The 47,473-nt window shown below is 40.7% G+C and carries 49 protein-coding genes, 1 tRNA gene, 2 pseudogenes and 1 riboswitch; of the genes and pseudogenes, 18 read left to right on the top strand and 34 right to left on the bottom strand.

Features of this window, described 5'->3' with window-relative positions; genetic code table 11:
- Positions 1-1,966 (top strand): transglycosylase domain-containing protein (locus tag WYK_RS20675; protein WP_040376329.1); only part of this gene is annotated, 1,966 nt, incomplete at its 5' end.
- A gap of 152 nt (positions 1,967-2,118) precedes the next feature.
- On the opposite strand, the gene WYK_RS20680 is transcribed toward WYK_RS20675, so the two are convergent.
- Together WYK_RS20680 and WYK_RS20685 are read right to left on the bottom strand one after the other, a co-directional pair.
- Positions 2,119-2,628 (bottom strand): YwhD family protein, encoded by a 510-nt coding sequence (locus tag WYK_RS20680; RefSeq protein ID WP_040376330.1) that lies wholly within the window; start codon positions 2,626-2,628, stop codon positions 2,119-2,121.
- A 27-nt stretch (positions 2,629-2,655) separates the two neighbouring features.
- The gene (locus WYK_RS20685; RefSeq protein ID WP_040376331.1) at positions 2,656-3,309 is read right to left on the bottom strand and encodes a site-2 protease family protein; all 654 of its coding nucleotides are present in this window, start codon (positions 3,307-3,309) and stop codon (positions 2,656-2,658) included.
- Positions 3,310-3,451: 142 nt separating this feature from the next.
- On the opposite strand from WYK_RS20685, the gene WYK_RS20690 reads away from it, so the two are divergent.
- Entirely contained in the window at positions 3,452-3,637 is a 186-nt protein-coding gene (locus WYK_RS20690; protein WP_040376332.1) for a 2-hydroxymuconate tautomerase, read from the top strand.
- A gap of 22 nt (positions 3,638-3,659) precedes the next feature.
- On the opposite strand, the pseudogene WYK_RS20695 reads toward WYK_RS20690, so the two are convergent.
- Positions 3,660-4,168: pseudogene (locus WYK_RS20695) on the bottom strand (YwgA family protein).
- Positions 4,169-4,213: 45 nt separating this feature from the next.
- Positions 4,214-5,521, bottom strand: coding sequence for an HD domain-containing protein (locus WYK_RS20700; protein WP_040376333.1), 1,308 nt, complete (start codon positions 5,519-5,521; stop codon positions 4,214-4,216).
- Positions 5,522-5,895: 374 nt separating this feature from the next.
- Here WYK_RS20700 and WYK_RS20705 point away from each other — a divergent pair, with 374 nt between their 5' ends.
- The gene (locus WYK_RS20705; RefSeq protein WP_040376334.1) at positions 5,896-6,624 is read left to right on the top strand and encodes an RsfA family transcriptional regulator; all 729 of its coding nucleotides are present in this window, start codon (positions 5,896-5,898) and stop codon (positions 6,622-6,624) included.
- 120 nt (positions 6,625-6,744) lie between these two features.
- Here the strand turns inward: WYK_RS20705 and WYK_RS20710 are convergent, their stop codons facing one another.
- Positions 6,745-7,590 (bottom strand): lipoate--protein ligase family protein, encoded by an 846-nt coding sequence (locus tag WYK_RS20710; RefSeq protein ID WP_040376335.1) that lies wholly within the window; start codon positions 7,588-7,590, stop codon positions 6,745-6,747.
- A gap of 57 nt (positions 7,591-7,647) precedes the next feature.
- Complete coding sequence (pta, locus tag WYK_RS20715; protein WP_040376336.1) at positions 7,648-8,625, bottom strand: phosphate acetyltransferase; 978 nt, start codon at positions 8,623-8,625, stop codon at positions 7,648-7,650.
- Between the two features lie 290 nt (positions 8,626-8,915).
- Between pta and hemQ the strand changes: the two genes are divergently transcribed.
- Positions 8,916-9,659, top strand: a complete 744-nt coding sequence (hemQ, locus tag WYK_RS20720) for a hydrogen peroxide-dependent heme synthase (RefSeq protein ID WP_040376337.1) — start codon at positions 8,916-8,918, stop codon at positions 9,657-9,659.
- Between the two features lie 246 nt (positions 9,660-9,905).
- A complete protein-coding gene (gene gerQ, locus WYK_RS20725; protein WP_040376338.1) occupies positions 9,906-10,415 on the top strand; it encodes a spore coat protein GerQ in 510 nt (169 codons plus the stop codon).
- 58 nt (positions 10,416-10,473) lie between these two features.
- Here the strand turns inward: gerQ and WYK_RS20730 are convergent, their stop codons facing one another.
- From WYK_RS20730 to WYK_RS20740, 3 genes are all read right to left on the bottom strand, one after another.
- The gene (locus tag WYK_RS20730) at positions 10,474-10,842 is read right to left on the bottom strand and encodes a DUF423 domain-containing protein (protein WP_040376339.1); all 369 of its coding nucleotides are present in this window, start codon (positions 10,840-10,842) and stop codon (positions 10,474-10,476) included.
- 19 nt (positions 10,843-10,861) lie between these two features.
- On the bottom strand, positions 10,862-11,146 hold the full coding sequence (locus tag WYK_RS20735) for a YwdI family protein (protein ID WP_040376340.1): 285 nt from the start codon (positions 11,144-11,146) through the stop codon (positions 10,862-10,864).
- 314 nt (positions 11,147-11,460) lie between these two features.
- Positions 11,461-12,129, bottom strand: a complete 669-nt coding sequence (locus WYK_RS20740; RefSeq protein ID WP_174391536.1) for a uracil-DNA glycosylase — start codon at positions 12,127-12,129, stop codon at positions 11,461-11,463.
- 189 nt (positions 12,130-12,318) lie between these two features.
- Here WYK_RS20740 and WYK_RS20745 point away from each other — a divergent pair, with 189 nt between their 5' ends.
- Together WYK_RS20745 and WYK_RS20750 are read left to right on the top strand one after the other, a co-directional pair.
- Positions 12,319-13,770, top strand: a complete 1,452-nt coding sequence (locus WYK_RS20745; RefSeq protein ID WP_040376341.1) for a phospholipase D family protein — start codon at positions 12,319-12,321, stop codon at positions 13,768-13,770.
- Between the two features lie 122 nt (positions 13,771-13,892).
- The gene (locus tag WYK_RS20750) at positions 13,893-14,222 is read left to right on the top strand and encodes a YflT domain-containing protein (protein ID WP_040376342.1); all 330 of its coding nucleotides are present in this window, start codon (positions 13,893-13,895) and stop codon (positions 14,220-14,222) included.
- Between the two features lie 48 nt (positions 14,223-14,270).
- On the opposite strand, the gene WYK_RS20755 is transcribed toward WYK_RS20750, so the two are convergent.
- From WYK_RS20755 to mobA, 4 genes are read right to left on the bottom strand one after another with little or no spacing between them, the layout of a single operon-like run.
- Entirely contained in the window at positions 14,271-15,290 is a 1,020-nt protein-coding gene (locus WYK_RS20755) for a MoeB/ThiF family adenylyltransferase (protein ID WP_040376343.1), read from the bottom strand.
- Between the two features lie 5 nt (positions 15,291-15,295).
- A complete protein-coding gene (moaD, locus tag WYK_RS20760) occupies positions 15,296-15,529 on the bottom strand; it encodes a molybdopterin converting factor subunit 1 (protein ID WP_040376344.1) in 234 nt (77 codons plus the stop codon).
- The gene (locus tag WYK_RS20765; RefSeq protein ID WP_040376345.1) at positions 15,522-15,986 is read right to left on the bottom strand and encodes a molybdenum cofactor biosynthesis protein MoaE; all 465 of its coding nucleotides are present in this window, start codon (positions 15,984-15,986) and stop codon (positions 15,522-15,524) included. The genes moaD and WYK_RS20765 overlap by 8 nt, the downstream gene beginning before the upstream one ends.
- A 4-nt stretch (positions 15,987-15,990) precedes the next feature.
- Positions 15,991-16,629, bottom strand: coding sequence for a molybdenum cofactor guanylyltransferase (mobA, locus tag WYK_RS20770; RefSeq protein ID WP_040376346.1), 639 nt, complete (start codon positions 16,627-16,629; stop codon positions 15,991-15,993).
- Between the two features lie 220 nt (positions 16,630-16,849).
- Between mobA and pdxK the strand changes: the two genes are divergently transcribed.
- From pdxK to bshB2, 3 genes are all read left to right on the top strand, one after another.
- Positions 16,850-17,662, top strand: coding sequence for a pyridoxine/pyridoxal/pyridoxamine kinase (gene pdxK / locus WYK_RS20775; RefSeq protein ID WP_040376347.1), 813 nt, complete (start codon positions 16,850-16,852; stop codon positions 17,660-17,662).
- Positions 17,663-17,782: 120 nt separating this feature from the next.
- Positions 17,783-18,130, top strand: coding sequence for a YojF family protein (locus WYK_RS20780; protein WP_040376348.1), 348 nt, complete (start codon positions 17,783-17,785; stop codon positions 18,128-18,130).
- Positions 18,131-18,150: 20 nt separating this feature from the next.
- Positions 18,151-18,816 carry a bacillithiol biosynthesis deacetylase BshB2 gene (gene bshB2 / locus WYK_RS20785; protein WP_040376349.1) on the top strand — a complete coding sequence of 222 codons (666 nt, stop codon included), beginning with the start codon at positions 18,151-18,153 and terminating at the stop codon, positions 18,814-18,816.
- A gap of 384 nt (positions 18,817-19,200) precedes the next feature.
- Here the strand turns inward: bshB2 and WYK_RS20790 are convergent, their stop codons facing one another.
- The 16 genes from WYK_RS20790 to WYK_RS20865 all read right to left on the bottom strand — a co-directional run bounded on the left by WYK_RS20790 (position 19,201) and on the right by WYK_RS20865 (position 32,628).
- Complete coding sequence (locus tag WYK_RS20790) at positions 19,201-20,292, bottom strand: PQQ-dependent sugar dehydrogenase (RefSeq protein WP_040376350.1); 1,092 nt, start codon at positions 20,290-20,292, stop codon at positions 19,201-19,203.
- 21 nt (positions 20,293-20,313) lie between these two features.
- Complete coding sequence (locus tag WYK_RS20795) at positions 20,314-21,186, bottom strand: Cof-type HAD-IIB family hydrolase (RefSeq protein WP_040376351.1); 873 nt, start codon at positions 21,184-21,186, stop codon at positions 20,314-20,316.
- Positions 21,187-21,386: 200 nt separating this feature from the next.
- Positions 21,387-22,487: a PRK06851 family protein gene (locus WYK_RS20800; RefSeq protein WP_040376352.1), complete on the bottom strand. Its 1,101-nt coding sequence runs from the start codon at positions 22,485-22,487 to the stop codon at positions 21,387-21,389.
- A gap of 72 nt (positions 22,488-22,559) precedes the next feature.
- Positions 22,560-23,036, bottom strand: coding sequence for a Cys-tRNA(Pro) deacylase (gene ybaK, locus WYK_RS20805; protein ID WP_040376353.1), 477 nt, complete (start codon positions 23,034-23,036; stop codon positions 22,560-22,562).
- A gap of 58 nt (positions 23,037-23,094) precedes the next feature.
- Positions 23,095-23,772 (bottom strand): hypothetical protein, encoded by a 678-nt coding sequence (locus tag WYK_RS20810; protein WP_040376354.1) that lies wholly within the window; start codon positions 23,770-23,772, stop codon positions 23,095-23,097.
- Positions 23,769-24,263, bottom strand: coding sequence for an ECF transporter S component (locus tag WYK_RS20815; RefSeq protein WP_081704991.1), 495 nt, complete (start codon positions 24,261-24,263; stop codon positions 23,769-23,771). The genes WYK_RS20810 and WYK_RS20815 overlap by 4 nt, the downstream gene beginning before the upstream one ends.
- A 2-nt stretch (positions 24,264-24,265) precedes the next feature.
- Positions 24,266-24,850, bottom strand: a complete 585-nt coding sequence (locus WYK_RS20820; RefSeq protein WP_040376355.1) for a cob(I)yrinic acid a,c-diamide adenosyltransferase — start codon at positions 24,848-24,850, stop codon at positions 24,266-24,268.
- 13 nt (positions 24,851-24,863) lie between these two features.
- Positions 24,864-25,295 (bottom strand): bifunctional adenosylcobinamide kinase/adenosylcobinamide-phosphate guanylyltransferase, encoded by a 432-nt coding sequence (locus WYK_RS20825; RefSeq protein WP_040376356.1) that lies wholly within the window; start codon positions 25,293-25,295, stop codon positions 24,864-24,866.
- The gene (locus tag WYK_RS20830) at positions 25,247-25,861 is read right to left on the bottom strand and encodes a histidine phosphatase family protein (RefSeq protein WP_040376357.1); all 615 of its coding nucleotides are present in this window, start codon (positions 25,859-25,861) and stop codon (positions 25,247-25,249) included. The genes WYK_RS20825 and WYK_RS20830 overlap by 49 nt, the downstream gene beginning before the upstream one ends.
- Complete coding sequence (gene cobS / locus WYK_RS20835; RefSeq protein ID WP_040376358.1) at positions 25,819-26,610, bottom strand: adenosylcobinamide-GDP ribazoletransferase; 792 nt, start codon at positions 26,608-26,610, stop codon at positions 25,819-25,821. The genes WYK_RS20830 and cobS overlap by 43 nt, the downstream gene beginning before the upstream one ends.
- Positions 26,607-27,176, bottom strand: coding sequence for a bifunctional adenosylcobinamide kinase/adenosylcobinamide-phosphate guanylyltransferase (locus tag WYK_RS20840; protein ID WP_040376359.1), 570 nt, complete (start codon positions 27,174-27,176; stop codon positions 26,607-26,609). The genes cobS and WYK_RS20840 overlap by 4 nt, the downstream gene beginning before the upstream one ends.
- Positions 27,149-28,231, bottom strand: a complete 1,083-nt coding sequence (locus WYK_RS20845; RefSeq protein WP_040376360.1) for a pyridoxal phosphate-dependent aminotransferase — start codon at positions 28,229-28,231, stop codon at positions 27,149-27,151. The genes WYK_RS20840 and WYK_RS20845 overlap by 28 nt, the downstream gene beginning before the upstream one ends.
- Entirely contained in the window at positions 28,206-29,171 is a 966-nt protein-coding gene (cbiB, locus tag WYK_RS20850) for an adenosylcobinamide-phosphate synthase CbiB (RefSeq protein ID WP_040376361.1), read from the bottom strand. The genes WYK_RS20845 and cbiB overlap by 26 nt, the downstream gene beginning before the upstream one ends.
- A complete protein-coding gene (locus WYK_RS20855; protein ID WP_040376362.1) occupies positions 29,168-30,640 on the bottom strand; it encodes an adenosylcobinamide amidohydrolase in 1,473 nt (490 codons plus the stop codon). Before WYK_RS20855 ends, cbiB begins: the two co-directional genes overlap by 4 nt.
- A 1-nt stretch (position 30,641) precedes the next feature.
- A complete protein-coding gene (locus WYK_RS20860) occupies positions 30,642-31,694 on the bottom strand; it encodes a FecCD family ABC transporter permease (protein WP_040376363.1) in 1,053 nt (350 codons plus the stop codon).
- On the bottom strand, positions 31,660-32,628 hold the full coding sequence (locus WYK_RS20865) for an ABC transporter substrate-binding protein (protein WP_040376364.1): 969 nt from the start codon (positions 32,626-32,628) through the stop codon (positions 31,660-31,662). Before WYK_RS20865 ends, WYK_RS20860 begins: the two co-directional genes overlap by 35 nt.
- Positions 32,629-32,750: 122 nt before the next feature.
- Positions 32,751-32,931: riboswitch (cobalamin riboswitch) on the bottom strand.
- 232 nt (positions 32,932-33,163) lie between these two features.
- Here WYK_RS20865 and WYK_RS20870 point away from each other — a divergent pair.
- From WYK_RS20870 to WYK_RS20880, 3 genes are read left to right on the top strand one after another with little or no spacing between them, the layout of a single operon-like run.
- Positions 33,164-33,895, top strand: a complete 732-nt coding sequence (locus WYK_RS20870) for a GntR family transcriptional regulator (RefSeq protein WP_040376365.1) — start codon at positions 33,164-33,166, stop codon at positions 33,893-33,895.
- Entirely contained in the window at positions 33,888-35,426 is a 1,539-nt protein-coding gene (gntK, locus tag WYK_RS20875; RefSeq protein WP_040376366.1) for a gluconokinase, read from the top strand. Before WYK_RS20870 ends, gntK begins: the two co-directional genes overlap by 8 nt.
- Positions 35,427-35,447: 21 nt before the next feature.
- Positions 35,448-36,794 (top strand): GntP family permease, encoded by a 1,347-nt coding sequence (locus WYK_RS20880; RefSeq protein ID WP_040376367.1) that lies wholly within the window; start codon positions 35,448-35,450, stop codon positions 36,792-36,794.
- A gap of 33 nt (positions 36,795-36,827) precedes the next feature.
- Here WYK_RS20880 and WYK_RS20885 read toward each other — a convergent pair whose 3' ends face one another.
- Positions 36,828-37,493: an HAD-IA family hydrolase gene (locus WYK_RS20885; RefSeq protein ID WP_040376368.1), complete on the bottom strand. Its 666-nt coding sequence runs from the start codon at positions 37,491-37,493 to the stop codon at positions 36,828-36,830.
- 17 nt (positions 37,494-37,510) lie between these two features.
- Positions 37,511-38,269, bottom strand: coding sequence for a hypothetical protein (locus WYK_RS20890; protein ID WP_040376369.1), 759 nt, complete (start codon positions 38,267-38,269; stop codon positions 37,511-37,513).
- A gap of 169 nt (positions 38,270-38,438) precedes the next feature.
- Here WYK_RS20890 and WYK_RS20895 point away from each other — a divergent pair.
- Positions 38,439-38,512 (top strand) — tRNA-Arg (locus tag WYK_RS20895).
- A 124-nt stretch (positions 38,513-38,636) separates the two neighbouring features.
- On the opposite strand, the gene WYK_RS20900 is transcribed toward WYK_RS20895, so the two are convergent.
- Positions 38,637-39,437: a cytochrome c oxidase assembly protein gene (locus tag WYK_RS20900; protein ID WP_051387806.1), complete on the bottom strand. Its 801-nt coding sequence runs from the start codon at positions 39,435-39,437 to the stop codon at positions 38,637-38,639.
- The gene (locus WYK_RS20905) at positions 39,424-39,912 is read right to left on the bottom strand and encodes a DUF2243 domain-containing protein (protein ID WP_040376370.1); all 489 of its coding nucleotides are present in this window, start codon (positions 39,910-39,912) and stop codon (positions 39,424-39,426) included. Before WYK_RS20905 ends, WYK_RS20900 begins: the two co-directional genes overlap by 14 nt.
- A 686-nt stretch (positions 39,913-40,598) precedes the next feature.
- Between WYK_RS20905 and WYK_RS25045 the strand changes: the two genes are divergently transcribed.
- The gene (locus WYK_RS25045) at positions 40,599-40,754 is read left to right on the top strand and encodes a hypothetical protein (RefSeq protein ID WP_161629163.1); all 156 of its coding nucleotides are present in this window, start codon (positions 40,599-40,601) and stop codon (positions 40,752-40,754) included.
- Between the two features lie 46 nt (positions 40,755-40,800).
- Here the strand turns inward: WYK_RS25045 and WYK_RS26425 are convergent.
- Positions 40,801-41,294 (bottom strand): annotated as a pseudogene (locus WYK_RS26425) (TetR/AcrR family transcriptional regulator).
- Positions 41,295-41,509: 215 nt separating this feature from the next.
- On the opposite strand from WYK_RS26425, the gene WYK_RS20915 reads away from it, so the two are divergent.
- The 3 genes from WYK_RS20915 to WYK_RS20925 all read left to right on the top strand — a co-directional run bounded on the left by WYK_RS20915 (position 41,510) and on the right by WYK_RS20925 (position 47,035).
- Positions 41,510-42,940: a DHA2 family efflux MFS transporter permease subunit gene (locus WYK_RS20915; RefSeq protein WP_040376371.1), complete on the top strand. Its 1,431-nt coding sequence runs from the start codon at positions 41,510-41,512 to the stop codon at positions 42,938-42,940.
- Between the two features lie 131 nt (positions 42,941-43,071).
- Positions 43,072-45,261: a DNA topoisomerase III gene (locus WYK_RS20920; protein WP_040376372.1), complete on the top strand. Its 2,190-nt coding sequence runs from the start codon at positions 43,072-43,074 to the stop codon at positions 45,259-45,261.
- A 211-nt stretch (positions 45,262-45,472) separates the two neighbouring features.
- On the top strand, positions 45,473-47,035 hold the full coding sequence (locus WYK_RS20925; RefSeq protein WP_040376373.1) for an ABC-F family ATP-binding cassette domain-containing protein: 1,563 nt from the start codon (positions 45,473-45,475) through the stop codon (positions 47,033-47,035).
- Positions 47,036-47,473 lie beyond the last annotated feature (438 nt).

Raw genomic sequence — 47,473 nt, forward strand, 5'->3', positions numbered from 1 at the left:
GTCTCTTTCTCTTGTGATTTATGTGAAAATTCTCGGTCCACCGACCATTGCTGTTCCACAATCTAGTCTATATTACAGTGATAGTGGACAATTGATAGGGGAAACTGATATCGGTCAAAAAAGATATTGGACGGGACTTCCTTCCATCTCTCAAAATCTCATTGACGCGACGATTTCTGTCGAGGATCGTAAATTTTATAAACATCATGGTTTCGACATAAAAAGGATTGCTGGTGCATTGATTGCTGATTTAAAAGCATTGGATAAAGTGCAAGGTGCTAGTACGATTACGCAGCAATACGCACGGAATCTTTATTTAGGACATGATAAAACATGGAGCAGAAAAGCTCACGAAGCGATTTATACATTAAGACTCGAGATGAATTATTCAAAAGAAGAAATTCTCGAAGGCTATTTAAATACGATTTATTATGGACATGGTGTCTATGGGGTCAAAGCTGCTAGTCAATTTTATTTCGGTGTTGATCCGAGTAAACTATCTGTTGCTCAAGCCAGCATGCTTGCGGGGATTCCCAAAGGACCTTCACGTTATTCACCTATAGCCAACCCTCAACTGGCTAAAGATCGTCAATCCCATGTTCTTGCATCGATGGTTACCCAAACATATATAACCGAAAAAGAACGTGTCCAAGCGGAAAAGACCGAACTTATATTAAACGGTAAGTATCAAGTAGAAAAACAGAGCCACGCTCCTTTTTTCCAGGATGCCGTTAAATCTGCACTAAAAACACAGTTGAAGATCGATGACCGAACCATTGAAATGGGCGGATTAAAGGTTTTTACAACATTAAATGTGAAGCAGCAGGAAATTGCTGAAAAAGCTTTTGCAGACATCCTATCGAAAGATTCATCCATTCAAGCTGCGTTAATCGCAATGGAACCTAGCACTGGCGAGGTTAAAGCTCTTGCAGGTGGTAGAAATTATCAGGAATCACCCTTTAACCGGGCCACACAAGCAGTTCGTCAGCCTGGCTCTACCATTAAGCCGCTTCTCTATTATTCTGCGCTAGAAAGCGGCTTTACGCCTTCAACTACATTATTGAGCGAGCCAACAACCTTTACGTTTGATAAGGGGCAATCATCGTATACGCCCCATAATTATAACAACCAGTATGCAAATGGCGAAATTACTCTCGCACAGGCTATCGCACTCTCCGATAATGTGTATGCCGTGAAGACTCACTTATATTTAGGAAAAGATACATTGATTAAAACAGCTCGTAAATTCGGCATTACGGCAAAAATGGCTCATGTACCTTCTCTTGCACTTGGAACATCTGGAGTAAGACCTATTGAAATGGTCAACGCATACAGTATCTTGGCTAATGGCGGAAAAGAAGTTGAACCAACTTTCATTACCAAGGTCGAGAATGCAAAAGGTGAGGTTATTTTTGAGGCAGATCCTCAAGAAAAACAAATTCTTGATCCTGCTCAGACTGCGGTTATGAACGGGTTGTTAACTGGAGTGTTCGATTCAAAACTAAACGGATATACCAAAGTAACAGGCAGCACCATCCTTCGTGAAATATCACGGATATATGCTGGTAAATCAGGTTCGACCTCTACGGACAGCTGGATGATTGGCTACACCCCAGAGTTAGTGACTGGCGTCTGGACAGGGTACGATCAAGCAAAGAAAATTACTAATCCTTCGGAAAAGATGTATGCGAAAAAGCTTTGGATTCGTTTTATGGAACAAAGTCTTAAGGGTCAGCCGGTTAACTCATTTCCGCAGCCAAATGACGTCATTAATGTAGCTGTCGATCCGATAAGCGGCAAACTTTCAACCGATGACTGCCCTGTGTCAAGACTTACAGCCTTTGTAAAAGGTACGGAGCCTCAGGAATTTTGTACTCAGCCTACCCCTGAAAAGGCGGAGAAGAAAGTCCAGCCAGATGATAAAAAGGCACCATGGTACAAGCGATTCTTAAAAATTTGGCAATAAAGCAAAAAACCTCGAAAGCCAAGGGAGGCAATCGAGGTTTTTTGTGTCCTAGTGCTATAGCGTTGATACGCTGATTTCAGTTTACTTATAAACTGTTAATTCGACAAGAATTATCCAGTTAAACAAGGTAACATTCACACTTTAGACATATCTCAACCTAAGAGGTCTTGTTTTAATTGTTCAGTAGAACGTGCCCACATTCCAGCATCATGATGTTGCAGGAAGTCAGCCAAAATCTTTTTCGATTTCTCGTCCATATGAGAAACAATAATTTTGCGTTTTAGCGATTTATCCATGTTGTTTACATGTTCGGGCAATGATTTGTATCCGCGTCTGATTGACCTGTCTACTGTCATTTCACAAGCGGTTACCCCAGCATACATAGGTCCTTGTTGAGCAGCTTCAATCGTTACCCAAACAAGCCAGTAAAGCTTGCCGTTCGGTACCTCTTCTTTTGTTTTTAAAAATTTAATGCCTCGTTCAACCGTGCTCCTTGCATGCATAGCACCGATATCAACAACGGCATCTCCTGCCTCAACATCAATAATTACCGGTGAGATATTATCTAGGGTTAATACACCAGCTCCATACCCGCCATGGCCTTCTGTCGGGTCATTTTTAATAATATTAAAGCCCAGCTTTTTCTTAGGTTGTTCTTCCATTCCTTACTACCTCCTTTTACAAATATATTAATAAAAGAACAGCGTGAAAAACTGATTCATAAGATCATAAATAAACGGGATCACGATCGAGAAAATCGGTTGAATCGTAATGGCGTTTAATGGTGGAATTATCACCAAGATTAAGAAGATAAGTGAACCATAGTTTTCATATTGTGTCATTTTAGCTCGAGTTGAATTGGATACCAGATCTTCAACAATTCTATAGCCGTCTAATGGCGGCAGCGGAATTAAGTTAAAGACGAATAATACCACATTTAGTTGGATTAATTTATTGATAAATGGTTCCACATAAACCGGTATTGGTTGTCCGGACGCGAAAAATGAATACAGAATGGCATAACCGATTGCCGCCACTACTAGGTTGCTCAATGGTCCGGCAGCTGATACGAGCACCCCGGCAAGCCTAGGATTCTTAAAATAAAACCGATTGACCGGGACAGGTTTAGCCCAACCGAATCCTGCTATCAATAGGAGAATGGTCCCGAAAGGATCCAAATGCTTCATCGGATTCAGCGTCACACGCCCTTGGTTTTTTGCCGTAGGATCACCGAACTTATACGCGACATAGGCATGAGAAAATTCATGGACAGTGAAGGCAATTAATAGCACAGCCACCACATACGGAATTTCTTCTAAATTAAACGCTAAAAATCTCTCCACATGGACTCTCCCTTATCGTTTGATACGATTAGTATACAACAAATTCCTATTGAAGAAAAAAAGTTGAGCTGTCTACCTTTTCTTGCAATTAGTTTTTTGGTATGAAACACTACTGACATACCGTATGAAAGGAGGATGCTGCATGCCCTATGTAACTGTAAAAATGCTTGAAGGACGTACCGAGGAACAAAAGAAAGCACTAGTAGAAAAAGTAACTTTGGCTGTATCTGAAACAACAGGTGCCCCTTCTGAAAATATCACGATCTTCATTGAAGAAATGTCAAAAAACCATTATGCCCAAAATGGCGTACGATTCAGCGATAAGTAACTACATAAAGGAAAAGCTAAGCTTATGACAGCTTAGCTTTTCCTTTTAAGGAGTCAATATATTGATATGCCTCGTCAATCTCCTCTATGCTATATCTCTGCTTACTCTTGAGTGTAAAGATCTTTTCAGCTACCTCTTCCTTCTCCAATGTTTCAAAGTACAAAACCGTTGAAACAAGTTCCAAAAAGCGGGCATTTTTCTCATTCATATCAAGCAGACAATCTTCAAGCTTCGGCATGTCGATTTCGTGCATATCCATAAATCCTTTTCCGGTTTCGGTAATAGAATAGCGGTATTGGTAATATCCTGCTTTCTTTCCTTCACTTCATGTAAATATCCCATATTACATAGCTCTTCAATTCGTAGTGTCAATTCTTCTGAATAAGGGCCATAGAAATGGAACTCAAATTTCTCTTGAAAAGGAAATGACAGCTTTTTAGCGATATATATAATCTTCTGCAGCTTCTTTCTGCCTGCAATCTCACCGGACGCCGCAATGGCATTCATAATTCTAGCGTGCTCCTTGAACAAAGGAAAATCACTCCTCACACAATATTTCCATCAAACTACTTTATTTCAATCTGCCATCTCAAGCAGCCGGCGAATTTGTTGTTTCACGTTCTTGTTTGTCGATTCGTCGCGCAAAAAATCTGCAGGATAATATAATTTATGATCGGTCCGGCGTTTGCCTGAAATCGCTTCGACAATTTCTGATTCTCGTGAAAGCTCACGGATTTCTCCATTGTTTTTCAACAGATGAATCGGCAGACGCTCTTCTTCCTCACCTGGCCGATAGAAATCATACGGCAGATCTGAGGAAGAGTCTACTACCAAATAATAGTCAGGATCTATCCCTGCCTCTTTAAACAGCTTTGTTAGTTCAATCAACTTATTCATTTGCTCATTTGAAGGATGAAACTCGGTATATTTAAACAGGCGGCGATTCATAAACCGACTGCAAAGGTCACGCAGTATTTCATCGCCTTCATGTTCCCAGTTTGCAAAATAATAAAGCATCACGGCTTCATCCATTTTCAGATAATCTTTCAAGGTAACATCACCTTTGAAAAGTGAATGAAAATGAACTGGATCTTGCTCAAAATGGTAGCCCGTTTCATATAAATATTTCGCACGATGCAGCACCTTAGTTAGTATCACTTCGGCACTCCGAGTTACCGGGTGAAAATAGACCTGCCAATACATTTGATAGCGGCTCATGATGTAATCCTCTACGGCGTGCATGCCGCTTTGCTTGATAACAGCTTGGTCCTCACGAGGCCTCATAACGCGCATAATCCGTTCCATGTCAAAATGCCCGTAGCTGACACCGGTAAAATATGCGTCACGCTGCAGATAATCCATCCGGTCCGCATCAATCTGACTCGATATCAGGCTGACAACGAGTTTCCCGCTATAGGTTTTGGCAATGACTTCGGCTACCTTCTTGGGAAAGTCTGCACCAACCTGCGTAAGTACAGCATTCACTTCGGTATCACCAAGAATAATCTTCCTGGTGAATAACTCATGATCAAGGTCAAATACCTTTTCAAATGAGTGTGAAAATGGACCATGTCCTAAATCATGTAGCAATGCTGCACACAATGATAATAGTCGCTCTTCTGGATTCCACTCTGGTCTGCCCTCAAAGACATCATCAATGATTCTGCGGACAATCTCATAAACGCCTAATGAATGACTTAATCGGCTGTGCTCCGCACCATGAAAAGTCAAATACGTTGTCCCTAGCTGTTTTACCCGGCGAAGGCGTTGAAACTCTTTCGTACCAATTAGATCCCATATTACCCGGTCACGCACGTGAATATAGCGATGAACCGGGTCTTTAAATACTTTCTCTTCGCTTAACTTTTCACCGGAATATTCCATGGCCTACCCTCTTTTTTATAGTCTGATACTTTTTAGTATAGCTCGTTCTCGACAGGATTCCTACCTGTCAGTTTTGGTAAAAATGAGTCATATCGTGTGAAGTCCTGCTGTTTCAACATTTTTATTAGCAAAAATATTTTTCTTATCTTATTGTGTCTATATTTTTAGTAAAAACACATTCTGCACTTCTTACATACCACTTTAAAGCGATGAAAAACCTTGATGTTCACTTTAAAAAACTAGTATCCTTCCAAGTTTTTGGTATAAAAAGTCTAACATCTGGCGACAATGAAGACTAGAACAACATAAATAATCTTAAGTCATGACAAATAATTTACAAGAAAGTATAAATTACCAGAAAAGGAGTAGATATTATGAAAGTTCGTCAAGATGCATGGACCGAGGAAGATGATTTATTACTAGCAGAAACCGTTCTCCGGCATGTTCGGGAAGGAAGCACACAATTAAATGCCTTTGAAGAAGTAGGAGATAAATTAAACCGTACGTCTGCCGCTTGTGGATTCCGCTGGAACGCCGTTGTCCGTCATACTTATGACAAGGCACTGTCTCTAGCAAAAAAACAACGGAAGCAACGGAAACGGATACTAGGAAAGGACCTTGGCGGTAAGAAACGTTTACTCTATACCCCTCCAGCGCCGACCATATCCGATATAACTATTCCAGCCAATCAATCTGTTGAAGAGGACATAGAAACTAGTATTCATTTAGATACAGAAGTTGAAACCCCATATATACCAATGGAATATGTAGAAAAAGAACAATCACACACTCAGAATCTTTCACTTGATGCTGTGATTACTTATTTAAAGTCTATGAATGGTACTAGTCTTCAGCTTGAAGTATTACGCACCGAAAATGAGAGACTGAAATTCGAATTAAATGATGTGAGAAAACGGAATCAGGAGCTTGAAAGAAAAGTAAATCATTTAGAGCAGGATACGGGACTGATTCAAGAAGATTATGAAACACTAATGAAAATTATGAACCGCGCTCGGAAACTCGTCTTATTAGAAGAAGATGACCGGCCGGCTACAAAATTCAAGATGGACAGAAATGGTAATTTAGAAAAAGTTGCCGAGTAACCATTGTTAAGTGGAGGCTCGCCTTCATCTTGGGAGAGAGAGCAGGCAGCAGCCTGTCTAATAGATTATAAAAAAATCTGGTCAGTTCCATACGGATGCACCAGATTTTTTACTTGCTTATTATTCATCTATCCTTTGAAACACCTTATCGTTTCGGTCTACCACTCGTTCTAGATACGCTTCATACTGCGGCCATTCATCTGCCTCAAGCTGTGAAGAGGTCAGTTGACCTGCAGACTGCTTAAGTACTTGCAGTAATCTCAACATCACATCAGCTACTGACGATCCGTCCAGCAACTCATCAAGTGATGCCATCACCTCGGGTTGAATGTCTGGATACGTTACCTTCGTTTCATGTGTACCTTTTGCCGCATCATAAAATCCTTTTACTAGGCTTGCACGTTCTGCACCGCTGCCAGAAACACAAAGATAGATTTGTACTGCTACCCCGTTACGAATGCGGCGCTGTGAGATTCCTGCAAACTTTTTTCCGCCAATACTTAAATCATAACTTCCGGGACAGTAAGACCCGCTTATTTCCATTGCTTCAATATTTACAGGAAATTCAGCAAACATCTTTCTTACAAGCTCTAGCATCGTTTCGTAACCACGGTTAATTTCAATCCGATGGTCTCCCTCTGGAAAGACGAGCGAAATATTCAATACACCCGTATCAAGGACAACGGCAAGACCGCCTGAATTTCTCACAATGACTGAGTATCCTTGTTCAGTAAGATACTCTATTCCCTTTTTTAACAATGGCAATCTCGTATCTTGAATACCCAAGACAATCGTTTTATCATGGACCCACGTTCGTGCAGCTGCTGGCGAATTTCCACTTCCAACAGACCCACATAAAGTATCATCGATAGCAAAGGAATTTAGTGCAGACATCCCAAGTCCAATCGATGACTGATCAATAATCCGCCATACAGGCTGAACTAATAACGAACCTGCTTCATTCATAGTTACGCTTCCTTTATATTCAAAATTCATACCTGCCCATTATACCATGATACTTCTTTAACTCCGAAGCGCTTGAGCAGCAGTTATAATCGCCAATTTATAGACGTCTTCCTCATTACATCCGCGTGATAAATCATTAACTGGACGATTAAGACCTTGAAGGATCGGACCTACTGCTTCAAAATTTCCTAATCGCTGTGCAATTTTATAGCCGATATTCCCAGATTCCAAGCTCGGGAAAACAAATACATTCGCATCCCCTTCAATTAATGAACCTGGTGCTTTTTTCGCAGCTACAGATGGAATAAATGCTGCATCGAATTGAAATTCTCCATCAACGATAAGAGTGGGATCCAATTCTTGTGCCAGTTGAACGGCCTCTGATACCCGTTCTGTTTCCGGAGAATGTGCTGAACCCTTTGTTGAGAAGCTTAGCATCGCAACTTTTGGCTCAATATCAAACATTCTCGCCGTTTTAGCACTTTCTACTGCTATCTCTGCGAGGTCTTTATTGTCCGGAGCTATATTGATGGCGCAGTCCCCAAACACATACTTTTCCTCACCGCGCACCATGATAAATGCCCCTGACGTCTTGGCTACACCTTCCTTTGTGCGGATAATTTGCAGCGCTGGACGCACGGTATCAGAAGTAGAATGCGCTGCACCACTTACCAGCCCGTCAGCTTTATTCGTATGAACAAGCATCGTCCCAAAGTAGTTTTCGTCTAATAGAACGTTTCGTGCTTCAGCATCTGAAGCTTTTCCACGCCGCGCTTCAACAAATGAAGCCGCGAGCTCATCCATCAAAATATAGTGTTGAGGATCATAAATTTCCGCTGCCTCGAGTGAAACCCCTAAGTGTTTCGCTTTATCTTGAATCTGCTCAATATTCCCAATTAATACAGGTGTTAATAGCTTTTCTTCTGCCAGCCTGGCTGCTGCAGTAAGTACTCGTTCATCAAGACCTTCTGGAAAAACAATTCTCAAATTATTACCGCTGATTTTCGCTTTTAACGTGTCGAAGATATCTACCATTTTCTACTTCCTCCTCATGTTCTGCGAGATTTGTATATGTATTTGTTATTCCTATTATTGTACAACAGCAAACATTTACTTCCTAACCTGCGCACTGGATATTTTTTCATTTCTACACTTGCCCATGTTCATATATCCCTATTTTTAGTGATTATCACCTATGTTCACAGGGTAAAATAAGATTTATGAACGTTTTTCGAACATTCGCTTACTGGCCGCTAAAAAATTATCTTTACAGCATTCTATGGTATAGTATGGGTATAGAAATGAACTATTAGGAGTGAAGAAGAATGAGTCAAGCAGCACAAACATTAGACGGATGGTATTGTTTACATGACTTCCGCCTAATTGACTGGACATCATGGAAATTATTAAGCAGTGACGAGCGCCAAACAGCCCTTGCAGAATTTCAAGGATTAATGGAAAAATGGAATGCTGTTCAAGATCAAAAAACAGGCAGTCATGCGACCTATTCAATTGTGGGACAAAAAGCTGATTTCATGATGATGTTTGTTCGTCCAACAATGGAAGAATTAAACGAAATCGAAATGGAATTTAATAAATCAAAGCTTGCGGAGTATACAATTCCTGCTTATTCTTATGTGTCAGTAGTAGAGTTAAGCAACTATCTTCCAAGTGAAGAGGATCCTTACCAAAACGAACATGTTCGTTCAAGACTTTATCCAATTCTTCCAAAAGCAAGCCATATATGCTTCTATCCAATGGATAAAAAGCGTGAAGGCAACGATAACTGGTACATGCTTCCAATGGACGAACGTAAAAGCTTAATGCGTTCGCATGGTTTGATTGGTCGTTCATACGCTGGAAAAGTGAAACAAATTATCTCAGGTTCAGTTGGATTTGATGACTATGAATGGGGCGTTACGCTATTTGCTGATGACGTACTTCAATTCAAAAAATTAATTTATGAAATGAGATTTGATGAAGTGAGTGCCCGCTATGCAGACTTCGGTACTTTCTTTGTCGGAAACATTCTTCCAGAAGAAAATTTCCAAGCTTTTTTCACTGTATAATTCAATAAACTCAGTCAGTCTCCAGATGAATCTGGAGACTTTTTTTATGCTCGCATCGATCACCTGTCTTTTTACTTTGATAGGCTGTCATAAAAAGGCAAACCTTCCCATACATATGAAATAGTGAAGTATGTAATTTCTTGAGGGCAATCTAAGCCGCGTTTGAGCGCAGTTTACGATTCACCTTTATCACGAAAGATGATTGAAGAGCTCATTTCTATATTTTAGATATTTGGAGGGAAAGCGATGAAGCAAAACAATATTCCAAATCCATATGAAAGCTACAACCCAAATCAGTATCAGCCTTATCTGGATGTTAGACAGCAGCCACAGCAGCCCTATCCGCAGGGGCAGCAAGGTTATCAACAGCCACAGCAGCCCATGCAACAGCAATACCAGCCCATGCAGCAGCCGCAGTTTACCCAACAACCAGGAACTCAAAGCGGCGGGCCTGTAATACCAGGCATGCTGCCCGTTGAAGAATCCTACATTGAAAACATCCTTCGACTTAATAAAGGGAAATTAGTCACCATTTATGCAACATTTGAGGGGAATAAAGAATGGAATGCAAAGATTTTCAAAGGAATTATTGAAGCAGCCGGGCGCGATCATGTGATCATTAGTGATCCGCAAACGGGACTTCGTTATCTGATTCCAATGGTGTATCTGGATTATGCCACGTTCGACGAAGAAATCGAGTACGAATATCCATATGCCACTGGGCCGGTAAACCTAGCCTCTTACCCCCCAAGATAATGAAAGAGATAAAAAATAAGACCATAAAAGAGATGTCTTCTCTTTCATGGTCTTATTTTTATAAATGTTTGTAAACTGCAATAATTAGCAGCACCCATGATGCAAGGAAAGCTAAGCCTCCGATTGGGGTAATAGCACCGAGCATCTTAATTTGCGTTACACTCAATATGAACAAGCTTCCCGAGAAAAGAAGAATTCCGGCAAACATCATCCAGCCGGACCAATTGATTAACGGACTAGAAATTTTCCCAGCAAGAATCCCGATAACCAATAATCCAGCAGCATGGAACATTTCATATGTAACAGCAGTCTGCCAGGTTTCCAGATACTTGGCTGGAATTTTCCCTTCAAGACCATGTGCTCCAAAAGCACCTAGAGCAACTGCTATAAAAGCATGAATGGCTCCAAGGATAATGAATAATTTCATGTAGAAATCCCTCTTTCTTTTAAAAATCTAGTAATGATTCACCGTTAGCTGCCTCTATTTTTACTGGCTGTGACTGCGGCATTGACGGCATTATGGATGGAACAGGCTGATAATTCTGTACAGCTTTCGGCAGCTTTTGCACGGGGGTAAAGCTGTTCTGTTTCGAACCGCCATCACTTAATACATCACACAGAACCTGAATAGCCATAATGTATTCATTCAATTTTTCTGCTGAACTAGCTTGTTTTGCGTGTGTAACAAGCTGTTCCATTTTATCTAAAATTTTGTCAGATGAAATTTCCATCAAAATCACCTCATTGTCTTTCTCTGCTTTTGACTATATCAAAAATAGCCAGTAAGCACAAAATAGTAAATTAAAAAGTAGTTGAGTCTAGCTTTTAGATTCGAATTTCAAGCAAATTTCACCGGATGCTCGAAGGACCTCTACTGAAGGAAGCCTATTGCTTTTAAATTGATAGGCTCTGCACCCTTTGGGAAATTGCGGATCCCAAGTCACATAGTAATGTTTACAAGCCAAACAATTGATTTTCTTATCTTCCAAGAAATTGCTCCTTTAACTTACCCATTATTTGCTGTTTCACGTGAAACATTTCCAATCTATTTAATCTCCCAATCAATCTCTCTTAACCCTAACTCTTTTAACAAGTAATTCGTTTTTGAGAATGGCTTACTTCCAAAAAAACCTCTCCTTGCCGCTAATGGGCTCGGATGTGCGGAGGTAATCACTCGATGCTTACTTTTGTTAATTAGCGGTAATTTGGATTGAGCAGGTTTTCCCCATAAGATGAAGACTATAGGTGTTTCTTTCTCGTTTAATAATGTAATAACTTGGTTAGTGAATGTCTCCCAGCCTCTGCCTCGATGCGAATGAGCTTCTCCTTCACGGACTGTCAACACCGTATTTAACAACAATACTCCCTGCTTAGCCCACTCAATTAAGCTTCCATGGTTTGGTATACTGCAGCCAATATCATTCTGTAACTCTTTAAAAATATTTCTTAGTGACGGCGGAATCCTCACCTCCGGATTAACAGAAAAACTCAATCCCTGTGCCTGATTTGGACCATGATATGGATCCTGTCCAAGGATAACCACCTTCACCTGTTCAAATGGAGTAAAGTGAAACGCATTGAATATATCCTGCTTATCCGGATGGATAAGATGCTGGTCATATTCAGTTTTTAGAAATTCGCATAAGTGTTGATAATATGGCTTAGAGAACTCTCCGGCCAACATCTGGCCCCAATCATTCTTAATTGTATTCATGATGTACCAGTTCCTCTCTTCATCTCTTGTTTTACTAGTATACGACAAAGGAAGTCTGGTTCCGACTAAGAACCTTCATAAGAAAGTGAAATAACAGAAAGTGAAATAACTTTTTTGGGAACTAGGTTTCTCTATCACCCCTTTATGGATATATAGGAAAGCAGGTAAATTATTGGCTGGAGGCTTATTATGAATAATAAAGTAAAAAAATGGATGAAACAAAAACGATTTCTTGCAGCTTTGATCCTTCTTATCATCGTTGCAATTGTTATTATCTATAACCAGTATAAGCCACTTCCAGAGGGCATTTCCTATGAAGGAAGTGTTCATTTTGTGGACGATGTCGATTTTATTTATGATTTATCATACAAAGATCTGAATGGACAGTATCAGCAGGAGCAAGAGATTTTTGAAACCATTTTTCAAGCCATCGATGAAGCCGAAGAGTTTCTCGTTCTAGACATGTTTTTATTTAATGGATATTACGATGAAAAAACGAAGTTTCCTAAGCTCAGCCAAACACTTACTGAAAAAATCATTACGCAAAAACAAAAAAAGCCTAATCTAAAAGTAGTCTTCGTTACAGATGAAGTGAATACCAACTACAATGCGTATAAATCTAAAGAAATTGAGCAGCTCAAGGAAAATGGTGTGGAGGTTATCATTACAAATTTAGATAAACTTCGTGACCCTACACCTGTTTATTCTGGTTTTTACCGTGCCTATTTACAGTGGTTTGGAGAGAGCGGCACTGGGTGGATTCCAAATCCTATGGCCGCTGAAGCTCCAAAGGTAACCGTTCGGTCTTACTTACGATTGTTGAATATCAAAGCCAATCATCGAAAACTGCTGGCTACTGAGAAAGAGGCGCTTATTACATCAGCTAACCCTCATGATGCCAGCGGCTTTCACTCTAATATTGCTTTCTCCGTTAAAGGAAATATAATTGGAGACTTTGTTAAAGCAGAACAAGCTGTGGCTGATTATTCGAATGGACCCAAGGACTTTCCTGTCTATCATCAAAAGCAAGCTGAACAAGGTGACGTTGCTGTTCAGTTTTTAACCGAGGGGAAAATCACTAAGCATGTCCTTCAAGCCATCCAGGAAAGCAGAAAGGGCGATCAAATTTGGATTGGCATGTTTTATATTGCCGATCGCGATGTTGTCACCTCTCTTACCGAGGCTGCCCAACGCGGGGTATCCCTCAACATGATTCTTGACCCTAACCAAAATGCCTTTGGTTCAGAAAAAATCGGCCTTCCTAACCTTCCTGTAGCCGCAGAATTTGAAAAGCTTGATAATGAACATATCCAAATTCGCTGGTACAACACGACAAAAGAACAGTATCATACCAAATTAATGCTAATTAATAAAAAGCAGACAAACAGCAGTTTAATTATTGGCGGTTCTGCCAACTACACGAGCCGGAATCTTAATGATTATAATCTTGAAGCCAATTTAAAAATCTCTGCCCCAGCTGACGCGGAGGTTTCCCAAGAAGTAAACGATTATTTCGATAGAATTTGGGAGAATCGTGATGGGCACTACACGGTGGACTATAAGGAATATCAAGATAAGCTGCCTGTTTTCAAATACATTATGTACCGGATCCAAAAACTTATCGGCGTAACGACTTACTAACTCTTTTCGAATCCATTCGATAAATAAATGTTTCAACTCCTGTAAAACAGGTTATTTATACTGTATAGCCGCAACACATTTACCTAAATAAAATGAACGTATTCTTAAGGAGGAATTTTTTTATGTATCAAGTACATGTTGTAGAAAATGGATTACAAGCAAAAGAAAAAATTGATCAATTGACTATTACTGAATTTACTAAAGAAAATATTTATCTGTTCGCCCATGATAAAGACCGCTCCGAGCATCTTACAGAGAATACAGATACCGAATCAGTAGGATTGGCTGAATTAGGCCTTATCGATAAAGTAAGCAATATTTTCAAATCTCGTGGAGACGAACTTCGCAAAAGCTTTGTAAATCTTGGATTGACTGAAAATGAAGCCAACCAATATGAAAAAGAATTAGATAAAGGCAAAGTGGTTCTAGTTGCCAGTACAGATGCTAAATAAGTCATTATATGATTAAACAGGGTGTCCCAATATGGGACACCCTGTTTTTTAGCCTAAAATTCGTTGATAAAGAGCTTTAGCATGAGCAAGATCCTTGGTTCCATGAATTAATGCGCGTCCATCTTGAAAAACAACCATCCGCTCACCATTTTTTTCAATAGATAACAAAAATGGGTTCCCTTTTACTTCATAGCCCCCGCCAGCTAAGTCAGAAGCCAGTTTATCAAGTTTAAGATTCCGCTGTGCTGGTGGTCTTACTTGAACCGTATCTCGACCGCAAAGCACCGTCGTCTTCGTTGCGTTTTCAGGTGTTAAAAATGGGTAGGTCGGGGCATCACCACAGGACAAACAATCTGATTTTTTGACTTTAGATACCTTAAAGCTTTGGTATTCATTTCGCCACAAATCAAAGGTTGTAAAGCTCGGTTTGACAGCATCCCAGTCCTCTACTAAAATCTTCAAGGCTTCGGCAGATTGATGTGCAACCACCATTTGAACAGCCGGCGAAATAATTCCTCCTGTATCACAGGTTACCCCTTGCATCGGAATGGTCCGCATCAAACAATGTAAACAGGGTGTTTTTCCGGGAATGATAGTAAAGCTCATTCCCACACTGCCAACACAAGCCCCGTAAATCCAAGGAATTGCATATTTTTGTGCTAAGTCATTGATCACCATACGTGTTTCAAAATTATCTGTGCAATCAATAATTAACGAAACGTCTGGTAATTGTTCCTCAAGCGTAACCGCTGTTGCATCGATAATTAATGCTTCAATTTCCACATCTTTATTAATTTGATTCAAATGGTTTTTGGCAGCTTCAGCCTTTGGAAGTTTTTCTAATACGTCAGCTTCTGTATACAGCTGCTGCCGTTGAAGATTGCTTGCTTCAACATAGTCGCGGTCAATAATCGTCAGCTTACCGACGCCAGCCCGTGTCAGCGCTTCTGCGTTGGCTGACCCGAGGGCTCCAGCACCGACAAGGATAACATGCTTCCCTCGAATCTTTTGCTGTCCAGACTGTCCAATTGGCGTAAATAACGTTTGCCGTGAATAACGCTCGTCCACTATTCTCAGCCCCCGCTTACTGGAGGGATGAATGCTACTATATCGCCGTCAGTCACAACTGTGTCCTCATCTGCAAACTCCTCATTGACTGCTGCCATGACGGCATCCAATCCCTCTAGCTTAAAGTCAGCAGCTAATTTTTCTTTCACAGCAGCAATCGTCAAACCCGCTGCATCAATCGAAACTTCTTCTTTTCCAAGCGCGTCTTTTAAATGGGCAAATAACAATACCTTAATCATCTAGATCCTCCTTTTCAGGCTTACCAGCTGGATACTCGACTGTCTCCAGTTGATTACCGATCCACTTTTCTCCGTCTTCCCAATGCTCTTTTTTCCAGATTGGGACGATCTCTTTAATACGCTCTATTGCGTACCGATTCGCCTCATAAGCATCATTCCGATGCGGTGTACTGACCGCTATTACAACCGCAATATCTGTAATTTCCAGTTTGCCCGTCCGATGGGTAATTGCCGTATTCGCATCAGGCCAGCGTTCACTAATTTCCGCACCAATTTGCTCTAGCTTTTTAACAGCCATCGCTTCATAGGCGTCATAGATAAGAAATAACGTCTTCTTACCTTTTGTCATTTCCCTGACTGTACCAATAAATGTCGTCACTGCTCCAGCATTCCTTGAAACAACTTTGTCAATCACACTCTGAATATCAATAGGTTTCTTTGACAGTTCAAAATTCATAAGTTTACTCCTTTATCGTTCTTTCATTTTTGTTCAATAAACCCAGCTCTTCTTCCAGCTGTTTCGCCTGATGATATTCCTCAGGCATATTCATATTAAAAAACGAGGTAGAAAAGAGATGCGGCTGTTCCTCATATAACCGAAAATCTTGTTCCTTCATTATTTTCACAGTAATGACTGCTAAAAATTCTCTAACTTTCAGCAAATGGTTATCTAGGCAAGAAGTAAGTACAGGCAGGCAGGACTTTTTATACACAGCAAACAGCGGCTGCAGCCTGCCTTCAATTTCCGGTACGACCGCATCGTAACCGTCTGCTGCATCAAGCATTTCCTGTGCTATCCCTGCATGGATAAAGGGCATATCACAAGCAACAGCAATACTGACCTCTGTTCCTGACGATGATAATCCTGCATGAATTCCAGCTAATGGACCGAGGCCCGGATATTGGTCGGTAGTCATCGGATAACCTAAAAAACGATAATCCTCTGGTGTATTCGTAACAATGAGCAATTGCTTTGTCACTTTTTCCAGTTCATCAGCGATTTTAGCAATATTGGTTTTCTCTTTCATAGGAAGAAGCGCCTTATTCTCGCCCATTCTTGACGACTTGCCTCCCGCTAGAATGACAGCTGTTGTATTCATCCCTCACCTCATATCCTACTATTAATCCTTCATATTAAAAAGCTGTATTCGCGAATATCTTGTCTGCTTTCTTGCTTAATCGTATTTGATTTACCAGCAAGTTTCCTGCACATTCTAGCATTTTACAATCAAGATGTATTGTTATATGCTTGTTTAAAGATATTTCGGAACATGCTGAACATATCCTAATCATTATTATTCCCCTCAGGAGGACCGTATCATGACGATGAAAAAAGCAATGACTGTTGCCGGTTCAGATTCTAGCGGCGGCGCAGGTTTACAAGCTGATTTAAAAACGTTTCAAGAGCTTGATGTGTATGGGATGTCTGCACTGACAACCATTGTAACGATGGATCCCAAGGACTGGTCTCATAACGTATTTCCACAGCCAGTTGATGTTTTAGAAGCTCAAATGGAAACCATCCTCTCAGTCGGTATAGATGCTATGAAAACCGGTATGCTTGGTTCCGTAGAGATTATTGAACTCGTAGCCCGGAAAATTGACGAGCTTAAACTTGATAAAGTCGTTATCGATCCAGTTATGGTTTGTAAGGGCGAAGATGAAGTTCTTCATCCAGAAACAGCCGTAGCACTTCGTGAACTGCTTGTCCCTAGGGCGACTGTTGTAACCCCTAATCTTTTCGAAGCAGCACAACTTGCTGGAACAATGCCTATCAAGACGATAGATGATATGAAGAAAGCAGCGATAAACATTCATGCACTCGGTGCAAAATTTGTGCTGATTAAAGGCGGAAATAAGCTGGATCATGATAAAGCAATCGACCTTTTATATGATGGAAAGGATTTTGAAATCCTTGAATCCGAACGAGTGGATACAACCTATACGCATGGTGCAGGCTGTTCTTCATCAGCAGCGATTGCAGCTGAACTTGCACAAGGAAAACCCGTTCGTGAAGCTATTTACTTAGCCAAAGACTATATTACAGCTGCTATTAAACATTCATGGAAGTTAAATGAATACGTTGGCCCCGTCATGCATGGAGCCTATCGAAAATATGGTGTCGAAAAATAATGGAGCTTACTCTCATTTTTGGGAGTAAGCTTTTCTTATCATAAATCCATCTCTTCGCTTTTTGCTAATCTTTTTAGTAAGATTATAAAATACACATGCTAAATAAGGAGGGAAGCGTAAATGAAACCGATTGAACCCACTGACGTTCAACGAGTAATTGATGGATTTGCCAACAAGGATATCTACCTTCACCTAGAAACAACAAATGGAGCTTACGCTACCCATAACAACGAAGATTTCTTTTCTGCAGGTGCCTACATCCGTAACGCGTTGGTACGCTATCAACATGGAAAAATCATTGGAGACAACCCCTACCGTATTGGCCTAAAACTAGACATAGGCTGGATATACGCTGAAGGGCTGAACCACTATGAAGTAGATGAACAAGGAAGATTATTAACGGCTGGACTTGATTCAACCGGAAAGCTTGCCGTTGCATTACAAATTAGCACCAAACCTTTTGAATAACAAGAAGGGAGATGAATGGATTGGAAAAAGAAAGACAGGTTTTAGTAATATTCCCTCATCCCGATGATGAGGCTTTCGGAGTTTCAGGAACAATTGCTTTGCATATCGAAAACAATACGCCAGTTACATATATATGCATGACGCTGGGAGAAATGGGCCGAAACCTGGGGAACCCCCCTTTCGCTACAAGAGAATCCCTGCCTAAAATTCGAAAAAAAGAATTACAAGATGCAGCTGATGCACTTGGGCTTACCGATTTAAGGATGTGGGGATTGCGGGATAAAACCGTTGAATTTGAAGATGATGACAAGCTGACAGAAAAAATTTCCGAAGCAATTCAAGAACTAAACCCATCACTCATCATTTCTTTTTACCCGGGTTACAGCGTCCATCCCGATCATGAAGCTTGTGCAAGAGCAGTTGTCCGTGCAGTTGGTCAAATAGAGGAAACGAAACGTCCTAAGCTGAATTTGGTCGCCTTTGCCAACAATAGTATTGCTGAAATTGGCGAACCCGATATCCTTCATGACATTACAGCCGTTGAAGATAAAAAAATCGCCTCAATTAAAGCTCATCGTTCACAAACCGAATCCATGGTCGCAACTTGGGCAGAAAAAATGAAAAACCAAGACCCAACCTTATTAAATGCGATTCGCCGAGAACGCTTTTGGACTTATAAGTTTTAACTATACAACAAGGCTGTCGAGGATTTCTCGGCAGCCTTGTTTGTTTAGTTGGAAATACTCCCTAGAGTAAAACCTAATCCGGGTAACGCTCTTCTCAAAAATGCTTTTGCACAGAAAATTGGTCGAACTGCACAGAGTTTGGCCACTTCTGAACAGAAATGCCCTCCATTTGCACACTAATCCACCCATTCTGCATACTTTTTCCTCTGTTCTGCACAAGTCAGTTGCCGAGACGATTTTTTTCTGCCTGTAATAATGTGATATTTTTCACAAGTACTCTCTCAATAAAAAAACTGCCTGCGGGGGAGCAGACAGTCAAATAGGGGAATAACATTTAAATCATCGTACTGATAGTATGTCCGTATTTTCTGGTTTCATACAGAATTATTTAAGATTAGTTAATGGTATTCGGTAGAGTCTGTCATCTTTTTTATCAGGATTGCCTCGGCCATCTGTATTGTTGCTGATGAAGTAGAGGTACGTTCCATCAATGTAGACATCTCTTATCCGCCCTTGATCGGTTACGATATCTTTTATGTCTTTAGTTACAATATCATAGGCCTTTAAGGCTTCGCCTCTTAATGACGCGATATAGATTTTGCCGTTGTTATAGGCAATTCCAGATGGAGCCCATGTATTGTCGCCGGCATGGATAAGGGGTGTCTCCATTTCTGCATTCTTTTCATCGCCTTCAATCTCCGGCCATCCATAATTTTTTCCTGGTTCAATCTGATTTAATTCATCTTTCCCGGATTCTCCATGCTCACTGCTGTATAATCTTCCTTCCAAATCCCAGGTAAGTCCTTGCGGGTTTCGATGGCCATAAGAGTAAACATATGAGTTAGGAAAAGGATTGTCGTCGGGTATACTTCCATCTAAATTCATACGTAGTATTTTACCGCCAAGGGAATTTACATCCTGTGCAATCTCTCCTTGTTTGGCATCACCAGTAGTTACATACAGCTTATTATCAAAGCCGATTTTAATCCGTCCGCCGTGGTGATAGTTCCCGCTGGGTATCTGGTCAAGTAAAACATTCGTTTCTTTCCAGCTTCCCTCTTCATATTGAAGCGTGACTACCCGGTTGACAGGCTTCCCATCTAATTCATATGTATAATAAGCAAACCCTTGGCCGCTGTCTTCAAATCCTGGAGCAAGTAAAAAGCCCAGCAGACCTGCCTCAGATTCTTCAGACAGTTTTTCTTTTAACTCCACAGGTTCTCGTTTCACTTTTCCGTCCTTTAATTGCACAATGGAACCCGTTCGTTCTGATACAAACAAGGTTTCCTCCACTTCTTGAATAGACCATGGTGCGTCAAGCCCGCTGAGTAATACTTCAGGCTTATCACTTGCTGTCTTCCCTGTCTGTTCCATTTGCAGATTCTCGTTCTCAGTATGATCCGGTTGGGTAATATCCTTCAGTGAACAACCTGCGAAAAGTAACACAATCAGCACAATCAGCAGCTTTTTCTTCATTTTCTCCCCCCAGAAATAATTCTACTTAACTGCTTGTTCATTTAAAGCAGCATGTATGGCTTGTGCAACGCCGCTTTCATCATTTATACCTGTCGTCAAATGACATATTTTCTTTATTTCTTCCGGTGCATTACCCATTGCAACCGCTCGTCCAACCCGTTCAAACATGGACATATCATTAAAATTATCACCGATAGCCATCGCTTCATTCAAGGTGATGCCTTTTTCCTGCAGATAAATTTCAAGTGCGATTCCCTTTTGTGCCTGTGCATGAGAAATTTCCAAATTCCCATGGCCTGACGAGGTAACCGCTAGACTTTCTATTTGCTTCAGTTCTCCGCCAGCTTCCCCTAATAATTCTAGATTATTAGAAAATATAAGTATTTTATAATAACTTAGATTGTCTTTAGACAGAAGATCATAATAACTTGGAATGGTTTTTACCTGACCAAGTGAAAGGCGGTTATGCACGATTTGGGTAATCTCCACTGGATCAATATCTGGGTTAGCTGTTACATATACATCCACAAGAGCAGCCTCTGACTTTTCGTAGTTTTTAGAATACGTACCCTCATTGGTATAGATTTCAAAATAGATGTGTTTCTGTTCTAAGTAATCGACCACTTGTTTAACATCGTTTTTATCCATTGTATTTGATGCAGTGATTTCTCCTGATTTGGTTAGGATGACTGCACCATTTACACCAATAACGGGACATTCTAGATTCGTTTCATCCAAAGCAAACCGCGCTTCTTGATACGAGCGCCCAGTTGCAATTATTACTTCTACACCTTCAGCTTGAGCTCGTTCAATTGCTTCTTTGTTTTCTTTACTGACTTTCTGATTTTTGTTTAATAAGGTACCGTCCATATCGATTGCAATAGCTTTTATCACTGTATACACCTCTAGTTTGTCTGTTTCTGTCATTGTAACAGATTTTTCTGACTGATTCTCTCTTACAGTCTCTCTCTATATCTGTAACCATTCTTAGCACAGTTGAAACAAGCTGAATAGCCCTATTGTCTGCTTTTTTCCAAATAGTTATTAGTAAAAAAAGACCTGCTCAAAATGAGAGGCCTTTTTTACCGATATTCTTATTGATGCTGAAGAGCGATTTGATTCATTTTATCCTCTAGAGTTTTCTGGATTTCATTAATCTGCTCGAAATCCATGGCCGCAATGTAAATCTCTTCAAGCTTGTCGTGCAACTCCTTAGCTTGAGACAGATAATTTGTCGCCGACGTCATTTTTGCTCGGTATCTTTCAGAAATCTCTTTTATTTCTTTCGCATAAATATCATCTGTTGCGGGTAAAATCGCTGTTTTATATATATCCACAATTTCGTCCCCTTCCCGGCTAGGAAAGTATTCGTGGGGAGCCGTGCTATCAAAGATAGCCAAGCCCAATTCGCGGACAATGACCATATCCAGACTAAACGGGTCGAATCCACAATGATAGATTTCTACATCGAAGCCTCTTTTCGTCGCTTCCGCTGCTAGTTTCTTCAGCATGGTAGATTTCCCGCTGCCTGGGCGGCCCTTTAAAAAGAAACGCTTTGGAATATCATTGGTTAAATTCGGGACATAATCGACCGCTCCAGTTGGTGTGGCTGCTCCTAAGAAGCGATGCCGGACATCTGAGGTTTTATTAAGGACCATCTCACCAAAAAAGAGTGTCATGAGCTTTTCAGTTAATCGATTCAGCTTTGTAAAGTCAAGATTATTAATATAGATTTCTTCCCATTCATCATGAACGGAAAGGGCCTCGGCAAATAGCTTGTATGCCTGTTCATAGGCCATTTCGATGTCCTCTGTTAACTGAACGATGTCACCCTTTTTATCACTCAGCTGACTCGAATTCCATGCGGTCCCAAGGTTCACGTATTCTTCAACAGCACCCGGTGCCTTAGGTTCAATTACATGCGGGGGTGTACCATCAACAATGCCCGCCTTAAGTGTTGGAAAAATGATTCCATCAATAGACTGGGCATCTGAGGCACAATGTAAGTACTCCACATCAACCCCTCTTTCTTCCCAAATCAAGCCTAGTTTCTTCATGAGCGTTGATTTACCTGTTCCTGGGCCACCTTTAAGAATAAATAGTTTCTCTAGATTTTCTAAATTTGTTTCATATAAACTATAAAAGCCCCGGGCTGTATTCCCGCCTGCAAAGTAATGTCTAGTTTTCCCCTTCAAGTGCGAACACTCCTTTATGATAACGTGTTTCGCTACAGACTATGCAGAGCGCCCATAATAGGTGAAAGCCCATTACTTTGCCTTTGTCAGCTCAATGGTTTTAGCATCAATTAGTTGTAATAACGCCTGAGGTGGTAACTCAATCTGGCACCCGATTTTCCCGCCGCTGACGATCATTGTTTCCAGCTGTTCTGCCGTATGATCGATGAATGTTGGATAGAGTTTTTTCATTCCAATTGGTGAACAGCCTCCGCGAATATAGCCTGTCCATTTTTGCAAATCCTTGACAGGCAGCATCTCAATCTTTTTCTCTCCAGCTGCTTTGGCTGCTTTTTTGACATCTAATTCATCTCCTACGGGGATAACAAAAACATATATATGTCCTGGAGCCCCCGCTGCAACTAACGTCTTAAATACTTGGTCTGCTGGTTTTCCAATCTTTTCGGCAACCGCTGTTCCATGAATTTTTCCATCTTCGTTATTATAGGATAGGGATTGATAATGAATTTTCTGTTTATCAAGGACTCGCATAGCATTCGTTTTACTCATTCTACGCCTCCATTTACATTTATTGAAAAAGAGCCTCGCAGATGCAAGACCCTGTTGATTATCGATGAAACAAATGACCAGATTTTGCTGCAATTTCAGCTTCTTTTTCTGGATCATAAACAATGATAAAGCAGGTGGAAGGGCCTGCAGATGCCTTTAAATCGAGTTTTTCAAGGCTCTTTGGAATCGTCCCGCTTGGATCAAAGTGCAGCCACTCATTGGCAATTCCCTTTGAGCCTACAGGAAGAATAGTCATGTTTTCTTGCTCACAGCACCATTTAAAGAGAGAGAGCGGTGCAATTAGCTCCGGATGATTGATCACACCCTCACCCATAAGCGGGGTACCGATCACGCCCATTTTCCCTCTTACCACTTTTTCTTCTTCTTTCTTTTGTCCAATAACAAGAATACCGAGGGCAGATTGAACCATTTCCATGTTGCTTTCTGTACTTCCCGTAATGGGAATCGTAAGGCCCAGCTCCGCTTGACCTCGATGGATTCCTGCCTCTAATTCGTTCCAAGCCTGTTCTCCGCAGAAATTTCCCAACACTACGGCCATCGGATCAGCACCTGCAGCCATACACTCCATAACTGCAACTCGAAACGAATAATAAGCTACTACATCATAGGGAACCGTAACAACATCCTCTTTTTTCATGCCGATTCCGCCGCTATTGTCACTGGCAAAGATCAAGGAACCACCAGCCTGGACTGGCAGGTTAAGAACATCTCTCATGAATCATGACCCGCTTTGAAGATCATCCTTTTTAAAATAGGGACGAGCTTTGGCATGAGTATGACTGCAATTACTAAGTTAATAACAGTTGCAGTAATTAACGAAGGCAACAAGGCAATATAAAAGGATGTACTAATGATAAACATGAAGGGCAGTGGTGCAATTAGCGCATTTCCGACCAAAAACAGTGTGACCGCGCCTAATTTTTGACTGCTATTATATAGTGTACAAAACATCCAAACTAGGATGAACATTTCCACAACGATGATAAAATGCAGCGGCCCAAGCGGCATCCCGCTGATAATAGCAGAAATCAAGGTCCCAAGACCCGCCACGATTCCCCCATTAATCGGCCCTAATAGTACACCTGCTATAAGGGCAGGGAAACTATCAAGGGCTAAACTGCCGACGATAGAAGGAATTTTAATTGCCGCACCTACAGCGGATAGGGCAATAAACATCGCCAAGGTACTTATTTTTCGAACGTCCAACCTTATTCACGTTCCTTTCTTTTTCCGCCTCGGAATACATTCGCACTACGGGCATATTCCACATCCTTAACACCCAAACGGAAGTTCACGACACGTGCAAGGGCAAATAAGTAATCGGATAATCTATTTAAATATTGGAGAGACAATGGAGATACTGGTACACCTGTTTTAGTCAGTGAAACGACAAGACGTTCCGCACGGCGTGTCACCGTCCGAGCAATATGAAGCGTAGCTGCCGGGACAGATCCTCCAGGCAGAATGAATTTTTCTAATTCTGGTGCTTCTTCAATAAATATATCGATTCTTTCTTCTAAGTACGTAATGGCGTCTTCACTTAATTTTTCAGGTGCTTTTTCTGAAATGGTCGCTAAGTCGCCGCCGCAGTCAAATAACTCATGCTGTATTTTTTCTAAATCAGCGATTACATCTGAAAATAGATCGGGATTAAGCTCAGTAACGGCTTTACCAATATAGCTGTTTACCTCATCAACCGTACCATAACTCTCAACACGGATATCATCTTTATCCACTCTTCCGCCAATTACACTAGTCTTTCCTTTATCCCCAGTACGCGTATAAATTTTCATCATTATTCCTCCTTTATTTTAGTTGTTGATTAATACCATACCAGATAAGTTCAACACGGTCAGCCCTTTCGGCAAGATCCTGATACACCCAGCCGCAGGCATCCCGCCAAGTACGGTCACTCGCCTCAATCGGTACAATTCCCTTCGAGAGATCATTACCGATTATAATTAAGTGTCGATCTTCATTTTCCTTCTCCCAGTTCAAGAACCCCTCGATTCGAAGGTTCCAAGAAGCACGGATATCCGCTGCATTAAATTGTTGACTATCTTGTTTAATCCAACGTTCAATCCCTTCTAGTATGATCCTTTTACTATGGTGGTCCATATTTTCTGGTAAGTCGTGGTCTTGGTATGCAGATAACCAGATTGTCTCATCTGTAACTTGATATTGCTCTCTTACCCATTTTGCTTTGCCGTTGTAGCTACCACCTGTAACGAAGTGCACCGTTCACCCCTCCTTACTGATTGATTCGAATCCCAAGTGAATTGGTAGCCTTGAGAATGAGGAACATTCCATTCCCAGAACTCCTTTTTCTCTACAGCCAGTTTACTAAGTAAATAGCGGATCACACCACCATGGGTCATCACAGCGGCTCGACGTATACCACGTTCGCTTATATCTTCTACTATATGATTCCAGCCTCGTTGTACTCTTGTAGAAAAAGCAGAAAAACTTTCCCCATTTGGAGGACTCGCCTCAAATGGATGGGCAAGAAAATCCTGATAGCTAGGTTCATCGACTAATTCCTGATACGTTTTTCCTTCCCAGTCGCCAAAATTCATTTCCCGAAGGTCTACCATGCGAATCGGAGTACTCTCAGGGAAAAGAAGGGCTGCTGTTTTCTCGCAGCGAGGCAGATCACTGCAATAAACTACGTCATAATCAGGTTCGACCCACTTTTCCTGCTCTTCTTGCAGCAATGGCGAGTCCGTCCACCCAAGATACTCCCTCCGATTATTGGCTTCTGTCATCCCATGACGAAATAGTGTAATATCCAGACCGTGAACCATAGAGATAGTTCAACTCCTTCCACAGAAGCTCCAAGCACATCCCCCGTAATCCCGCCAAACCACTGAATCGTTTTTTTACGGATAAAAAGAAAGCTCAAGTAAGCAGCCGTTGCCATCCATACAAATTGCCACAGCAGCGCCGGGCTAATCAGGTAAGCCGCCATTAAGCCTGCTGCCGCATACACCCAGTAAACACGCGTACTATTTTTACGGGATGCTTTTTGAAAATAGGCGCCGAGCCCCTCCTGCTTTGCAAGTGGAAATCGGCATAAAACGACACCCATCACAATTTTACTGATAAACGGAATAACGAGTATCAAACCATACGTATAAGGCATGCTTTTTTCAACAATCTCATAAATAAATAGATACCGAGCAGCTAATAATACAATCACTGATAAAACACCAAAGGCTCCTGTTTGAGGGTCTTTCATGATTTCTAAGCGTTTTTGTTTATCGCGATAGGAAAAGAATGCGTCACTCGCATCAATCCAGCCGTCAAGATGAAGCCCGCCGGTTAAACCAATAGTCAGCAGCCAAATCATAAATGCAATCGCACCGGTTGAGAAGGGCGTCCATTCGATAAGCAGATAAAGTGTCCCGCTCATTAAAGTGCCAAACAGCAATCCAACTAGCGGAAAGGTCTGAATCGAACGGTGCAGGTACTTATTGTCCATTGGGAATTCACGTTTAATCGGTATAGCGGTGAAAAATTGCAGATTAATGATGAAACCAATAAGTGCGCTCACGATTGCAGTCCCTTCATCATGACAGGCATACCTGATTCCACTAGGTACGCTTTTTCAGCTCGCTGAACGATTTCTTGATGCAGTAAACCTAACGTTCTTTGATACAGCTGGACGGAGGAAAAATGACTATACTCGTGAAGCACTTCATTGCTGACAATTACTAAGGTACTCACATTTTGCTGAATCGTTTCAAGACCGGCAAGGATTTTGTCGTAGACTTGGCTGGCTTGAATTTGACTCCATTCCGTATTTGCTGAAAACAGTTCATTATCAAGCAATGTCGTTAAACAATCTAACAATACAACAGGTTGATGATCAAATGTTTTCACCGATTCCTCAATATCGGTTGGAAACTCTCTAGTCTGCCAAGATACATTGCTTTGCTCTCGCTGTTCTTGATGCTTATTTATACGCAGGACCATTTCTTCATCACGCGCTCTTCCACAGGCAATATAAACTATACCTCTGTTCAGATCTTGGCTGCATTGTGTTGTCAATTTCTCTGCAAATGTACTTTTCCCGCTTCTTACCCCTCCGGTTACAAAGTAGATCGGTGCTTTTTCCATTGTGTGAATTCCTCCATCAATACGGCATGTTCCCGTTCACCTTTAACCGCAAATCGAAGCCATTTACCATCCAGTCCGGGAAAATTAAACGTATGGCGCGGCACGATTCCTCTTTCTAACAGATAGGTTAACAAGTGCCTTGCATCTAATTCTGGGTCTCTAAGTAAATAGAAATTCACGGAGCTTTGAGAGACTACTAGGCCGGTCGTCTTATAAAAGAATTGAAGCTGTCTCTTCTGCTTTTCAATATATTTAACCGTTTCTTGCTGATGAACGACCTCTCTTAAGCAGATCGAACCCGCTTTCTGCGCCAAGCTGCTGACACTCCAATGTGGTTTAAAAGACTTTAAGACATCAATAATACCTGGATGCGCGAGTACATAACCAAGGCGGACTCCCGGCATCGCAAACATTTTGGTCATCGAGCGAAGGATAATCAGATTTACGAAATAACTGAGATACGTTCGGTATGTAAAAGGGTCGATGACAAAATCATAAAATGCTTCATCAAGAATCACTAGACAGTTTTCCTTCTGACAAGCAGTTAGAAGCTGTAAGACATCTTCCTTGGCATAAGACATACCTGTAGGATTATTGGGCGTACATAAATAAAGCGCATCCTGCTCTTTAATCAATGGGAGCAAGCCTTCGACATCCAGCTTCCACTCCGGCTCTTTAAGGATGTAATTTGTAATGGTACATTGATTTGCCAAACAAGCGGCAGCATATTCAGAAAATGCAGGTTGAATAATCAAAACGTTTTTACCTGCCAGCATTCTAGCCGTTAATGAAATTAATTCCGCCCCTCCATTCCCAAAGAGAATGGATTTCTCTGAAACTTGTTCCATACTTGCAGCCAGCTCCGTTAGTTCTCTATTTTCATGATCTGGATACTCTAAGATTGACTCGAAAAAAGATGGCCACTGTTCCTTTAAGCCAGCTGGTGGTCCAAGCGGATTAATATTGGCACTGAAATCGTAAAAGCTGTCTGGCATCGTAACTCTTAGTGATTGATACAAATATTGTGGATTAGATCCATGAAGCGGCAGTTGCAAGCAGCATCCCTCCTATCCAGAGCATCAGCATAAATAGCCATGAGGTTTTATGCATGATTTGGGTTGTTAGTTTAATATGATTTGCTTGAAGTGGAACGACTGATTCTCCCATCTTCGCCCGATTAGATATGACTCCTTTATAATAATTGACTCCCCCCAGCTGCACACCGAGCAATGCAGCAACGGCAGCTTCTCCCCAGCCGCTGTTCGGACTCGGGTGTACTTTGGCGTCACGCACTACAATCGCTGCACGCTTCCTAAAAGAATGCGGCCCCATATTTTGATTAAGCAGCATCAGCATCCCTGTTAAACGGGCCGGTATCCAATTGACGACATCATCCATTTTGGCTGAGGCCCATCCGAAATCAAGATATTGCTTATTTCGATACCCAACCATAGAATCACATGTGTTAATGGCCCGATACATCATCGCCAAGGGCGCTCCTCCAATGAACGCCCAGAATAGCGGGGCTGTAATGCCATCACTGGTATTTTCAGCAATGGTCTCGACTGTCGCGCGGACAATTTCTCCTTCATGAAGCTGATCGGTATCTCGGCCAACAATATACGAAAGCTTACTTCTTGCTTCAGTAAGATCTGCTAAAGCCAAGGGTCTATAAACATCCATGCCGGCAATATGTAAGCTCTTTTGGGCAAGTGTAGTCGAAATAAGTACTGCTTCAACCAGAATACCCGCCGCCACGTGCTGTTGATAGGCAAGATAAACTATGACACTCGTCAGCGCAAAAACAATGAGTAATAAACTAGTCATCATTAGAAGCCCTTTTCTTTTCTTTGCATGACCATGATTAAGTAATCGATCCAGTCTTGCAATGTAAGCACCCATCCATTTAACTGGATGCGGCCAAGACGGCGGGTCCCCTATTAAACGATCTAACAAGAATGCAAGACTGAGTGCAAGTAAATGAGGAAGCATCATTCAGCCTCCCTCTTATATTGATTTTTCTGTAACGCCTTCATTGTACATTCATAGACACCTTTACCGATTAACTTCCCGAGCGGCGTTGCTGTCCCGCCGTATTGCAAAAGAGTGCCTCTTTGGGTTGCTGCAACCAGTACACTGTCTGTTGATGTTCCCGTCGCGCTAGAGTCGGTGATGAAATCCATTACATTAAGCTGCATCAAAGCCTTCACTTTTGCCTCAGTCGCCGTAACGATACTGTGAATGAACGCTTCTTCCGCAAGCTTTGCGTTTATAAAGATCCAGGTATTGATCGTTCCAGGTGAGCTGTCTTCTGTATGTTCACTTGCTCTTGATGCATCAACGGCATTACCAACACCCGCTGTTACAATAATGAAGATTGAAAAGTCTCGCTCCTGATAGAACTGATAGACTGCATATTGAAGGTCAACAGCCGTCATCATCCCTACCGTTTCCGCAGAATCAAATCCTCGCTCCTGTAAAAATAGTTTCATTTCTTCTAGATGATCCTCACAATTATAATCGTGGTTAACATGACGATTGACAAACGTATCATACCAGCCGGTACCAGCTCCTGTTACTCCGGATGACATCGTACGCAGCGGGATCGGTGAATGAAGCGAAATATACTCTTCAGCTTGCGTTATATACTGCTGATCTATTTTTATTTCCTGATCATCACCTGCCTGCTTATCAGGAACGATAAACATTTGAGGCTTCGGCAGCACAGGGTGTGGGTGCTTTTCAATTTCGGTCTTATATACATGCTGAATCCGCTCCTGTTGGAGCACATTATTTGGTGTATCAATGATTTGAATTTTTCCTTTTTCTAAGAGTAGGAGATTATCACAATACAGAGCAGCTAAATTTAAATCGTGAAAAATGGAGATAACGGTTAAGCCCTTCTCCACAGACCATTTCTTCATCATATCGAGCAAATCTTTTTGATAGGAAAGATCTAAGTGATTGGTCGGTTCATCAAGCAAAAGAATTTCGGGTTGCTGTGCCAACGCTTGTGACAGCATTACCCGTTGTATTTCACCACCTGACAGCTCATTCATACTTTTATCCTGAAAGGCTAGGACACCAGTCTGCTCCATCACCTCTTGCACGATCCGTTCATCCTCCTGTGTCCAGGTATTCAGCCAGCCAGATTGATGAGCATAACGGCCAAGCGAAACCGTTTCTTTTACAGTGTAGGAAAAGGTTTGGGATGAATGCTGCGGCAGTACTGCCACCGTTCTTGCCAGCTGCTTTGCAGAATAGTTCTGAATGGGTAAATCCTTGATATAGATGCTGCCAGTATCTGAACGCATAATCCCGCTTATCATATGTAATAAGGTCGTTTTCCCGCTGCCATTCGGTCCTAGAATTCCGAATAATTCCCCCTTTTGAACATCAAAGGATAGGGAGTGGATGACTGGTTCTGCAGCGTAGCCTCCGGTCAGCTCTTTTACCTTAAGCATGTTATCTCCTTCTTCCTGTTCTGTTTTTCATTAATATCGCCGCAAAAACAGGAGCACCAATCAAGGCAGTAATGACGCCAATTGGTAATTCAGTCGGCGCGATGATGGTCCTTGATACAAGGTCAGCGAAAATTAAAAATCCACCTCCGGAGAGTAGAGAAAGCGGCAGTAAATGTTTATGATCTGGACCGCATAACTGCCGGATAAAATGCGGCACGACCAGACCGACAAAACCAATCGTTCCTGAGACCGCTACGGCTGCCCCGGTCAGCAATGCACCGGCAGTCAAAATCGTCAGCTTGCGGCGTTTCACATTTACCCCCAGATGCTGGGCCCTGTCTTCCCCAAAGGATAGAGCATTCAATTCCTTTGCATTCAGCATCAAGACTAGTACACCCACAAAGAAGAAAGGCAGGATAATCGTGATATAACTCCAGCCTCGCATCGAGACACTGCCCAGCAGCCACCCGATAATCTGCCGCAGTTCATTACCTGTTAACGCAATCATCAATGAAATAAATGCCCCCAAAAATGAGCTGAATATAATACCGGTTAAGATAATCGATTCAACCTTCATTGATCGATCAATTTTTCGGGCAAAAAACAGAACGGCAAAAATGGTCGCAAACGAAAATGACACACTAAATACTGGAAGTGTGAACGAACCGATGATCGGCATGGAGAAGGAGAAAAACAACACGATCACCGCGCCTAACGATGCACCTGATGAAACACCGAGTGTATATGGATCGGCTAACGGGTTTCGTAAAAGACCCTGAAAAGCAGCTCCTGAAATAGCTAATGAAGCCCCGACAAGTCCAGCTAAAATAACCCTTGGCAAACGAATATTCATAACAATATTGGTATACATTTCATTCGTCTGTTCGATAGGGAGGTGCAGAATTTCTTTAGCAAGTATATTCAACAAATCCATAATTGGCACAGAAACCGCACCGATTGAAACTCCTGCCAGGAACGAAGATGTCAAAAAAGCGACTGCGAGTAAGTAGATTAACTTTTTATTTAAATACGTCTGGATAGACCGCTTTGGCAAGTTCCTCTACTCCCTCTGCCAGCCTTGGACCTGAACGAGTAACAAGATCTTCATTCACGTCAACAACCTGTTTTTCTTTAATAGCAGTGACTGCTTCCCAACCATTACGATTTAAAATATCACTTGTAACATCCTCTACATAACGGCCATACGTCGTAACAATGACATCTGGATTCTCTTCAATCATCGATTCCTCTTCCATCTTAGCCCAACCCTCTTGATCTGCTGCGGCATTTTTCGCGTTGATCAACTGCAGCATTTCATCCAAGAAGGTGTTTTTTCCTGTCACATATATTTCTGGAGATCCGGAAACTTCCACTAAAACTTTTTTTTGTTCATGCTGTTTAATCTCTGCAGCTTTTTCTTCAATAGTACGTAACTTTGTCTTCATTTCATCAATAAGAACGTTTGCGTTATGATTGGCTCCTGTTGCCTTACCAAGCATTTCAATAGACGAATAGACATCCTTGAAGTTCGCTGCATCATTGATGACTACCACTGAAATACCTGAATCCCTCAATTGTTGGAGACCTTCTTTCGCACTATCCGCTGTAGACTCATGCGCTAACACTAGATCAGGACTCAGTGAAATAATTTTTTCAACATTAAATTCAAGGTCGCCTATTTTCTCTATATCAGCGGTTTCCTTTGGATAATTATCGTAATCTGAAACTCCGACAATTTTTTCACCTAAATCCATGGCAAAGGCAATCTCGGTATTACTTGGAATGAGCGAAACGATTTTTTGGGGTTCTTCTTCAATAGTAACCTGCTCACCCGTTGCATCCTTCAATGTCACGGGAAATACCGCTGATTTACCTTTATCTATCTCTGAAGCTGACTGTTGCTGCTTCTCCTCTACTTCACTGCCGCATCCTGTCAAGATCCCGATGACTAATAGACCTGTAAATAGCTTCATGCCGAATTTCTTCATTTTTAAAATCCTCCCAGTCTTTGCTGCACAAATAAAAAATCCCCAATATGAATTGGAGATTGTTGTATGGCCGATTATGACAAATAAAAAAAGCCACACACCAACCTATCCTCGCAGGTTTAAAAAGTGCACGAAAACAGGCAGGTCTCCTGGCTCATGGGTATTGCACACGACGCCTTCCCATAGTAACTACAGTGGCAATGCCGTTTACACCCATTTACAGTGGCGGGACCGCGTTGGAATGACACCAACTTCCCTTTTAAGTCTTTATAAAAAAAAGACACCTATTTCTTAACTTATATGATTTTTTTATGTATGTCGATTATACACTATAACCTGTATTTCGAACGGACTTCTCTTACTAAATAGTAAATTTCTTGTTAAAAACTGTATTAACAGACTTAAATACTCATCCTATCTCATTTTACCTTATCCATGTTCTGAATAGATAAATAAAACGCTTGCATTCTAAAATAGCTTGTTTATAATACTTGTATACAAGTGTACTTGAATGAATAACAAAGAAGGTGACACCATGGCTGACTCTATCAACTTTCTATATCCTGAAAAATGGCTGTTAAAGGCATCAGTGGGTGATCGGATAACATGTGAACTTAGAATGCGTATTATCGCTGGACTAATTGAAAGCGGTGCCATACTATCAGAAAATAAATTGGCAGCAGATTTTTCTGCAAGTCGTTCCCCTGTCCGGGAAGCACTAAAGAAACTAGCATCCGAAAACATCATTCGCCTAGAAAGAATGGGTGCTGTTGTTATTGGTCTAACAGAAAAAGATATTAATGAAATTTACGATGTGCGTCTCCTTATTGAATCGTTTGTATTTGAACGCCTTGTGAGGATAGACACCGAAGAATTAACCAAAGAACTTAGCAAAATTCTTGAAATGATGCAGGTTGCCATTAAATATCGTGATGCGGACGAGTTTTCATATCAGGATCTTTTATTCCATGAAACCATTATCCGTTCAGTCAACCACTCCCATATCTTAATGATTTGGAACAATTTAAAACCCGTCATGGAAAGCTTTATTCTCTTGTCAATGCGTGGTCGTTTCCAGGAAACATACAATGACTTCACACGAATAATGGAGAACCACGCCCTTTATATTGAAGCTATTAAAGCAAAAGATCGCTCACTCATGATTCAGTCTTTACATAAGAACTTTGATGATGTTCAAGGAAAAGTAGACGATTTATGGATGTCACAGCAAATGCTAGCTAAAGGAGTTGGTCTCAATAATGACTAATTATATGGTAGGTATTGATATCGGTACAACGAGTACGAAAGCTGTTTTATTTAGTGAAAAAGGTGAAGTTATCCAGCAAGAAAATATAGGATACCCACTTCACACACCTGATAGTTCCACAGCTGAACAAAACCCAGAGGAAATTTTCCAAGCTGTATTGCAAGCCCTTTCAAGGATTATGAAGCTTCATTCTGATAAGACACTAGCCTTTATTTCATTCAGTAGTGCTATGCATAGCGTCATTGCAATGGATGAACAGGATAAACCACTGACACCCTGCATTACTTGGGCAGATAACCGAAGTGAAGGATGGTCTCGCAAAATCAAAGATGAGTTGAATGGGCATGAAATTTATAAACGGACTGGAACACCTATTCATCCGATGTCACCATTGTCCAAAATTGCTTGGTTGGTAAATGAATTCCCTAATATCGCTTCCAAAGCAAAAAAATATATTGGCATTAAGGAATATATTTTTAAAAAGTTTTTTGATCAATATGTAGTCGATCATTCTCTGGCTTCAGCTACAGGTATGATGAATCTTAAAACACTAGATTGGGATGAAGAAGCGTTACAAATCGCAGGAATCAATCGATCCCAATTATCTGATCTTGTACCAACGACGAAACTTTTCAGCGGCTGTGATCCATCTCTAGCCAAGGAAATGGGAATAGATTCGCAAACACCTTTTGTAATCGGGGCAAGTGATGGTGTTCTTTCTAACTTAGGCGTCAATGCAATCAGAAAAGGTGAAATCGCAGTCACCATTGGAACAAGCGGCGCTATTCGCACCATTATTAATGAACCACAAACAGATGAAAAAGGAAGGATTTTTTGCTACGCCCTAACAGAAAAACATTGGGTTATTGGCGGTCCCGTAAATAATGGAGGAATGGTCCTGCGCTGGATTAGAGATGAATTTGCTTCTTCAGAAATCGAAACAGCAAAAAGACTAGGAATCGATCCGTATGAAGTCTTAACAAGAATTGCTGAACGAGTAAGACCTGGCGCTGATGGATTATTATTTCATCCATACCTGGCAGGTGAACGTGCTCCTTTATGGAACCCGGATGTACGCGGATCATTTTTTGGTCTAACGATGTCGCATAAGAAAGAACATATGATTCGAGCAGCCTTAGAGGGCGTTATCTACAATTTATATACCGTATTTTTAGCATTAACTGAGTGCATGGATGGCCCAGTAACACGGATTCAAGCAACGGGTGGATTTGCTAGATCGAGTGTTTGGCGGCAAATGATGTCCGATATATTCGAATCTGAAGTAGTCGTTCCTGAGAGCTATGAAAGCTCATGTCTTGGGGCATGTATTTTGGGTCTGTATGCAACCGGCAAAATTGAATCATTTGACGTTGTGTCTGAGATGATCGGCAATACGTTTAAACATCTGCCAAGAGCAGAGGCGGTTAACGAATACAGACAATTACTCCCCATTTTCATTGACCTATCTAGGATATTAGAAAAAGATTATTCAAGAATAGCCGATTATCAGCGAAATCTACTAAACAACTAATTCATCATAGGAGGATACATCATGCCACTAGTCATCGTAGCAGTTGGAATTTTAGCTCTATTGATCTTAATTATGGGCTTAAAATTAAATACCTTTGTTTCATTGCTAATAGTATCATTTGGCGTTGCCCTAGCACTCGGTATGCCCTTAGACGAAATTGTAACAACGATAGAAGCAGGTTTAGGAGGAACACTGGGCCATTTAGCATTAATCTTCGGACTAGGCGCCATGCTTGGCAAGTTAATTGCAGATTCAGGCGGGGCTCAGCGAATTGCATTAACCCTTGTTAACAAATTCGGTGAAAAAAATATTCAATGGGCCGTTGTAGCGGCTTCCTTCATTATCGGTATTGCCTTATTTTTTGAAGTAGGATTAGTTTTATTAGTTCCCATCATCTTTGCCATTGCTAAAGAATTAAAAGTCTCCATTTTATATCTTGGTATTCCAATGGTAGCTGCTTTATCCGTAACACACGGATTCCTGCCGCCCCATCCAGGTCCAACGGTCATTGCTGGGGAGTACGGCGCAGACATTGGCGAAGTATTACTCTACGGTATTATTATCTCGATTCCAACGGTTATTATCGCTGGACCTTTATTTACTAAGCTATCTAAAAAACTAGTACCTCAGTCATTCACGAAAACTGGAAGTATCGCTTCATTAGGCGAACAGAAAGTATTTAAACTAGAAGATACACCTGGTTTTGGCATTAGCGTATTTACCGCTATGCTGCCGGTTATTTTAATGTCAATCGCTACTATCATTACCTTGCTTCAAAACACGATAGGGTTTAAAGATAACTCGATACTAGCCTTCATCCGTTTTATCGGCGGTGCATCACCTGCCATGTTAATTTCACTTTTAGTCGCTGTCTACACGATGGGAATCGCCAGAAAGATTCCGATCAAAACGGTCATGGATTCATGTACAACGGCTATTACGCATATTGGCATGATGCTCTTAATTATTGGGGGCGGAGGAGCGTTCAAGCAAGTACTCATTGACGGCGGCGTCGGTGATTATGTAGCAGAACTATTTGAGGGAACAAACCTATCTCCTATATTACTAGCTTGGATTATTGCAGCTATTTTACGGATTTCATTAGGATCTGCTACTGTTGCAGCCTTAACAACAGCTGGCTTAGTGATCCCAATGCTTGGTCAATCTGATGTGAACCTCGCTTTAGTCGTTCTTGCCACTGGAGCAGGCAGTTTAGTAGCTTCGCATGTTAATGATGCAGGATTCTGGATGTTTAAAGAGTATTTTGGTTTAAGTATGAAAGAAACCTTTGCTACGTGGACACTATTAGAAACAATCATTTCTGTAGCTGGACTAGCATTTGTTTTACTGCTTAGTTTATTCGTATAACCCTTCCCCCCTTCCACCTGAGGGGGGTCTTTTTTAATTTAGTTTAAACGGGTAAAACAGCTTCTCTAATTCCGATACAGTGTCCACAATATGATTTGGCTGTGCTTCCTTTATTTCCGCAGGTGAACCAAACCCATAGGTAACGCCAATCGAATCTATTCCATTTTGACGGGCTCCATGGATATCCTGTTTTCGATCTCCTATCATAACAAAATCTTCTGGCTTGTACTCCCCGTATTGTTCAAGAATAAAACGGATGATTTCTGTTTTTGTTGTCCTCGTCCCATCAAGATTACTTCCAGCCACCAGTTCAAAATACGGATCAATCTGAAAATACGATACTATCTTCTCCGCAAACTCAGTTGGTTTTGACGTTGCAACCACTAAACGTTTGGTTGGTTTCAAGGTTTCCAAGAGCTCTTGAATCCCTGGATAAAGAACATTTTCAAACATCCCAGTTTTTTTAAAATATTCTCGATAAAAATGGATCATTGATATCGTCTCTGTTTCATCTAAGCCAAATACTTCAGCAAATGTCTCCTGAAGAGGAGGACCAATATGAGCTTCCACTTCAGCTGCTTGAACATCCCGCAGATTCATCTTTTTAGCTGCGTACTGTACAGAATGGACAATGCCAAGTCGCGGATCGGAAATCGTTCCATCTAAGTCAACCAGCACAAACTTGTACGAATCTCTCATCATTTCTCCCCTATCTCTTAAAATTGGTGCAGGAATTCAACTAGATCTTCCATTTGGTGGCTTCGAAATACTTCCTTTGTATAATCAAACACCACATAAGTCGGCGTCTTTTCTATTTTCAGCTCAGGAAAAGAAGAATGAGCCTCAGCTAAGTCTACTGTACGAAATTGATCAATCCTGAACATCCCGCCATCTCTTACTTCATTAAATGGATTATTGTCAGATGAATCAATCACCATAAACAGGCTGCGGGTTTTCGGACTGTCACTAAGCAGCTTCTGATAGGAAATTTCATTCTTTACATTAAACTGCAGCGTATAAACTGCCTTCTTCCCGTCCTTCCATTTCGCTTGGACAACATAAGACTTGATAAATGGCTGATTATTAATCTCTATTATGTATGGAGGCAGATAAGGATTCCACAGCATGTCCTCTTCTGTTTCCTCGATTACTTCCTTAAATGTTGCATCTAAAGTAAACCCTGGGTGTATCTCTTCTACTGCCATTAAATCAGGTGCGTCGTCAAAGCTGATTTCTACTTTGGAACGCGGATTTACATTCGTGACAGGATTATCTTCATCATTAAATCGAGAGTCTGATGTCTTATCATTTTTTGAATAGCTCTGAACCAGATAATCCGCTTCGGTTCCGTCTATAACTGCCATTAATTTAGGCGGAGTATTGATCTTCTTCATTTTTATTTGGTCAAAAATTACCAAACCAACCAGACAAATACCTGCAATCACCAAACCTTTAAGTATTTGCTTCTTTTTCATATCTATCACCATCCATAATAATACAATTATAGCATGAAAATCAATGAATATTCGGTGATTTTATTTGCGTATAATGAAGAACACCACCATAACACCCGTTTCCAAACACGAATATCTTGATAAATTTGCAGAATAGAAATATAATATATCAATCGTACATTTTTATTCTGTCTCAGTAGCTCAGCAGGATAGAGCGACAGCCTCCTAAGCTGTAGGTCGTAGGTTCGATTCCTATCTGGGACATCATCAAAAACCTTGTTGTAGTTCGGTTTATACCGTATTGCAGCAAGGTTTTTCACTGCAAAAAAACATCCGTGATCAAGTGCTCACGGATGTTTTTCATATTCTAAAGAACAGATTCATTAGCTTACCCCATAGCTGCTTCCCGTCGAGGTTTAGTTGCTCTAAACCATTGCAAACATAGAATGAATATTAATATTAGGTCAATGATATCTCCGCCATAGTACATCATCATACTTCCCTGTTTTGCCTGTTCAAAAGGTATTCCCGCAGGTGGCTGCGTATAGAGGTACTTTGATAAAATACCATGGCCGGCTAAGGCAATAATTAAGACGATTGTGCGAAATAAAAAAGAAATCCGGTGAAGGATTGGATCAATATAAATCATAGACACGGTGAATAAGTAACCGGCAATAAATACATGAACATGCACAAGATAATTCAACATGTTACTTTCGTGCATAAGGGCGTATAGATTGGTCGTGTACAATAACCAAAGACCCCCAACATTTAAAAATGACGCCACAAGTGGGTGGGTAAACATCCGAGACGGCCAACTCCTAAGAACACCTGTAAGACGTCTTGCTGAAGTGACGCTTAGTGTTCGCAGCATTAACGTCATTGGGGCAGCTAGAACCATCAGTAACGGAGCCAGCATCCCTAAGAGTAAATGACCGAGCATATGTGCATTGAAATCTATGTGGGCACGGTTTGCTATGGGTCCGGCTACTGCTAGTATTGCCGACAAAACTCCAAAAACCCAGTACACAGTACGAGCTACAGGCCATTTCTTATGATGACGATTGGAGATGAAAACAGCACAAAGATAGAGAATTAACACGAGGATAAAAGGCAGTGCTAAAAGAATTTGCGAGCCTGCCTCTCCTGCAAGGTTTATATGAACTTCGTTGTGATTACTGTGATTCATGGGCAACAGGCTTTCCATCTTGTTTTCTGCCGCGTGTACGAATAATGAGGGTGATACCGATTATAATCATGACAATAGCAATGAAATTCCAGATTATATCATACACATAAACATTTTCTACATAGCGAATCTGATGTAAGCCCATTAATTTATGCTGGATGGTCCCATCGTATAACTGGAAAGCCCCGCCTCCAAGAAACACACCCGCTAACCATCTTTTGAACCTATACGCTTGTTTACGGTGCAAGTCGGCTAATAAAAACGAAGATGCGATGGTCGCAAACCAGCTAAAAGCATGAAACAACCCATCCGAAACCAGTCCTATGTCTGTCGTTGATTTGTCGTAGAAATGATGCCAATGTAACAGCTGATGAAAGACAGCTTCATCAATAAAACCAACTAAACCGAGCCCAAATAAAATCCCAGTCCATATATTTCTACTGGAGTAAGCGGATCTATTATTCGTAGTACTCATATGCTCCTCCTTTTCTACCTGCTTTATCTACTCTGTCATTCTATATTTACCCTACTTTCCCCAAAAATTATCAGCTGTATTCAGAAAAAACAGATATTTAAAGACTTGTAACCTTTTGTTTGAACTACAATATTTATTTTTAGAAAAATATCCATTTTATGTTTTAAATATAACGACTGGGGTATAGTATGAATGTAAGACATTCTCACCAAAGGGAGATGATGTACGATGAGTATGTTCAACAGCCATTGGAACAAAGAGAATGACGCAGCGGTGTTTAGTCCAGGTGATCAGGGCTAGACGTTAAGACAAGCCTGCACGAATGATTCAAGGTACTATTTTTCATGCAAGTGATTAAAAGCAGGAGGCATTTTTCAACCAAAGGAGATGATGTGCGATGAGTACAATCAGAAGCCAATGGAACAAAGAAAATGATGCAGCGGTATTTAGTCCAGGTGATAAAGGGTAGGAATCAAGATAGGCTTGCACGAATGATTGACCGAATACGTATGTATAAGTGATTAAAAGGCATGAGGCATTTCTCACCAAAGGAGATGATGTGCGATGAGTACGATCAGAAGCCAATGGAACAAAGAGAATGACGCAGCGGTATTTAGTCCAGGTGATCAGGGATAGACTTCAACAAAAAGTGTATATCGTTTTATTCAACTTAGGAGATGGTTTTCATGATCAATCATTGGTACGACGAACAGGATTCAACAATGATGAATAATGATCAAGATTCAATCTGTGTTCCTAATCAAACGAATACGTATGAACTTTCAACTAAAGAAAAGGTGCCTGAGTTTAATTTATTCGGCACCGCTCTAAATGAATTATAAAACAAAAAGGATGAGGCCATCTTAGGCTTCATCCTTTTTGTTTTAATTATCGATATAATTCAATAATTTGATTGGCTATATATTCAGAACTAAAATGGACGCCGTCCTTTAGCCACCACATGATGATCCCAAGAATAGAGGCTGCGAGAATATCCATTGATAACGTTATTTTTCTCGTTACAGCCTCTTCCCTTTCACGTTGTACGACGATGGAGTCCTTTAAAATCATTTGGGATTTTTTTTGAAACCAGGGTGTTCAAATAGGACCGCAAAAAGTTTCCGATGCTTATAAAAATAATCTAAAAAAGTGATTAATTGTTTTTCATTATTTACATTATCGATTTGCAAAACAGGAGACATTTCCAACGACAAGTCGTCGAAAATATCGTGAACTAATTGTTTTAATAAATCTCCAATATCTATAAAGTGTAAATAAAAAGTGGCACGATTCAAATCTGCCCGTTTAGCTATTTTTTGTACGGTAAGCTTTGAGATATCTGGATTTTCAATCAATAAGTCTGCGACAGCTGCTTTAATCATTCGTTTGGAGCGAATGGCACGAGGATCCTGTTTTTTTTGTATAGTCACTTTACCTCTCCTTCATCTATAATCTCGTACTTCTTTTATATATTTTAAAAATATGTTGTTTACTTAACACTTTATAAAAAATTGGTAATAGGCAGCTTAAAAAATGAATGTTACCATCTATTTTATTGACACTGTGTAAAAAAAGCAAATGAGGAGAGGAATATAATTTGACCGAATCAATCAATAAAAAAGTACTGTTAACCGTGTTAATTTTAGGGTGTTTTTTATCCACACTTAATCAAACACTGTTGAATGTTGCGTTAAGTAACTTAATGGAGGTATTTACTGTATCTGCTACAACTGTACAGTGGATTTCTACAGGTTTTATGTTGGTTAATGGGGTCTTGATCCCTATTACTGCCTATTTAATGAAACGTTTTTCTACCCGCCAGTTATTTATAAGTTCGATGCTGTTCTTATTAATAGGCTCCATTTTGTGCGCAGTATCACCAAACTTCGCCGTCTTACTAACAGGCCGTATGATCCAAGCCATTGGGGCAGGAATTATTATGCCATTGCTTATGAGCGTGGTTATGTTTATTTTCCCACCAGAAAAAAGAGGCAGTATGATGGGGTTAATGGGACTAGCCATAATTTTTGCTCCGGCCATTGCACCGACATTGGCAGGTTTTGTGATCGAATATTATTCATGGCGTTGGTTATTTATCGGAATCATACCTTTTGTAGTAGTCGTCATTTTATTAGCCATGAAATATTTAATTAACGTGACAGGTACTGAAAAAGCGAAGTTGGATATAGTAAGCGTTATATTATCGACTGTCGGATTTGGACTTATTTTGTATGGGTTCAGTAATGCGGGCAGCCATGGTTGGGATGACAAGATTGTCCTAGCTTCCATACTTGTGGGAGTCGTGACGATCGCTATTTTCTGTCATCGACAAATCAAATCTGCTGACCCCCTTCTTAACTTGTCCGTTTTTAACTACAAGGTTTTTACGCTAACATCGATTATCAACATTTTTGTCACTATGATGATGTATGCGGATATGATTTTATTACCGATTTATTTACAGAACGGTAGAGGATTTTCTGCATTTGACGCTGGTTTATTATTGTTACCGGGTGCGATTATCAATGCCTTTATGTCTCCCGTGACAGGAAAGTTATTTGACCGCTTTGGTGCAAAGCCATTATTCATTATTGGTTTGATTTTTATCATTCCTTCAATGTGGGTGGTTACCGATTTAACAGAATCAACAACCTTTATTTTCTTAATGGTACGTACGATATTCCTTCGTATAGGGTTAAGTTTTATCACAATGCCCTTGAACACCGCTGGTTTGAATGCCTTACCAAAAACACTCGTGACGCATGGTACAGCTGTGAATAATACCGTTCGCCAAATTGCTGGTGCAATCGGAACGGCTGTAGTTGTTACGGTTTTTACAGCACAAACCACCAAGCACGCAGAAACCTTACTAGAAGAAACACCAAATGCAACGGCTGAAGCTGTCCGCTCACTTGCATCGATTTTCGGATCAAGTGATGCCTATTATTTCATGACAATCCTAGCTATTATCGCATTTGTATTAACACTATTTATTCCATCTAAAGCAAAGATGAAACAATCATCATAATGCAGAGCCGGCACATTCCTAACGATGTGCCGGCTTTTCCTTATTCAGCTGCTTAGGAGCCTGCTGGGCAATTTCTTCCTTAAAATTATGTTATATTATACGGTAAATAGTTAGTAAGGGAGTTCGAATATATGGTAAAAAGTGTAGTCATTGCTGAGAAGCCTTCAGTTGCACGTGATATAGCAAATGTATTGAAATGTACTAAAAAAGGAAATGGCTTTTTAGAAGGCGATAAATACATCGTTACTTGGGCATTAGGCCATTTAGTTACACTAGCAGACCCAGAAGCGTATGATGCTAAATTTAAATCATGGAATTTAGAAGACCTTCCCATGCTTCCCGATCAAATGAAGTTAGTTGTGATGAAACAAACGGGGAAGCAGTTCAATACGGTAAAAGCGCAATTAACCCGTAATGATGTGAATGAAATCATTGTCGCGACTGATGCGGGGCGAGAAGGAGAATTAGTTGCACGTTGGATTATTGATAAAGCAAAAGTCCATAAACCCATCAAACGTCTCTGGATATCTTCTGTAACAGATAAAGCGATAAAAGATGGATTTAATAACTTAAAACCTGGTAAAGATTATGAAAACTTATATGCTTCTGCCGTAGCCCGTTCGGAGGCTGATTGGTATATAGGTTTGAATGCTACGCGTGCCTTAACAACAAAATATAATGCACAATTAAACTGCGGCCGTGTACAAACACCAACCGTTGCAATGGTTGCAGCACGTGAAGATGAAATTAAACATTTTAAGCCTCAAACATACTATGGAATCGAAGCCAAAACACCTGGTCTTTCATTAACTTGGCAGGATGCAAATGGGAATAGTCGGAGTTTTAATAAAGAAAAGACCGACGAAATCGTGAAATCACTTGGCAGCAAAGACGCTTCTATTATAGCCATTGACCGCAAAGCAAAGAAAACATTTGCACCTGCTCTATATGACTTAACTGAATTACAACGTGATGCAAATAAAATTTTTGGCTATTCTGCTAAAGAAACTTTAAATATTATGCAAAAACTGTATGAGCAGCATAAAGTCTTAACTTATCCGCGTACAGATTCACGTTATTTAACTTCTGATATTGTAAGTACACTCCCTGAGCGTTTAAAAGCATGTGCTGTAGGTGACTATCGTTCTCTTGCCAATAAAGTATTAACTAAACCTATTAAAGCAACAAAAGCATTTGTAGATGATAGTAAAGTAAGTGATCACCATGCCATCATTCCAACTGAAGATTATGTGAATATTTCTTCCTTCACTGACAAAGAACGCAAAATTTACGACCTTGTCGTGAAACGTTTCTTAGCTGTTTTATTCCCTGCGTTTGAATATGAGCAATTAACCGTACAAACCAAGATCGGTGATCATACGTTTATTGCGAAAGGGAAAACAGTGATTCATTCTGGCTGGAAAGAAGTTTATGCCAATCATTTTGATGACGAAGATTCGAAAGACGATGTGAAAGAGCAGCTATTGCCTAAACTTGAAAAAGGCGATGTTTTAAAGACAAATTTAATCACTCAAACGTCAGGCCAAACAAAGCCGCCTGCCCGCTTTAATGAGGCGACTTTACTATCAGCTATGGAAAACCCTGCGAAATATATAAAAACAGACGATAAGCAGCTTGCAGACACATTAAGATCAACTGGCGGACTTGGTACAGTTGCCACTCGCGCCGAAATCATTGATAAATTGTTTAATTCATTCCTATTTGAAAAACGCGGTGGTAAGGAAATCTATATGACTTCTAAAGGACGTCAGCTGTTAGATTTAGTGCCGGAAAAGCTAAAATCGCCTGCAACAACAGCTGAATGGGAACAAAAGCTTGAGCAAATCGCAAAAGGGAAACTGAAAAAAGATGCTTTTATTAATGAAATGAAACATCATACAAAAGAGATTGTCAAAGAAATTAAAGCTAGCGATAAAAAGTATAAACACGATAACATTTCCACCAAGTCGTGCCCTGACTGCGGTAAACCAATGCTTGAAGTAAACAATAAAAAGGGAAAAATGCTAGTCTGTCAAGATCGTGAATGTGGTCATAGGAAGAATGTTGCCCGCGTAACCAATGCACGCTGCCCACAATGTAAAAAGAAAATGGAACTGCGTGGTGAAGGTGACGGTCAAACCTTCGCATGTAAATGCGGCTATCGCGAAAAACTTTCTGCTTTTGAAGCAAGACGTAAAAAAGAATCTGGTGGAAAAGTAGATAAACGAACAGTACAAAAATACTTAAAAGAGCAAGAAAAAGAAGCTGAACCAATTAATAATCCGTTTGCTGATCTATTAAAAGGAATGAAATTTGATTAACGTAAATTCGGCGGAGAAGTGTATATTCTCCGTCTTTTCTTGCTTGGATGTCAGCTGGATTATCTCAATTATTTCCCAAGAAATTTGTCGAGTTTAACAGGAATATCGCGATTTCCTGTTAATTTCCAATGGTAAGCCATAGCATTTTTAGTAGATTTTTAGTATGATGAAAGGTAGAGATTTTTCAAACTTATTGGAGGTTCAACAATTAATGAGCTTACTTACTATAGATAAATTAGGTCACAGCTTTGGTGACCGCATGCTTTTCAGTGATGTTTCCTTCCGTTTAATGGCCGGTGAACATGTTGGTTTGGTCGGTGCAAATGGTGTTGGAAAATCAACAATGATGAATATTATTACTGGACAGCTTATTCATGATGAAGGCCGCGTAGAATGGTCTCCGAGTACGAATTATGGTTATTTAGATCAGCATACAGTGCTTACAAAAGGGAAAACAATGCGCGATATTCTTAACGAAGCATTTCTACCCTTGTTTGAACAGGAAAAACGATTGAATGAAGTAACAGAAAAAATGGGATCCGCGACTCCTGAAGAATTGGAAGAACTTCTTGAGGAAATGGGACTCATTCAAGATAAATTAGAAGCTGGGAATTTTTATAATCTTGATAAAAAAGTCGATGAAGCAGCTCACGGCTTAGGTCTTGATGCAGTAGGACTTGATCGGGATGTTTCCTCACTAAGTGGTGGACAGCGTACGAAGGTCCTATTAGCGAAGTTACTGCTTGAGCAGCCAGAAGTATTACTTCTAGATGAACCGACGAACCATCTTGATGTGGAACATATTCGTTGGTTGAGCAACTATTTGAAAGATTACCCTCATGCCTTCCTGTTAATTTCCCATGATACAGAGTTCATGAACAGCGTTGTTGGTGTCATTTTCCACTTAGAGTTTTCAAGGTTAACCCGCTATACAGCTAACTATGAGAAATTCCTAGAGTTATCCGAACTCAATAAGAGTCAACATATCAGCGCGTATGAAAAGCAACAGGATTTCATTAAGAAACAAGAAGAGTTTATCAATAAGAATAAAGCACGGGCTTCGAGCAGTGGACGTGCCAAGAGTCGTGAGAAACAGTTATCACGTATTGATCTAATTGAAAAGCCGGAATCAGCGGCGAGACCAACCTTCGAGTTCAAGGAATCACGCAGCAGCAGCCGTTTTGTTTTTGAAAGTGAAGAACTTGAAATTGGGTATGATCATCCCCTGTTCCCGAAACTAACAACAACAATTGAGCGCGGTGAAAAAATTGCAATCGTCGGCTGTAACGGAGTCGGTAAATCTACTCTACTAAAAACCATATTGGGTGATATTAAACCACTCAGCGGTAAAAGTGTCTTTGGTGATTACCTCTTCCCATCTTACTTTGAACAAGAAGTGAAAGCAGATAAAATTACACCACTTGATGATGTGTGGAATGCCTTCCCTCATCTTGAGCAAGGTCAAGTCCGCTCGATTCTTGCACGCGTTGGGTTAAAAAACGACCATATTACTCGTCAACTTAGTCAATTAAGCGGAGGCGAGCACGCGAAGGTCCGCCTATGTAAATTAATGCTTACTGAAAGCAACTGGCTTTTATTTGATGAACCGACGAACCATCTGGACATCGTAGCCAAAGAAGAGCTTCAACGGGCAATGAAAGCCTACAAAGGAACCATCCTGCTCGTATGCCATGAACCTGACTTCTATGAAGACTGGGTAACAAAGGTATGGGACGTTGAAGAATGGTTTAATGAAGTTCACTCAGCAGAATAAAGATAGAAAGAGAGTTCCCCTATGGAACTCTCTTTTTTTGGGGAAATAATCTTAAACCATTCAGCATTTAGTGCGCTTTTTCGGCACGATCAACGTAACGTTTAACGACAATCATCACTTATTCGGCACCATTATGACCGCTTCACGAGTTCTTGGGTTTGGCTCTTGTGAAAATAGTGTATCTTTATTTTTTGTTTCGTTGGCTTCGCTTTTTTCCTTTTAGGGACTCTTTTTTGATAAAACCAGATCTTTTTGGACCAGTTAGCTTTATGAATTCACCATTATCCCGGCTCATTTAGCTCTGCCGGGCTTACATTCTGCCGTTTCTTACCTTTATTCGGCCCAAAATGAGGTTGATTCAGCCCAAACTTAAAAATATTCGGCCCTAACTCCATGTGATTCTTCCCTTGCCGCCGCTGCATTACTTGCTGCATCAAT

Source organism: Peribacillus psychrosaccharolyticus ATCC 23296 (assembly GCF_000305495.1).
In the GTDB taxonomy this organism is placed as follows: domain Bacteria; phylum Bacillota; class Bacilli; order Bacillales; family DSM-1321; genus Peribacillus; species Peribacillus psychrosaccharolyticus.

Coding starts and splice junctions, on each gene's coding strand:
- WYK_RS20700 (WP_040376333.1), bottom strand. CDS start 5,521: ATGGAATATTCCGGTGAAAAGTTAAGCGAAGAGAAAGTATTTAAAGAC.
- WYK_RS20680 (WP_040376330.1), bottom strand. CDS start 2,628: ATGGAAGAACAACCTAAGAAAAAGCTGGGCTTTAATATTATTAAAAAT.
- WYK_RS20780 (WP_040376348.1), top strand. CDS start 17,783: ATGAAACCGATTGAACCCACTGACGTTCAACGAGTAATTGATGGATTT.
- WYK_RS20745 (WP_040376341.1), top strand. CDS start 12,319: ATGAATAATAAAGTAAAAAAATGGATGAAACAAAAACGATTTCTTGCA.
- WYK_RS20750 (WP_040376342.1), top strand. CDS start 13,893: ATGTATCAAGTACATGTTGTAGAAAATGGATTACAAGCAAAAGAAAAA.
- cbiB (WP_040376361.1), bottom strand. CDS start 29,171: ATGATGCTTCCTCATTTACTTGCACTCAGTCTTGCATTCTTGTTAGAT.
- WYK_RS20810 (WP_040376354.1), bottom strand. CDS start 23,772: ATGAGAGATGTTCTTAACCTGCCAGTCCAGGCTGGTGGTTCCTTGATC.
- gntK (WP_040376366.1), top strand. CDS start 33,888: ATGACTAATTATATGGTAGGTATTGATATCGGTACAACGAGTACGAAA.
- pta (WP_040376336.1), bottom strand. CDS start 8,625: ATGGTAGATATCTTCGACACGTTAAAAGCGAAAATCAGCGGTAATAAT.
- WYK_RS20865 (WP_040376364.1), bottom strand. CDS start 32,628: ATGAAGAAATTCGGCATGAAGCTATTTACAGGTCTATTAGTCATCGGG.
- WYK_RS20905 (WP_040376370.1), bottom strand. CDS start 39,912: ATGAGTACTACGAATAATAGATCCGCTTACTCCAGTAGAAATATATGG.
- WYK_RS20885 (WP_040376368.1), bottom strand. CDS start 37,493: ATGAGAGATTCGTACAAGTTTGTGCTGGTTGACTTAGATGGAACGATT.
- WYK_RS20690 (WP_040376332.1), top strand. CDS start 3,452: ATGCCCTATGTAACTGTAAAAATGCTTGAAGGACGTACCGAGGAACAA.
- WYK_RS20735 (WP_040376340.1), bottom strand. CDS start 11,146: ATGGAAATTTCATCTGACAAAATTTTAGATAAAATGGAACAGCTTGTT.
- WYK_RS20705 (WP_040376334.1), top strand. CDS start 5,896: ATGAAAGTTCGTCAAGATGCATGGACCGAGGAAGATGATTTATTACTA.
- WYK_RS20900 (WP_051387806.1), bottom strand. CDS start 39,437: ATGAATCACAGTAATCACAACGAAGTTCATATAAACCTTGCAGGAGAG.
- WYK_RS20710 (WP_040376335.1), bottom strand. CDS start 7,590: ATGAATGAAGCAGGTTCGTTATTAGTTCAGCCTGTATGGCGGATTATT.
- WYK_RS20790 (WP_040376350.1), bottom strand. CDS start 20,292: ATGAAGAAAAAGCTGCTGATTGTGCTGATTGTGTTACTTTTCGCAGGT.
- WYK_RS20870 (WP_040376365.1), top strand. CDS start 33,164: ATGGCTGACTCTATCAACTTTCTATATCCTGAAAAATGGCTGTTAAAG.
- WYK_RS20730 (WP_040376339.1), bottom strand. CDS start 10,842: ATGAAATTATTCATTATCCTTGGAGCCATTCATGCTTTTATAGCAGTT.
- WYK_RS20880 (WP_040376367.1), top strand. CDS start 35,448: ATGCCACTAGTCATCGTAGCAGTTGGAATTTTAGCTCTATTGATCTTA.
- WYK_RS20890 (WP_040376369.1), bottom strand. CDS start 38,269: ATGAAAAAGAAGCAAATACTTAAAGGTTTGGTGATTGCAGGTATTTGT.
- gerQ (WP_040376338.1), top strand. CDS start 9,906: ATGAAGCAAAACAATATTCCAAATCCATATGAAAGCTACAACCCAAAT.
- WYK_RS20840 (WP_040376359.1), bottom strand. CDS start 27,176: ATGGAAAAAGCACCGATCTACTTTGTAACCGGAGGGGTAAGAAGCGGG.
- WYK_RS20920 (WP_040376372.1), top strand. CDS start 43,072: ATGGTAAAAAGTGTAGTCATTGCTGAGAAGCCTTCAGTTGCACGTGAT.
- mobA (WP_040376346.1), bottom strand. CDS start 16,629: ATGAATACAACAGCTGTCATTCTAGCGGGAGGCAAGTCGTCAAGAATG.
- WYK_RS20855 (WP_040376362.1), bottom strand. CDS start 30,640: ATGCTTAAGGTAAAAGAGCTGACCGGAGGCTACGCTGCAGAACCAGTC.
- pdxK (WP_040376347.1), top strand. CDS start 16,850: ATGACGATGAAAAAAGCAATGACTGTTGCCGGTTCAGATTCTAGCGGC.
- WYK_RS25045 (WP_161629163.1), top strand. CDS start 40,599: ATGATCAATCATTGGTACGACGAACAGGATTCAACAATGATGAATAAT.
- WYK_RS20925 (WP_040376373.1), top strand. CDS start 45,473: ATGAGCTTACTTACTATAGATAAATTAGGTCACAGCTTTGGTGACCGC.
- moaD (WP_040376344.1), bottom strand. CDS start 15,529: ATGATTAAGGTATTGTTATTTGCCCATTTAAAAGACGCGCTTGGAAAA.
- ybaK (WP_040376353.1), bottom strand. CDS start 23,036: ATGAGTAAAACGAATGCTATGCGAGTCCTTGATAAACAGAAAATTCAT.
- WYK_RS20820 (WP_040376355.1), bottom strand. CDS start 24,850: ATGAAAATTTATACGCGTACTGGGGATAAAGGAAAGACTAGTGTAATT.
- hemQ (WP_040376337.1), top strand. CDS start 8,916: ATGAGTCAAGCAGCACAAACATTAGACGGATGGTATTGTTTACATGAC.
- WYK_RS20765 (WP_040376345.1), bottom strand. CDS start 15,986: ATGAATTTTGAACTGTCAAAGAAACCTATTGATATTCAGAGTGTGATT.
- WYK_RS20830 (WP_040376357.1), bottom strand. CDS start 25,861: ATGGTTCACGGTCTGGATATTACACTATTTCGTCATGGGATGACAGAA.
- WYK_RS20740 (WP_174391536.1), bottom strand. CDS start 12,129: ATGAATACAATTAAGAATGATTGGGGCCAGATGTTGGCCGGAGAGTTC.